The organism is Stenotrophomonas sp. 22LJNL06-5-1, assembly GCF_056861455.1.
The window spans coordinates 1,183,552-1,224,809 of record NZ_JBSPUE010000001.1 but is presented as its reverse complement, the minus strand read 5'-3'; the positions used below and the strand labels follow the sequence as shown (position 1 = coordinate 1,224,809).

39 protein-coding genes (1 of these 39 running past the window's edge) are annotated in these 41,258 nt (G+C 66.7%); 21 read left to right on the top strand and 18 right to left on the bottom strand.

Annotated elements, in window-relative coordinates; all coding sequences use genetic code 11:
• Positions 1–308 precede the first annotated feature (308 nt).
• Entirely contained in the window at positions 309–2,018 is a 1,710-nt protein-coding gene (locus AC13GF_RS05685; RefSeq protein WP_483003673.1) for a M28 family metallopeptidase, read from the bottom strand.
• An 86-nt stretch (positions 2,019–2,104) separates the two neighbouring features.
• Positions 2,105–2,767, bottom strand: a complete 663-nt coding sequence (locus AC13GF_RS05680; protein ID WP_142807088.1) for a DUF4097 family beta strand repeat-containing protein — start codon at positions 2,765–2,767, stop codon at positions 2,105–2,107.
• Positions 2,768–2,862: 95 nt separating this feature from the next.
• Here AC13GF_RS05680 and AC13GF_RS05675 point away from each other — a divergent pair, with 95 nt between their 5' ends.
• Together AC13GF_RS05675 and AC13GF_RS05670 are read left to right on the top strand one after the other, a co-directional pair.
• Complete coding sequence (locus AC13GF_RS05675; protein ID WP_483003671.1) at positions 2,863–4,161, top strand: murein hydrolase activator EnvC family protein; 1,299 nt, start codon at positions 2,863–2,865, stop codon at positions 4,159–4,161.
• A 108-nt stretch (positions 4,162–4,269) separates the two neighbouring features.
• The gene (locus AC13GF_RS05670; RefSeq protein WP_483003669.1) at positions 4,270–5,850 is read left to right on the top strand and encodes a S41 family peptidase; all 1,581 of its coding nucleotides are present in this window, start codon (positions 4,270–4,272) and stop codon (positions 5,848–5,850) included.
• Positions 5,851–5,933: 83 nt separating this feature from the next.
• Here AC13GF_RS05670 and AC13GF_RS05665 read toward each other — a convergent pair whose 3' ends face one another.
• Positions 5,934–6,626, bottom strand: coding sequence for a rhomboid family intramembrane serine protease (locus AC13GF_RS05665; RefSeq protein ID WP_010484241.1), 693 nt, complete (start codon positions 6,624–6,626; stop codon positions 5,934–5,936).
• A 228-nt stretch (positions 6,627–6,854) separates the two neighbouring features.
• Here AC13GF_RS05665 and AC13GF_RS05660 point away from each other — a divergent pair, with 228 nt between their 5' ends.
• Positions 6,855–8,204 (top strand): outer membrane protein transport protein, encoded by a 1,350-nt coding sequence (locus AC13GF_RS05660; RefSeq protein WP_483003667.1) that lies wholly within the window; start codon positions 6,855–6,857, stop codon positions 8,202–8,204.
• Between the two features lie 142 nt (positions 8,205–8,346).
• Positions 8,347–8,946: a nicotinamide riboside transporter PnuC gene (pnuC, locus tag AC13GF_RS05655; protein WP_483003665.1), complete on the top strand. Its 600-nt coding sequence runs from the start codon at positions 8,347–8,349 to the stop codon at positions 8,944–8,946.
• A 90-nt stretch (positions 8,947–9,036) separates the two neighbouring features.
• Here pnuC and putA read toward each other — a convergent pair whose 3' ends face one another.
• A complete protein-coding gene (putA, locus tag AC13GF_RS05650) occupies positions 9,037–12,255 on the bottom strand; it encodes a bifunctional proline dehydrogenase/L-glutamate gamma-semialdehyde dehydrogenase PutA (RefSeq protein WP_483003664.1) in 3,219 nt (1,072 codons plus the stop codon).
• A gap of 274 nt (positions 12,256–12,529) precedes the next feature.
• On the opposite strand from putA, the gene AC13GF_RS05645 reads away from it, so the two are divergent.
• From AC13GF_RS05645 to AC13GF_RS05620, 6 genes are read left to right on the top strand one after another with little or no spacing between them, the layout of a single operon-like run.
• Positions 12,530–13,006, top strand: a complete 477-nt coding sequence (locus AC13GF_RS05645; RefSeq protein ID WP_004153894.1) for a DUF2244 domain-containing protein — start codon at positions 12,530–12,532, stop codon at positions 13,004–13,006.
• Positions 13,007–13,017: 11 nt separating this feature from the next.
• Positions 13,018–13,992, top strand: a complete 975-nt coding sequence (gene coxB / locus AC13GF_RS05640) for a cytochrome c oxidase subunit II (protein ID WP_483003663.1) — start codon at positions 13,018–13,020, stop codon at positions 13,990–13,992.
• 59 nt (positions 13,993–14,051) lie between these two features.
• Complete coding sequence (ctaD, locus tag AC13GF_RS05635) at positions 14,052–15,659, top strand: cytochrome c oxidase subunit I (RefSeq protein ID WP_057497455.1); 1,608 nt, start codon at positions 14,052–14,054, stop codon at positions 15,657–15,659.
• An 8-nt stretch (positions 15,660–15,667) separates the two neighbouring features.
• A complete protein-coding gene (locus AC13GF_RS05630; protein ID WP_483003661.1) occupies positions 15,668–15,904 on the top strand; it encodes a hypothetical protein in 237 nt (78 codons plus the stop codon).
• Positions 15,901–16,491 (top strand): cytochrome c oxidase assembly protein, encoded by a 591-nt coding sequence (locus AC13GF_RS05625; protein ID WP_005407792.1) that lies wholly within the window; start codon positions 15,901–15,903, stop codon positions 16,489–16,491. The genes AC13GF_RS05630 and AC13GF_RS05625 overlap by 4 nt, the downstream gene beginning before the upstream one ends.
• Before the next feature lie 13 nt (positions 16,492–16,504).
• Entirely contained in the window at positions 16,505–17,380 is an 876-nt protein-coding gene (locus AC13GF_RS05620; RefSeq protein ID WP_005412024.1) for a cytochrome c oxidase subunit 3, read from the top strand.
• A gap of 20 nt (positions 17,381–17,400) precedes the next feature.
• Here AC13GF_RS05620 and AC13GF_RS05615 read toward each other — a convergent pair whose 3' ends face one another.
• Positions 17,401–17,619, bottom strand: a complete 219-nt coding sequence (locus AC13GF_RS05615; RefSeq protein WP_008264755.1) for a twin transmembrane helix small protein — start codon at positions 17,617–17,619, stop codon at positions 17,401–17,403.
• 57 nt (positions 17,620–17,676) lie between these two features.
• Between AC13GF_RS05615 and AC13GF_RS05610 the strand changes: the two genes are divergently transcribed.
• The 5 genes from AC13GF_RS05610 (at position 17,677) to AC13GF_RS05590 (ending at position 22,101) form a co-directional block, all read left to right on the top strand.
• Positions 17,677–18,390 (top strand): SURF1 family protein, encoded by a 714-nt coding sequence (locus tag AC13GF_RS05610; RefSeq protein ID WP_483003660.1) that lies wholly within the window; start codon positions 17,677–17,679, stop codon positions 18,388–18,390.
• Positions 18,391–18,498: 108 nt separating this feature from the next.
• Positions 18,499–19,068 (top strand): hypothetical protein, encoded by a 570-nt coding sequence (locus tag AC13GF_RS05605; protein WP_483003659.1) that lies wholly within the window; start codon positions 18,499–18,501, stop codon positions 19,066–19,068.
• A 10-nt stretch (positions 19,069–19,078) separates the two neighbouring features.
• Positions 19,079–20,242: a COX15/CtaA family protein gene (locus AC13GF_RS05600; protein ID WP_295554888.1), complete on the top strand. Its 1,164-nt coding sequence runs from the start codon at positions 19,079–19,081 to the stop codon at positions 20,240–20,242.
• Between the two features lie 4 nt (positions 20,243–20,246).
• The gene (cyoE, locus tag AC13GF_RS05595; RefSeq protein ID WP_057503633.1) at positions 20,247–21,140 is read left to right on the top strand and encodes a heme o synthase; all 894 of its coding nucleotides are present in this window, start codon (positions 20,247–20,249) and stop codon (positions 21,138–21,140) included.
• A gap of 154 nt (positions 21,141–21,294) precedes the next feature.
• Positions 21,295–22,101: a calcium-binding protein gene (locus AC13GF_RS05590; protein ID WP_483003657.1), complete on the top strand. Its 807-nt coding sequence runs from the start codon at positions 21,295–21,297 to the stop codon at positions 22,099–22,101.
• A 116-nt stretch (positions 22,102–22,217) separates the two neighbouring features.
• Here AC13GF_RS05590 and AC13GF_RS05585 read toward each other — a convergent pair whose 3' ends face one another.
• The 6 genes from AC13GF_RS05585 to rpsU all read right to left on the bottom strand — a co-directional run bounded on the left by AC13GF_RS05585 (position 22,218) and on the right by rpsU (position 27,386).
• On the bottom strand, positions 22,218–23,189 hold the full coding sequence (locus AC13GF_RS05585; RefSeq protein ID WP_483003656.1) for a bile acid:sodium symporter family protein: 972 nt from the start codon (positions 23,187–23,189) through the stop codon (positions 22,218–22,220).
• Positions 23,190–23,217: 28 nt separating this feature from the next.
• Positions 23,218–23,718: a protein tyrosine phosphatase family protein gene (locus tag AC13GF_RS05580; protein WP_483003655.1), complete on the bottom strand. Its 501-nt coding sequence runs from the start codon at positions 23,716–23,718 to the stop codon at positions 23,218–23,220.
• A 27-nt stretch (positions 23,719–23,745) separates the two neighbouring features.
• Positions 23,746–25,485, bottom strand: coding sequence for a DNA primase (gene dnaG, locus AC13GF_RS05575; protein ID WP_483003653.1), 1,740 nt, complete (start codon positions 25,483–25,485; stop codon positions 23,746–23,748).
• Between the two features lie 60 nt (positions 25,486–25,545).
• Entirely contained in the window at positions 25,546–26,490 is a 945-nt protein-coding gene (locus AC13GF_RS05570; protein ID WP_483003651.1) for a YihY/virulence factor BrkB family protein, read from the bottom strand.
• Between the two features lie 103 nt (positions 26,491–26,593).
• Positions 26,594–27,037 (bottom strand): GatB/YqeY domain-containing protein, encoded by a 444-nt coding sequence (locus AC13GF_RS05565; protein ID WP_049435052.1) that lies wholly within the window; start codon positions 27,035–27,037, stop codon positions 26,594–26,596.
• A 133-nt stretch (positions 27,038–27,170) separates the two neighbouring features.
• Positions 27,171–27,386, bottom strand: coding sequence for a 30S ribosomal protein S21 (gene rpsU, locus AC13GF_RS05560; RefSeq protein ID WP_002808376.1), 216 nt, complete (start codon positions 27,384–27,386; stop codon positions 27,171–27,173).
• 166 nt (positions 27,387–27,552) lie between these two features.
• Between rpsU and tsaD the strand changes: the two genes are divergently transcribed.
• Complete coding sequence (gene tsaD, locus AC13GF_RS05555) at positions 27,553–28,578, top strand: tRNA (adenosine(37)-N6)-threonylcarbamoyltransferase complex transferase subunit TsaD (protein ID WP_483003650.1); 1,026 nt, start codon at positions 27,553–27,555, stop codon at positions 28,576–28,578.
• 142 nt (positions 28,579–28,720) lie between these two features.
• Here tsaD and AC13GF_RS05550 read toward each other — a convergent pair whose 3' ends face one another.
• Positions 28,721–29,374 carry a hypothetical protein gene (locus AC13GF_RS05550; RefSeq protein WP_483003712.1) on the bottom strand — a complete coding sequence of 218 codons (654 nt, stop codon included), beginning with the start codon at positions 29,372–29,374 and terminating at the stop codon, positions 28,721–28,723.
• Positions 29,375–29,731: 357 nt separating this feature from the next.
• On the opposite strand from AC13GF_RS05550, the gene folB reads away from it, so the two are divergent.
• The 4 genes from folB (at position 29,732) to AC13GF_RS05530 (ending at position 34,395) form a co-directional block, all read left to right on the top strand.
• Positions 29,732–30,085 (top strand): dihydroneopterin aldolase, encoded by a 354-nt coding sequence (gene folB / locus AC13GF_RS05545; protein WP_005407807.1) that lies wholly within the window; start codon positions 29,732–29,734, stop codon positions 30,083–30,085.
• A gap of 62 nt (positions 30,086–30,147) precedes the next feature.
• Entirely contained in the window at positions 30,148–31,419 is a 1,272-nt protein-coding gene (locus AC13GF_RS05540; RefSeq protein ID WP_483003648.1) for a mechanosensitive ion channel family protein, read from the top strand.
• A 128-nt stretch (positions 31,420–31,547) separates the two neighbouring features.
• Complete coding sequence (locus AC13GF_RS05535) at positions 31,548–33,722, top strand: glycoside hydrolase family 3 N-terminal domain-containing protein (protein WP_483003647.1); 2,175 nt, start codon at positions 31,548–31,550, stop codon at positions 33,720–33,722.
• Between the two features lie 130 nt (positions 33,723–33,852).
• On the top strand, positions 33,853–34,395 hold the full coding sequence (locus AC13GF_RS05530; RefSeq protein ID WP_483003645.1) for a hypothetical protein: 543 nt from the start codon (positions 33,853–33,855) through the stop codon (positions 34,393–34,395).
• Positions 34,396–34,464: 69 nt separating this feature from the next.
• On the opposite strand, the gene AC13GF_RS05525 is transcribed toward AC13GF_RS05530, so the two are convergent.
• Positions 34,465–35,631 carry a PQQ-dependent sugar dehydrogenase gene (locus AC13GF_RS05525; RefSeq protein ID WP_483003643.1) on the bottom strand — a complete coding sequence of 389 codons (1,167 nt, stop codon included), beginning with the start codon at positions 35,629–35,631 and terminating at the stop codon, positions 34,465–34,467.
• Between the two features lie 168 nt (positions 35,632–35,799).
• Between AC13GF_RS05525 and yiaA the strand changes: the two genes are divergently transcribed.
• Positions 35,800–36,255 (top strand): inner membrane protein YiaA, encoded by a 456-nt coding sequence (gene yiaA / locus AC13GF_RS05520; RefSeq protein WP_483003641.1) that lies wholly within the window; start codon positions 35,800–35,802, stop codon positions 36,253–36,255.
• A gap of 50 nt (positions 36,256–36,305) precedes the next feature.
• Here yiaA and AC13GF_RS05515 read toward each other — a convergent pair whose 3' ends face one another.
• From AC13GF_RS05515 to AC13GF_RS05495, 5 genes are all read right to left on the bottom strand, one after another.
• The gene (locus tag AC13GF_RS05515; RefSeq protein WP_483003639.1) at positions 36,306–36,629 is read right to left on the bottom strand and encodes a hypothetical protein; all 324 of its coding nucleotides are present in this window, start codon (positions 36,627–36,629) and stop codon (positions 36,306–36,308) included.
• A gap of 111 nt (positions 36,630–36,740) precedes the next feature.
• On the bottom strand, positions 36,741–38,042 hold the full coding sequence (locus AC13GF_RS05510) for an APC family permease (RefSeq protein WP_049435059.1): 1,302 nt from the start codon (positions 38,040–38,042) through the stop codon (positions 36,741–36,743).
• The gene (locus AC13GF_RS05505) at positions 38,039–38,800 is read right to left on the bottom strand and encodes a L,D-transpeptidase family protein (protein ID WP_483003637.1); all 762 of its coding nucleotides are present in this window, start codon (positions 38,798–38,800) and stop codon (positions 38,039–38,041) included. Before AC13GF_RS05505 ends, AC13GF_RS05510 begins: the two co-directional genes overlap by 4 nt.
• A gap of 15 nt (positions 38,801–38,815) precedes the next feature.
• Positions 38,816–39,664, bottom strand: a complete 849-nt coding sequence (locus AC13GF_RS05500; RefSeq protein WP_483003635.1) for a MurR/RpiR family transcriptional regulator — start codon at positions 39,662–39,664, stop codon at positions 38,816–38,818.
• Positions 39,665–40,175: 511 nt separating this feature from the next.
• On the bottom strand, positions 40,176–41,258 hold the 3' portion of the coding sequence (locus AC13GF_RS05495) for a dipeptide epimerase (protein WP_005412042.1). 12 nt of this gene lie beyond the right edge of the window; only the last 1,083 of its 1,095 coding nucleotides appear in the window; its start codon lies off the right edge, out of view; the stop codon is at positions 40,176–40,178.

The following is a 41,258-nucleotide window of genomic DNA, read 5'->3' as shown; positions in this document are numbered from 1 at the left end:
GCTGCGCCGATGGTAGTGTGGCTCAAGCCATGCGAGAGTAGGTCATCGCCAGGGTTTACACCCAAAACCCCGCTGCTCATGCAGCGGGGTTTTTCTTTGTGCGTAGAAAATGCGGGTAGTGCCGGCCGCTGGCCGGCAGGTGCGTTGATGGAACCGCCGCGAGCGGCGGCGCCAACCAAGGTTGGCGGCTACCGATGGCAGAGTGCGAACCAAGGGTGGCACCCACCAATGGCGGAGCGCACAAAAAAAGCGGCGCCCCGTGGGGCGCCGCTCTGCTCTCAACGATGTTCAGTCGAGCATGGCCCGACTTACTTGGCCGGGGCCTTGTCCTTCATCATCGCGTCGCGGGCTGCCTTGAACGGGTTGCCTTCGTACCAGTTCGGCCAACGATCACCGCCAGCCAGTTCCTTGCCGACGCCGTACATCAGCTGCAGGTCCTCGACGGTGCCGTCCAGCTTCCAGGTGGCTGCGTCGAACTCGTCCTTCGGGCCGTGGTAGCGGTTGGCGCCGTAGTCCGCTGCGGCCTTGCGGCCAGCGTCCACGCCACCTTCGCGCAGGTCCTCGCCGCCATCGGCGTACAGGGCAGGCACGCCTGCCTTGGCGAAGTTGAAGTGATCCGAGCGGAAGTAGAAGCCGCTCTGCACCGAGGTTTCACCATGCAGCGTGCGGTCCTGGGCCGCAGCCAGCGGCTTGAGGATGTCTTCCAGCTCCGAGCTGCCGAAGCCGGTGACGGTCACGTCCTTCGCACGGCCGGCCACCGACATCGCGTCGATGTTGATCACACCGGCGATCTTGTCCAGCGGGAAGGTCGGATGGGCAACGTAGTACTTCGAGCCCAGCAGGCCGGATTCTTCCAGGGTTACGGCCAGGAACACCACCGAACGCTCCGGCTTCGGCTCCTGGTGGGCCATCGCTTCAGCCACCTCGAGGATGCCGGCCACGCCGGTCGCGTTGTCGACCGCGCCGTTGTAGATGTTGTCGCCGGTCTCACCCTCATGCTTGCCCAGGTGGTCCCAGTGCGCCATGTACAGCACGGCCTCGTCGGCACGCTTGGTGCCCGGCAGCACGCCCACCACGTTGCGCGACTGCTTCTGCGCAATCTGGCTCTTCAGATCGACCGCAGCGGTGGCCTTCAGCGGCACCGGCTTGAAGCCGCGCTTGCTGGCGTCCTTGTAGGCCTGTGCCAGGTCCAGGCCGGCACCGGCGAACAGCGCCTTGGCGGCGTCGGCACTCAGCCAGCCCTGCACCGGAATGCGGGCGTCCGGGTCATCCTTGGCCGGCAGGTCGTACTGCGGGCCGGCCCAGGAGCTCTTCACCACATCCCAGCCATAGGAAGCGCCGGCGGTGTCGTGCACGATCAGCGCGGCGGCGGCGCCCTTGCGTGCTGCCTCTTCGAACTTGTAGGTCCAGCGACCGTAGTAGGTCATGCGCTTGCCGTCGAACAGCTTCGCGTCATCGACATGGAAGCCGGGGTCGTTGACGAACATCACGACCGTCTTGCCCTTCCAGTCCTGGCCGGCGTAGTCGTTCCACTTCTGCTCCGGCGCATCGACGCCGTAGCCGACGAACACCAGGTCGCTGGCATCGACCTTCACCTCGGCCTGGCCGGTACGGGTACCCACCACCATGTCGGTGCCGAACTTCAGTTCGGTGGTCTTGCCGCCCTGGGTGATCTTCAGCACGGTCGATTCGTCGGCCGTGGTCTCGGTCATCGGCACATCCTGGAACCAGCTGTCGCCGTTGCCGGGCTGCAGGCCGATGCGCTGCATCTGGTCGCGGATGTAGTTGACCGTCAGTTCCTCGCCCTTGCTGCCCGGGGCGCGGCCTTCGAATTCATCCGAAGCCAGTGTCTTCACCATCTCGGCGAAGTCGCCGGCGTTGATCTCGGGCGAGAACGCATGGGCCGCCGGCTTGGCAGCGGCGGTGTCGGTGGCCGGCGCGGGCGCCGGAGTGTCTTCGCCTTTGCAGGCACTGAGCGCGGCCGCAGCGGCCAGGCACAGGAGGAGTTTGCGGGGCATCGTCGATTCCTGGAAAACAAAGGGCGGCCGCACCTCGTGTACGACCGGTAACAGCGAGTATCACCGAACCGATGGGCGCGGTGTGCTCAGTCCGCCGGAGCGGTTTCGGTGTCGAACGGGATCGGCTCGGCGCCGGTGACCGGGCCGATGCGGGCCGTGCGGTGCACGTACAGCACCACCTCGCGTTCGAACTGCAACGGGCCGTCGACCACGGCATTCGGGCCGATGATCACGCGTGGCTTGCGGCTGGCGGTCAGCGAGACGCTGAAGTTCGGCTTGCGCACGTGCACACCGCCCTTGACCTGCGAACCGATGCCCACGGTGATGTCACCGTTGACGGTTTCCACGTCGTTGCCGACGCGGCTTTCGACCAGCCCGATGCCACCGTTCACGGTTTCAACGCCGCCTTCGATCTGGCTGCCGCGATCGCTGAAGATGCTGCCGTTGACGGTGCTGACGTTGCCATGGGCGATTACTTCGCGGCCCAAGCGTACACCGCCGTTGACCGTTTCGATCTTGCCGGTGCGCGCGCGATCGGCGACCTTCACCCCGCCGTTGACGGTGTCGATGCTGCCGGTCTCGACGCCTTCGCCGACGCGGATGCCACCGTTGACGGTATCCAGCTTGCCGTAGCGCTGGCCGGGTTCGGCGCTGATGCTGCCGTTGACCTTGCTGATGTTTTCCTGCGCTGCTACCGGCGCGGTGACCAGCAGTACGCCCAACAGCAGCGGAATGGAGAGAGCTTTCATGGGGACCTCGATGGATGTGCGGCTGGCAGGCCGCGTGCGGAGATGTCACCATTCCCCGGTAGCCCCCGCAACTGCCTGAAGTCACTGGAAAGCCCTTGCGCGACAACGCCTTCCCATCACGCCGACATCACATCGCCGCTGCCCGCGGCGGGCGCTGCCTGCTGTTGGGGCTGGCCTTGGCACTGGCGTTGCCGTTGCCGGGTGCCGCGCAGACCACGCGCGAGACCGAGCGCAAGCTGCAGAAACTGCGCAGTGAGCTGAAGGGCGTGGCGCAGGAGCGCCGGCAGATCGAAGGCCAGCGTGGCCAGGCCTCGCAGCAGCTGCGCGAGGCAGATGAGAAGGTGGCCCGCACCGGCCGTGCGCTTGCGCAGACAGAGACCGCGCTGCGTGAGCAGGGAAGGGCCCTGGCCGAGGCCGAACAACGCCGCAGCACGCTGCAGGCCAATCTCGCCCAGCAGCATCGCGAGCTGGCCGGCCTGCTGCGTGCGGCCTACCAGCTGGGCAACCACGCACCCCTGAAGCTGCTGCTGTCGCAGGACACGGTGGCCGATGCCAACCGCGCCCTGGCCTACCACCGCTACCTGCAGCGCGAGCGGGCACAGCGCATCACCACGCTGACGGCTGACCTGAAGGAACTGGAAGCACTGCAGGCGCAGATCGCCGAGCGCAAGCAGAAGCTGCAGGGGGCGCAGCAGGACCAGAAACAGCAGGCAGCGGCCCTGGAAGTGGACCGCCGCGATCGCGCCAAGACCGTTGCTTCGCTGGACGAGCGCTTCAAGGACCAGCGCGAGAAGGAACAGGCGCTGGGCCAGGATGCCAAGGCGCTGGAAACACTGCTGGCCAATCTGCGTGCGGCCGCTGCCCGTGCCGAGGCCGAGCGTCGCGCGGCTGCACGTCGAGCCGCCGCCGAAAAGGCCGCTGCCGAACGAGCCGCGCGCCAGGCTGCCGCGCAGGGCCGCCCGCCACCGCCCACCAAGGTTCCGCCGGCGGTGGCGTCCGCACCGGCCCCGAAGGTGGGGGGCCTGGGCTGGCCATTGTCCGGCAACCTGCTGGCCCGCTATGGCGGCAAGCTGCCTGACGGACGTACCAGCAGCGGCGTGCTGATCGGCGCACCGGCAGGCAGCACCGTCACCGCCGTGGCCGACGGTACCGTGGTGTTCTCCGACTGGATGACCGGTTACGGCATGATCCTGATCGTCGACCACGGCAACGGCTACATGAGCCTGTACGCCCACAACGACACCCTGCTCAAGGACGCCGGTGCACGGGTCAGCCGCGGCGATGCGGTGGCCAAGGTCGGCAATTCCGGCGGCCAGGGTGTCACCGCGCTGTACTTCGAGCTGCGTCGTGGCGGGCAACCGGTGAATCCGGACAGCTGGCTGCAGCGGCGCTGAATCCCGGCTCGCCACGTGCGGGCTGGATTCAACGGGAATTTAGCTGTGCTTCGCGCATAATCGGTGCATGTGCCTTGGGCACCATGCCACCGTCGACAGGAGTGATCCATGCGCGCAGCCCGTACCGCCACCCTCTTGCTGGCCCTGTTGCCAGCGCTGTCCTGGGCGCAGCAGACCGCGCCCGCCCCGAGCCAGGAAACCGGCGGGCAGGCAGCGAGCAGCGAGGAGGCGGTGACCTCGAAGGTGCCGCTGGAGGACATCCGCCGCTTCGTGGCCGTCTACAACGCAGTGCGGGCCGCCTACGTCGATCCGGTCGATGACAAGAAACTGATGCAGGCAGCGGTGCGTGGCCTGCTGCTCGATCTCGATCCGCACAGCACCTACTTCAACAAGGAAGACGCGCAGGCCTTCGACGAACAGGCCAGCGGCGCCTACGAAGGCATCGGCGTGGAGCTGCAGCAGCAGCCGGACAACGCCAGCATGAAGGTGATCTCGCCGATCGACGACACGCCGGCGGCCAAGGCCGGCATCCTCGCCGGTGACCTGATCATCGCCATCGACGGCAAGCCGATCAGCGCGATCGATGCCAGCGAACCGCTGCGCGGCCCGGCCGGCAGCAAGGTGGTGCTGACCATCGTGCGCGAAGGCAAGCCGAAGCCATTCGACGTGAGCCTCACCCGCCAGACCATCCGCGTGACCAGCGTGAAAAGCCGCCTGCTGGAACCGGGCTATGGCTACATCCGCCTGAGCACGTTCCAGGCCGACACCGGTTCGGACTTCCAGAAGCACGTGCAGCAGCTGCAGAAGCAGTCCGGTGGCCAGCTCAAGGGCCTGGTGCTGGATCTGCGCAGCAATCCGGGTGGCCTGCTCACTGCTGCCGTGCAGGTGGCCGACGATCTGCTCGACAAGGGCAACATCGTCAGTACCCGTGGCCGCATCAGCATCAGCGATGCACGTTTCGATGCAACGCCGGGCGATCTGTTGAAGGGCGCACCGGTGGTGGTGTTGGTCGATGCGGGTTCGGCCAGTGCCTCGGAAGTGCTGGCTGGGGCGCTGCGCGACAACAAGCGCGCCCGCGTGGTCGGCAGCCGCACCTTCGGCAAGGGTTCGGTGCAGACCGTGCTGCCACTGGACAACGGCGATTCGGTGAAGCTGACCACCGCGCGTTATTACACGCCCAGTGGCAAGTCGATCCAGGCCACTGGCATCGTTCCAGAGGTCGAACTGAAGCCGGCCGTTACGCCGGCCGAGGATGCACTGCCGGCCAGCCTGAGCGATTACAGCGAAGCGACCCTGCCGGGTCATCTGCGCGGTGACGACGAAGGCACCGAGGGCTACCACGCCGGTGCGGTACTGCCGGGCGATGGCCCGATCAACGAGGCGCTGGCCGAGCTGAAGAACCCGGGTTCGGTGGCTGCACGCTTGAAGGCCGAAGCGGCGAAAGCGGATGCGGCCAAGGCCGCGAAGGCCGCTGCGGTGAAGCCGGAAGCGAAGGCCGAACCGAAGGCCGAACCGAAGGCGGAAGGCAAGCCAGAAGCGAAGCCAGAAGCGAAGCCAGAAGCGAAGCCAGAAGCGAAGCCAGAAGCGAAGCCAGAAGCGAAGCCAGAAGCGAAGCCAGAAGCGAAGCCAGAAGCGAAGCCAGAAGCCAAACCGGAAGCCAAACCCGCTCCGGTCCCGGCCAAGCCCTGATTCTGTAGAGTCGAGCCAAGCTCGACTGATCTACGAACGGACGGGTGAGCGTGGAGCCGGCCAGCGGCCGGCACTACCTGGAGTCAGAAGCCGTGCCGCTTGCGCAGGCGACGGGCGATGGCCGCCCGCACGTACACGCCGTACAGCAGGCCGAACAGGAAGCCGCCGATGTGCGCCCACCAGGCGACCATGCCGAAGCTCGGGCCGATATGGGCGAACACCACCTGCAGGGCGGCCCAGACGCCGATCAGCAGGTAGGCCGGGGCACGCACGAACTCCAGGAACAGGCCGAGCGGGATCACTACGCCCAGCCGGGCGCCGGGGAACAGGGCCAGATAGGCGCCGATCAGCGCCGACACCGCGCCGCTGGCGCCGATGATGATCTGGTCCGGGCTGCCCATGGTGTAGATCGCCACCAGGTTGGACACTGCACCGCCGACCAGGAACAGCAGCAGCAGGCGCCACGGGCCCAGCACCCGTTCGGCGGGCAGGCCGAAGATCAGCAGGAACACCAGATTGCCCAGCAGGTGCGACCAGTCCGCGTGCAGGAACAGGGCGGTGAACAGGCGCAGCACGCTGCCGTCCTGCAGGGTCGCCCACCAGTCCAGCGGGTGGGTCAGGCCGGTGGACAGGGCGCCCCAGTCCAGCCAAAGGCTGCCGCGGGCGTCGTCCGGACGCGAGATCGACCACAGGAACGCCAGCCACAGTGCCGCAAACAGCACGGGCGTGGCCCAGCGCAGGGCCGCCTTCTTGCGCGACGGGAGGGAGACGAACATGGGCACTAGCCTAGCGTGAGGGCGCTTACGGCGGGGATTGTCCTGTTCAGCTTTTGAGACGAAAAAAGCGCCTGCGCTGTTATTGTTTCATTAACAGCTCTGGGTAATACTCGCATACGGCGTCGTATGTCGGGAGGGGAATCCGGCGCGCTCCGAAGGGCCCCAAGGCCCGCCGGGCGCAGGCGCACTCAGAGCACCATCACCGCTTACCGGAGAGAGAGAACTACGATGCAAACCGCTTCCACCATTGCCCGATTGACCCTGCTGGCCGTCGGCGTTGCCGGTGCGCTGGCTGCTGCCGACGCCAACGCCGCTGCCTTCCAGCTGAAGGAAAACAGCGCCAAGGGCCTGGGCCGCGCATTCGCCGGCTCCGGCAGCGCCGAAGGCGACGCCTCCATCATCGCCGTGAACCCGGCCGGCATGCGCCAGCTCGATGGCACGATGGTCCAGGGCGACCTGAGCGCCATCAGCTTCAAGGCCGAGTTCAAGGGTCAGGGCCGCAATGCGGCAGGCCGTCCGCAGAGCGGTGGTGACGGCGGCGACGCCGGCATGATCGCCCCGGTTCCGGCCGCGTACTTCCACATGCCGATCGGCGAGAAGGCCCACTTCGGTGTGTCGCTGACCGCACCGTTCGGCTTCAAGACCGAATACGACAACGGTTGGGTGGGTCGTTACAGCGGCCTGAAGACCGATCTGAAGGCCATCGACCTCGGCTTCGCCGCGTCGTATGACGTCAACCCGTACGTGTCCTTCGGCGCGTCGGTGTTCGTCGAGCACCTGACCATTGAGCTGAGCAACGCCGTCGACTACGGCAGCATCCTGGCCGGTGCCGGCGCTCCGGGCTTCGCCCCGGGCAGCGCGGATGGCACCCTGAAGATCGAGGGTGACAACAATGCCGTGGGCTGGACCGTCGGTGGCCTGTTCTCGATCGACGAGAACACCCACATCGGCCTGAGCTACCGTTCGAAGGTCGAGCACAAGATCACCGGTGGTGATGCGACCTTCAGCGGCGCCGACCGCGCCCGTTCGCTGCTGACCAACTCGCCGCGTACCCGCGGTTGGTTCATGGACACCAGCGGCAAGGCCACGGTGACCATGCCGGCCTCGGCCACCCTGAGCGTGACCCACAAGGTCAACGATCGCTGGACCGTGATGGGCGACGTGACCCGTACCGCCTGGTCGACCGCCTTTGACAGCGTCACCGTCGACTACGCTTCGCCGCAGGCGGATTCGGTCCTGGAGTTCGGCTACCGCGACACCACCTTTGTGTCGCTGGGCGCCGACTACAAGCTGAGTGACACCGTCACCCTGCGCGGTGGTGTTGCGCTGGACCAGACCCCGACCACCGACGCCCACCGCGACGTCCGCGTGCCGGATACCAGCCGCAAGTGGCTGTCGCTGGGCGTGGGCTGGACCCCGTCGGCAAACACCGAGTACAACTTTGGCTACACCCACCTGTTCACCAGCGATCCGAACGTGAACGTGCGTGCGACCACTGCCAACCAGGGCAACTCGCTGTCGGGCAAGTACAAGGTCCGTGGCGACGTGCTGGCTGCTTCGTTCCAGTACAAGTTCTGATCCAGGCCTCGGCCTGACGCAGTAAACGGAAGGCCCCGCGCAAGCGGGGCCTTCTTTTTCTGTGGCCACGGGCCATCCACGCGTGGCGTGGATCTACTGAAGATCGCAGCCATCCACGGTGTGGATCCACGACAATAGCGCCATGAACCTGTCCGATCCGAACTTCCAGCTGGAGCTGGCTGCCAACATCGCCGTCGCCGGCTCGATCCTGCTGGCCGGCCGCAACAACGTGCACACCTGGTGGCTGGGCATCGTCGGCTGCGCGCTGTTTGCCGCGGTGTTCGAGCGCTCGCATCTGTATGCGGACATGGTGCTGCAGTTCTTCTTCATTGCCATCAGCGTGCTGGGCTGGTGGCAGTGGCTGCGTGGCGATCACGGCGCGCCGCTGCCGATCACCTCATTGCGACCGCGTGCATGGGCCTGGCTGGCGCCGCTGGCGGTGGTGGCCACGTTCGGCTACGGCTGGATGCTGACCCGCCTGACCAACGCCTACGCGCCCTACATCGATTCGGCGGTGCTGGTGCTGAGCGTGATCGCGCAGATCCTGATGATGCGGCGCAAGCTGGAATCGTGGTGGGTGTGGCTGCTGGTGAACACCGTCGCGGTGCCGCTGTACTACAGCCGTGGCCTGCACCTGACCTCGATCCTGTACGTGGGCTTCTGGATCAACGCACTGGTGGCGTTGCGCCACTGGCGCAATCTGATGCGGGCCGAGTCCACGACTGTGCCTGAATCCCTGTAGAGCCAAGCCCACGCTCGGCTCTACGGGAAGCAGAGGCACAAAAAAACCCCGCTTTCGCGGGGTTTTTCGTTTACCGCATCAACCGGGCGATCAGTCGCCCAGGGTCAGCAGCGAGGCGTTGCCACCTGCGGCGGTGGTGTTCACCGTCACCGTCTTTTCGGTGGCAAAGCGCAGCAGGTAGTGCGGGCCGCCGGCCTTCGGGCCGGTGCCGGACAGACCCTGGCCGCCGAACGGCTGCACGCCGACCACCGCGCCGATCTGGTTGCGGTTGACGTAGACGTTGCCGACGTGGACGCCGTTGCTGATGCGATCAACGGTCTCGTCGATGCGCGAATGCACGCCCAGGGTCAGGCCGTAGCCGGTGGCATTGATCTGGTCGATCACCGCGTCGAGCTGGTCGCCCTTCCAGCGGATCACGTGCAGCACAGGACCGAACACTTCCTTCTGCAGCTGGCCAAGGTCCTTCAGTTCGTACGCGCGCGGTGCGAAGAAGGTGCCATTGGCGGCTTCGGTGGACAGTTCGGCCGCGGCGATCAGGCGCGCTTCGCGGTCCATGCGCTCAGCGTGGTCCTGCAGGATCTTCAGCGCATCGGCGTCGATCACCGGGCCGACGTCGGTGGACAGCAGGCCGGGGTTGCCGACCTTCAATTCCTTCATCGCACCGGCCAGCATGGTCATCACCTTGTCGGCGATGTCGTCCTGCACGAACAGCACGCGCGCGGCCGAGCAACGCTGGCCGGCGGAGGTGAAGGCCGAACCGATCGCGTCCTTGACCAGCTGTTCCGGCAGTGCCGAGGAGTCGGCGATGAAGGCGTTCTGGCCACCGGTCTCGGCAATCAGCACGCCGATGGCGGCGTCACGTGCGGCCATCGTGCGGTTGATCGCACGCGCGGTGTCGGTGGAGCCGGTGAAGGCCACGCCGGCCACGCGCGGGTCCGCAGTGAGCGCGGCACCGACGGTGGCACCGTCGCCCGGCAGGAACTGCACCACCTCGGCCGGCACACCGGCGTCGTGCAGCAGCTTCACCGCGTAGTAGCCGATCAGGTTGGTCTGCTCGGCCGGCTTGGCGATGACGCTGTTGCCGGCGGCGAGTGCAGCGGCCACCTGGCCCAGGAAGATCGCCAGCGGGAAGTTCCACGGGCTGATGCAGACGAACACGCCACGGCCGTGCAGCTGCAGCTCGTTGGACTCACCGGTCGGGCTCGGCAGCTTCTCGGCGTGGCTGAACTGCTCGCGCGCCTGCTTGGCGTAGTAGCGCAGGAAATCCACGGCCTCGCGCACTTCGGCGATGCTGTCGGGCAGGCTCTTGCCGGCTTCCTTCACGCACAGCGCCATGAACTCCGGCATGCGCGCTTCCAGCTGGTCGGCGGCGTGCTCGAGGATGGCGGCGCGGCTGGCGGCCGGGGTGCGGTTCCAGGCCGGCTGCGCGGCCACGGCATTGGCCAGCGCCTTCTGCACGGTGGCGGCATCGGCGGCCAGCCACTGGCCAACCACTTCGCGGGTGTCGGCCGGGTTGGTCACCGGCAGCGCGGCGCCGGCCGGGTTGGCACCCGGCACCAGCGGGGCGGCCTGCCAGGGCTTCACAGCCGCGTTGATCTGCTCGGCCAGGGCGCGCAGTTCGTTGTCGTTGGCGAGGTTGGCGCCCATGGAGTTCTTCCTGTCGTGGTTCTGGCTGCGCAGCAGGTCAACTGGCAGCGGGATCTTGGGATGCGGAATCGATTCGAACGAGGACACCATCTCGACCGGATCGCGGACCAGGTCGGCGATCGGCACGCGCTCGTCGGTGATGCGGTTGACGAAGCTGGAGTTGGCGCCGTTTTCCAGCAGGCGACGCACCAGGTACGGCAGCAGGTCTTCATGCGAACCGACCGGCGCATACACGCGGCAGGGCAGGTTCAAGCGGTCGGCCGGCACCACTTCGGCGTACAGGTCGTCGCCCATGCCGTGCAGCTTCTGGTGCTCGTACACGCCGCCGTTGGCGATGCTGCGCACCGCGGCGATGGTGTGCGCGTTGTGCGTGGCGAACATCGGGTAGATCGCGTCGGCATGGGTGAACAGGCGCTTGGCGCAGGCCAGGTAGGACACGTCGGTGTTCTGCTTGCGGGTGAACACCGGGTAGCCCGGATAGCCTTCGATCTGCGCGCGCTTGATCTCGGCGTCCCAGTACGCGCCCTTGACCAGGCGCACCTGCAGGCGGCGACCGGCGCGGCGCGCCATGTCGGCCAGGTGGTCGATCGTGTACGGGGTGCGCTTCTGGTAGGCCTGCACGACCACGCCGAAGCCATCCCAGCCAGCCAGCGAGGCGTCGGAGAACACCTGCTCGATGATGTCCAGCGACAGTTCCAGGCGGTCGGACTCTTCGGCGTCGACGGTGCAGCCGATGCCGTAGCTCTTGGCCAGCTGAGCCAGTTCCAGCACGCCCGGCACCAGGTCGGTCAGCACGCGCTCGCGCTTGGCATGCTCGTAGCGCGGGTACAGCGCCGACAGCTTGATCGAGATGCCCGGGGCGTTGTTGACGTCGCCGTCCGGACGGCCGCCGCGTGCCTTGTGATCGCCGCCGATGGCGTGGATCGCACGACGGTAGTCTTCCAGGTAGCGCAGCGCGTCCTTCATGGTCAGCGCGCCTTCGCCCAGCATGTCGAACGAGTAGCGGTAGTTCGCGTTGTCGCCCTTGTGCGAGCGCGACAGCGCTTCGCTGATGGTGCGGCCCATGACGAACTGGTGGCCCATGATCTTCATCGCCTGGCGCACGGCCAGGCGTACCACCGGCTCACCGACGCGGCCTACCAGGCGCTTGAACGCGCTGGGCGCATCGGCGCGGGTGGCGTCGTTCATCTGCACCAGCTTGCCGGTCAGCATCAGGCCCCAGGTGGAGGCGTTGACCAGCACCGAGTCGCTGCCGCCCAGGTGCTTTTCCCAGTCGGCATCGGCCAGCTTGTCGCGGATCAGCTTGTCGGCGGTGTCCTGGTCCGGAATGCGCAGCAGCGCCTCGGCCACGCACATCAGCAGCACGCCTTCCTCGCTGCCCAGGTCGTACTGGCGCATGAAGGCCTCGATCGCGCCTTGGTCCTTGGCACGCACGCGCACGCGGCCGACCAGGTCGGCGGCCAGCGCCTGCACCTTGGCCTGTTCTTCGGCGGGCAGGCGGGCCTGCGCCAGCAGCTCGCGCACGTGGCTGGCCTCGTCCTTCAGCCAGCCATCGGTGATGGCCTGGCGGAACGGGTTGGGGGGCGCCGGCAGTTCCGGCGACAGCAGCGCGCCGGGACGCGGAGCGTCGCTGGCGGCAGGGGAGGAGGAAGGTGCGTTCATGCCGGTCCGGCCAGTGGAAAACTTGGCGATTTTAATCATTTTTGCGGCTTGCGGAAGTGCCCCGCAGCCACCTTCGTGAAGTGCTGATAGCCCCTAGCTGCGGTGGGTTCAGCGTGTTCAGCAAGCTCTTCAGTGATTGTGCTGAATTCGTCATTTGTGTCGCCGACCTCATGCTGTGTTGCAGCATGGGAAAAAGTGTGAATGCACCCTTGCTACCGGCGAGAGGGCGGGGCTACCATCGAGACGTTTCCCGCGGCAGGAACGCGGTTGCGACATGATCGAGGTGCTTCCAGCTCCGGATGGGTCAGGTACGCAGCTGCGGCTGCGTCCCCCACGGGCGCTCGATGCCCGGCAGTTCGTCCTGTTGTTCACCGTGTTGTCGGGTGCGATGTGGCTGGTGTCCGCCCTCGGGTGGTTGGCCGGCAATGCATTCGCCCCCCTGTTCGCGCTGCTGTACAGCCTGGTGCTGGCGGCGGCGCTGCGTGCCTTGTGGCGCAGCGGTGAACGGCAGGAGGAGATCCGGGTAGTGCCGGCGTACGTGGAGGTCATCCCCGTACCCGGTGGATCGCCGGTGTTCCGGGCCCACCCCCACTGGGTGCGCCTGCTCACCGACGATGAGAGGGTCCGGCTGGCATCCAGCGGCCGGCAGGTGGAGGTGGGGAGTTTCCTCGCGCCGGCCGAACGTCAGACGCTCGCAGAGACACTTGAAAGCTTGCTCGCCGCCAGCGATGGCGGCAACCGACGACGCTAAGGGTCTAGGCAATGAAGCAAAGCAGCAGGTGGGGCACGAAGTGCGTGAACGCGGTTGCCGCAGTGCTGGCGACCGGGGGACTGATGCCGGCGTTGGCCTGGGCCCAGGCGGCCGATCCCAAGCCGTGGCAGCTGAACATGGGCAAGGGGGTGACCCAGACCTCGCGCCTGGCCTGGGAATCGAACAATCTGTCGTTGATCATCTGCACGGTGATCGGCGTCATCGTGTTCGGTGCGATGGCCTACGCCATGTTCAAGTTCCGAAAATCCAAGGGCGCGGTCGCAGCCACCTTCAGCCACAACACCAAGGCCGAGGTGATCTGGACGGTGATCCCGGTGATCATCCTGATCGTGATGGCATGGCCGGCCACGGCCAACCTGATCAAGATGTACGACACCCGAGATGCCGAGATGACGGTCAAGGTCACCGGCTACCAGTGGATGTGGAAGTACGAATACCTCGGCGAGAACGTCACCTTCACCAGCCGCCTGGACCGCGAGTCCGACCGCGTGCGGCAGAGCGGCGTCGTACCGACCCGCGAGAGCCATCCGCACTACCTGCTGGATGTCGACAACCGCCTGGTGCTGCCGGTCGATACCAAGGTGCGTTTCGTCATCACCTCCGACGACGTGATCCACGCCTGGTGGGTACCGGCGCTGGGCTGGAAGCAGGACGCCATCCCCGGCTTCATCAACGAAGCCTGGACCAGCATCGAGCAGCCGGGTGTCTACCGCGGCCAGTGCGCCGAGCTGTGCGGCAAGGACCATGGCTTCATGCCGATCGTGGTCGAGGCGGTGTCCAAGGAAGAGTTCAAGCAGTGGCTGGCGCAGCGCAAGCCCGCGCCGCCGGCTGAGCCGGCAACGCCTGCGGCACCTGCCGAACCGGCTGCACCGACTGCACCGACTGCACCGACGGGCGAGGCACCGGCTGCGCCTGCTGCTGCAGAAGCGGGCAGCGCGCCTGCCACCGCGGCCAGCGGAGCGTGATGTAAAGCCCGCGGCTGTTCGCGGCCGCGGTGACAACCGATTCTGAGAGGTGTTTTGCAATGGCGCACTCGGCAGTTGGGCACGACGATCACCATCACCACCAGAGCTTCTTCGAGCGTTGGTTCTTCTCGACCAACCACAAGGACATCGGCACGCTGTACCTGGGTTTCAGCTTCATCATGTTCATCATCGGTGCGGCGATGAGCGTGGTGATCCGCGCTGAACTGGCGCAGCCGGGCCTGCAGTTCGTCAAGCCCGAGTTCTTCAACCAGATGACCACCGTGCATGCGCTGGTGATGATCTTCGGCGGGGTGATGCCGGCCTTCGTCGGCCTGGCCAACTGGATGATCCCGCTGCAGATCGGCGCGCCGGACATGGCGCTGCCGCGTATGAACAACTGGTCGTTCTGGTTGCTGCCGGTGGCCTTCAGCCTGCTGCTGCTGACCCTGTTCCTGCCTGGCGGTGCACCGGCCGGTGGCTGGACGCTGTACCCGCCGCTGTCGTTGCAGGGCGGCTACAACGTCGCCTTCAGCGTGTTCGCCATCCACGTGGCCGGCATCAGTTCGATCATGGGCGCGATCAACATCATCGCCACCGTGCTCAACATGCGTGCGCCGGGCATCGATCTGCTGAAGATGCCGATCTTCTGCTGGGCCTGGCTGATCACCGCCTTCCTGCTGATCGCGGTGATGCCGGTGCTGGCCGGTGCGGTGACCATGCTGCTGACCGACAAGTTCTTCGGTACCAGCTTCTTCAACGCCGCCGGTGGCGGTGACCCGGTCATGTACCAGCACATCTTCTGGTTCTTCGGCCATCCCGAGGTCTACATCATGATCCTGCCCGCCTTCGGCGTGGTCAGCGAGATCATCCCGACCTTCAGCCGCAAGCCGCTGTTCGGCTACCAGGCGATGGTGTACGCCACCGCCGCGATCGCCTTCCTGTCGTTCATCGTCTGGGCCCACCACATGTTCACCGTGGGCATGCCGCTGGGCGGCGAGATCTACTTCATGTTCGCCACCATGCTGATCTCGATCCCGACCGGGGTGAAGGTGTTCAACTGGGTCAGCACCATGTGGCGTGGCTCGCTGACGTTCGAGGCACCGATGCTGTGGTCGGTGGCCTTCGTCATCCTGTTCACCATCGGTGGCTTCTCCGGCCTGATGCTGGCCATCGTGGCGGCCGACTTCCAGTACCACGACACCTACTTCGTGGTCGCCCACTTCCACTACGTGCTGGTGACCGGTGCGGTGTTCGCGCTGATCGCAGCGGTGTACTACTGGTGGCCGAAGTGGACCGGGCGCATGTACAGCGAGAAGTGGGCCAAGGTGCACTTCTGGTGGTCGATCGTGTTCGTCAACCTGCTGTTCTTCCCGCAGCACTTCCTCGGCCTGGCCGGCATGCCGCGCCGTATTCCCGATTACAGCGTGGCCTTCGCCGACTGGAACCTGATCAGCTCGATCGGTGCGTTCGGCATGTTCGCCACGCCGTTCATGATGGCCGCGATCCTGCTGTCCTCGCTGCGCAACGGCGAGAAGGCCGAGGCCCGTTCCTGGGAGGGTGCGCGCGGCCTGGAGTGGACGCTGCCGTCGCCGGCACCGGCGCACACCTTCACCACGCCGCCGACCATCCGTCCGGGCGATCTGGCGCATGACGACATCACGCATTGAGGTGGGACATGCATAACGAGAGCCCGCTGCAGACCTGTAGAGCCGAGCCATGCTCGGCTGACGTGGAGCAGCCGAGCATGGCTCGGCTCCACAACAATGAAAAGCAGCCGACCAACGGTCGGCTCTACCAGGGCGGAAGCATCGAGCAGCAGCGCCAGCGCGCCAGGCGCACGGCGATGTGGGTCGGCGCCATCGCCGTGCTGGTCTACGTCGGCTTCATCCTCAGCGGGGTGATCGGCCGATGAGCGAGGCGCCAGCCAGCACGCCGTCTCGCAGTGCGGGGCTGCCGCGCCTGATCGGTGTGGCGGTGGCGGTGTTCCTGCTCACGTTCTCGCTGGTGCCGCTGTACCGCATCGCCTGCGAAAAGGTGTTCGGTGTACGCCTGGAACGCGGCCCCGGCAGCGAGGCCAGTACCGGCGCCGCCACCGGCAAGCGCACCGTGCGCGTGGAGTTCGATGGCGGCGTCAATTCGCGCCTGCCCTGGTCGTTCCATCCCGAGCAGTTGACCATGGACGTGGTGCCCGGCGAACTCAACGAAGCGCTGTACTTCGCCCGCAACGACAGCCAGCAGGCGGTGGTCGGCAGCGCGGTGCCTTCGGTGGCGCCGGCGCGTGCGTCGGGCTTCTTCAGCAAGACCGAATGTTTCTGTTTCACCGCGCAGACGCTGCAGGCTGGCGAGAAGCGCGACATGCCGGTGCGCTTCATCGTCGATCCGGACCTGCCGCCGGAGATCAAGACGATCACCTTGTCCTACACCTTCTATCGCAACGACGCGCTGTCCGATCGGCTGGCCCCGGCCGCCACCTCGGAAGGCGCGCACGCCGCACCCTGACCCGGATACCGACATGGCCCAGACACCGACCGACGCCAACGTGTACTTCGTCCCGGCCCAGAGCAAATGGCCATTCGTGGGTTCCATCGCGATGATGGTGACCATGGTGGGCGTGGCCAGCTGGCTCAACGATGCCAGCTGGGGGCGCTGGACGTTCTACATCGGCATCGCGATGCTGGTGCTGACCCTGTTCTGGTGGTTCAGCGACGTGGTGCGCGAGTCGCAGGCGGGCAACTACAACCACCAGGTCGATGGCTCATTCCGGATGGGGATGATCTGGTTCATCTTCTCCGAAGTGATGTTCTTCGGCGCCTTCTTCGGTGCGCTGTTCTACACCCGCAACCTGGGCCTGTCGTGGCTCAGTGGCGAAGGTCGCGGGGTGATGACCAACGAGCTGCTCTGGCAGGGCTATTCCGCCGGATGGCCGACCAACGGCCCGGCGGCGATCGGTGGCGCGTTCCAGACCATCCCGGCCTGGGGCCTGCCGCTGATCAACACGCTGATCCTGCTGACCTCCGGCGTGACCCTGACCATCGCCCACCACGCATTGAAGGCCGGCAACCGCCGCCAGCTGCTGATCTGGCTGGGCCTGACCGTGGTGCTCGGCCTCGGCTTCCTGACCCTGCAGGCGGAGGAGTACATCCACGCCTACAAGGAACTGAACCTGACGCTGGGCTCGGGCATCTACGGCTCGACCTTCTTCATGCTGACCGGCTTCCACGGCGCGCACGTGCTGCTGGGCACGATCATGCTGATCGTGATGTGGCTGCGTTCGGCGAAGGGACACTTCACCCGCGACAACCATTTCGGTTTCGAAGCCGCCGCGTGGTACTGGCACTTCGTCGACGTGGTGTGGCTGATGCTCTTCATGTTCGTCTACGTGCTTTGATCACGCACGCATCGGTGGCCTCAGCCGCCGATGCCGTGCGGCTTGATCCAGCCCATGTAGATGCTCACGATCACCAGTACGATCAAGGCCACCGACACCGCGATGCGGCGCGTCAGTGCGTTGACCGTGCGCTTGGTCTGGCCGCGGTCGACCAGCAGGTAATAGAGGCCGGCGCCCAGATTCCAGACGATGACGATCAGAAACGCGATTACCAGCAGGGTCTTCAGCGAATCACTCATGCGCGGCTCGAGGGCAGGGTGGATGCGCCTATCTGACCGCGTTTGCGCGGACTTGTCATGATGCGCCAGCACACGCGCGTGATCGGATGGCTGCTGGCGGTGCTGGCAATGGCTGCTTTCACCGCATTGGGGCTGTGGCAGCTGCAGCGCATGCATGCCAAACAGGCAATGTTGGATGCACAAGGTCCAGCTGTGGCGCAGGCGCTTCCGTTGTCGCAGGCCCTGGCGACGCCCGGCGCCTTGCACGGCGTGGCCGACCACGGCCGCTTCCTGCCCGGCGTGGTGCTGCTCGACAACCAGACCCGGCATGGCCGCGCCGGGGTGAAGATCTATCGCCCGTTCCGCAGTGACGATGGCAGCGTGCTGCTGGTCGATCTGGGCTGGCGTGCGCTGCCGCCGGATCGCACGTTGCCGGATGTGCCGGCGCCGCCTTCACCGGTGGCCGTACGTGGGCTGCTGGCGCCGCCGCCGTCAGCGGGGCTGGCACTGGGCCCGGCGTTCTCCACCACCGGTGAGGCCGGGCGCTGGCTGGCAAGCCGGTTGCCGGCCGAGGGGCTGGCACGCGCGCTGGGGCTGCAGGCATTGCCCGACCGCGTCCTGCGTCTGGACCCGGCACTGCCCTTCGGCGATGAGCGCGACCTGGACCTGCTACCGAACACACTGCCGCCGCAGCGTCACCTGGGCTACGCCGTGCAGTGGTTCGGGCTGGCCCTGACCGTGCTGGTGGTCGTGCTGGTGCTGGAGCGGCGCAGGCGACGTGCTGCCCGGTAGTGCCGGCCGCTGGCCGGCAACCCCCGCATTACTGGATGCCGGCCAGCGGCCGGCACTACCGCGGCGTCACACCCGCATCCCTCACCCAACCATGAGAAAATGCCCCGCATGAACACTGCTACGTCCCCGCAGGCGCGCGGCTCCGGCCGCCGGACCCTGGTGCTGCTGTTTGCCGTGTTCTTCGGTGCGATGGCGCTGGCCGCCGTGCTGCGCTTCTCCGGCTGGCAGCCGACCGGGCACCGCAATGCTGGCCAGCTGCTGAAGCCGCCGGTGGACCTGCGCCAGCAGGTGCCGACCCTGGCCAGCGGCCAGCCCTACGCCTGGAACCCCGAGGCCCGTACCTGGCGCCTGCTGGTGGCGCCGGCCGGTGCCTGCGACGCACAGTGCGTCACTTTGTCGCAGGGACTGGGCAAGGTGTGGCAGCTGTTCGGCCATAACGCCGATAATGTCGAAATCCTGTGGCTGGGAACGCCACCGGCGTCGATCGCCTCGCTGCCCGCGCTGCGGCCGCTGGCTCCGTCGCCAGCACTGCGCGCGGCCCTGCCCGGCGTCGACGATCCGGCTGGCCTGCCGGTCTACGTGATCGATCCGAACGGCTTCGTGATCATGCGTCATGCCCCGGGCACCGACCTGGGTGGCCTGCGCAAGGACATGGCCACGTTGCTGAAACTGAAGTGAGTCCCGTTTGATGAGCCTTTCCGCGCGTCCGGCGCTGCACCGCAATTTCCACCGCCTGGCGTGGTTCGCCATGATCATGACCGCGAGCACGATCATGTTCGGCGCCTTCGTGCGCCTGTCCGATGCCGGCCTGAGCTGCCCGGACTGGCCGACCTGCTATGGCCAGGCCACCTGGCCGCAGCACGTGGAAGAGACCATCGGCCACCCGGCGGCGGAGATCCGCCCGCTGGAAACCCACAAGGCCTGGCGTGAGCAGGTGCACCGCTTCCTGGCCGGCGCGCTGGGCATCGAGATCCTGACCCTGGCGCTGCTGGCCACGCGCAAGCGGCGATTCGGAAGCACGGCGGTAGTGACCGCCTGCGTGCTGGTGGCTGCCGGCATCCCGCTGTACATGATGGGCTGGCATGGCACGGCCAGCGTGCTGGCGTTGATCGGCGAGGCGATCCTGCTGATCGCCGCGCTGCGCTGGAGCAACATCGACCTGGCGCGCGCTGCATTGCTGACCCTGGCGGTGGTGATCTTCCAGGCCCTGCTGGGCATGTGGACGGTGACCTTGCTGCTCAAACCCATCGTGGTGATGGGCCATCTGCTGGGCGGCATGCTGATGTTCGGCCTGCTGGTGTGGATGGCCTGGCGCGCGACGCACATGCCGATCACCCTGGCCGAAGCGCCGAAGCTGAAGTGGCTGCTGCGCATCGGTGTGGCGGTGCTGGTCACCCAGATCGCACTGGGGGGCTGGGTCAGTGCCAACTACGCGGCGCTGGCCTGCGGCGGCGGCAGCGCCTCGCTGGACAACTTCCCGCGCTGCGCCAACCAGTGGTGGCCGCAGCACAACTTCGTCGAAGGCTTCACCCTGTGGCGTGGCATCGGCGTGGATTACGAGGGCGGCGTGCTGGATGGCGCCTCGCGTATCGCCATCCAGATGGCGCACCGCCTGTTCGCGGTAGTGGTGGCTGTCTACCTGCTGTGGCTGGGCGTGCGCCTGTTCCGGTTGCCGAGCATGCGTGGCTGGGCCAGCGCGCTGATGGCGCTGCTGGTGCTGCAGGTCACCCTCGGCATCCTCAATGTGAAGCTGGCGCTGCCGCTGGAAGTGGCGGTGGCCCACAACGGCGTGGCCGTTGCCCTGTTGTTCGTGCTGGTCAGCCTGCTGGCCCGCCTGCGTGCCCCGGACTGATTCCATGTTTTCCAATTACCGCCAGTACTGGGACCTGACCAAGCCCAAGGTCGTCGCCCTCATTGTCTTCACCGCCCTGGTCGGCATGGTCCTGGCCATTCCGGGCGTGCCCAGCTGGGAGCAGGTGCGCGCCGGCGTGCTCGGTTTCCTCGGCATCTGGCTGGCGGCCTCGGCCGCAGCCGCGATCAACCAGTTGCTGGACGCGCACATCGATGCGCAGATGGCGCGCACCTCGTGGCGTCCGCTGGTGGTGGGCAAGGTCAAGCCGTGGCAGGTGCTGGTGTTCGCTGGCGTGCTGATCGTGTTGTCGATGGTCATCCTGGTGCTGTGGGTGAACCTGATCACCGCGGTGCTGACCTTCGCCTCGCTGATCGGCTACGCGGTGATCTACACCGTGTACCTCAAGCGTGCGACCTCGCAGAACATCGTCATCGGTGGCCTGGCCGGTGCGATGCCACCGATGCTGGGCTGGGCCGCGGTGACCGGCATGCAGGGTTCGTCGGACTGGGCGTACTCGTCGCTGCTGGTGCTGATCATCTTCATCTGGACGCCGCCGCACTTCTGGGCGCTGGCGATCTTCCGCCGCGAGGACTACGCCAAGGCGGAGATCCCGATGCTGCCGGTGACCCACGGCGTGGTGCACACCCGCAAGCAGATCATGGTGTATTCGGTGGTGCTGGCGCTGGTCTGCCTGCTGCCGTACCTGGTGGGCATGAGCGGTGCGTTCTATCTGGGCGGCGCGATCGTGCTCAACGCGGTGTTCCTCTGGTACGCCTGGCGCATGCTGGACCCGCCGGACGAGCTGTTCTCGATGAAGATGTTCTATTACTCCATCGTCTACCTGATGGCGCTGTTCGCCTTCCTGCTGGTGGACCACTGGATCCTGCCCTGGTTGTGACCTCATCCAAGGCGCCAGTCCAATGTAGAGCCGAGCCATGCTCGGCTGAGGGCTGATCGGAGACGCAGCCGAGCATGGGCTCGGCTCCACACTTGATCTGCGCCAGCTGCGTCGCCATTGCTGTTCCTGACCTCAAGGAAAGGAAGGCGCAGGGATGCATTCGATCTTCCGCTGGACCAGCGCGCTGCTGCTGGCGCTCGGCATGGCCCTCAATGCGCATGCCGACGACACCGTTGCGCAGATCCGCCAGCACGCCGGTGACCATCGCCTGCTGGTACTGGGCGAATTCCACGGCACCCGCGAGACCCCGCTGCTGGTACGCCAACTGGTGGAGGACTACAGCCGCAACGGCCCGGTCCTGCTGGCGCTGGAACTGCCACGTGCAGAGAACCGTGCGCTGCACGACTATCTGGAATCCGATGGCGGGGCCGCGGCACGCCAGCACCTGCACGGCCGCGCGTTCTGGACGGTGCGCGATGACCAGCACGATGGCCGCCGCAGCCGCGACATGCTGGCGATGATCGAAGGCCTGCGCGTGCTGAAGGCGCAGGGCCGCGCGATCGAGGTGGTTGGCTACGACGTCAATCACAGTGACGGCGGCAGCCAGGCCCGCGATGACCGCATGGCCGCCGAACTACGGCGCGTGTACCGGCGCCTGCCCGATGGCGCACGCATGGTCGTGCTGACCGGCAATGTCCACGCCATGCTGCAGCGCCCGCAAGGTATGCCGCCGGAAATGCAGATGCACCCGATGGCGTCGCAGCTGCGGGACCTGGATATCTACAGCGTACGGTTGGGCGCGCAGCGTGGTCAGGCGTGGGGATGCGCGGACCGTTGCATGGCGCGGCCACTTCCAGAGCAGGTGGCCCCGCGGCCGCGGGTCGATACCCATGCGGAACGGCCGTACGACCTGTGGGTGTGGATGCCGGAGCTGAGCGTCGGCACGCTGGTGGATCCGTAGCGTCAGGCAACCCATCCACGCATGGCGTGGATCTACTGTTGTTTCACGCCATCCGTGGTTTGGAGTAGATCCACGCCATGCGTGGATGGTTTACCCGGAACAACCCGCGCGCCCTGTCAGGGCTTGCGCCGCGCATACCGCTGCGCGATCACGCCGCAGACGATCAGCTGGATCTGGTGGTAGATCATCACCGGCAGCACGATCGCACCCAGGCTGCCGCCGGCGAACAGCACCTTGGCGATCGGCACGCCGGTGGCCAGGCTCTTCTTCGAGCCGCAGAACACGATGGCGATCTCGTCCTCGCGGTTGAAGCGCAGGCGACGGGCAATGAAGGTGATCAGCGGCATGGCGATGCCGAGCAGCACGGCGGCGACCACCGCCACGGCCAGCAGCGACAGCAGCGGTGTCTTGCTCCACAGGCCCTCGGTGACCGCCTCGCCGAAGGCCGAGTACACCACCAGCAGGATCGTGCCCTGGTCGGTGTAGCGCAGCAGCGCACGCTGCTTCTCCACCCAGCCGGCGATCCACGGCCGCAGCAGATGGCCGGCCACGAACGGCACCAGCAGCTGCAGCATGATGCCGCCGATCGCGTGCAGCGGATCGTGCACGCCGCCGGAGGTGCCGGCCAGTGCGGTCAGCAGCAGCGGGGTCAGGAACACGCCGAGGATGCTCGACAGCGAGGCACTGCACACCGCTGCCGGTACGTTGCCATGCGCCATCGAGGTGAAGGCGATGGACGACTGCACGGTCGAGGGCAGGGTGCACAGGAACAGCACGCCCAGGTACAGCTCCGGGGTCAGCAGCCAGCCCGACAGCGGCTTGAACATCAGCCCCAGCAGCGGGAACAGGATGAAGGTGCAGGCCAGGATGGTCAGGTGCAGCCGCCAGTGCAGCATGCCGCCGATGATCGACTCGCGCGGCAGGCGTGCACCATGCAGGAAGAACAGCGCGGCGATGGCGACGGTGGTGACATCATCGAGGACGATGGCGGCGGCGCCCTTCATCGGCAGCAGCGAAGCCAGGCCGACGGTGCACAGCAGGGCGAGGGTGAAGTTGTCCGGTCGCAGGCGCGACCACCAGCGGGTCATGGTGGGCAGAGTCCTTGGTGCGGAGGGTTCAGGGCGAGGTGACCGGTGTGGCCAGGCGCTGGCGGGTGGCGGCTTCCAGCGACTTCAGGCCGGCACGTTGGCCCAGCTGCAGTGCCTGTTCCGGGCTGGCGTGTTCGTAGCGTGCGTTGACCAGGCCGAGCACGGCACCGGCGCGGTTGCCGGACGCGCAGTGCAGCAGCACCGGCCCCTGGCTCTGCTGCAGGGCCTGGTGCACGGCGCGCACATTGGCCGCATCCAGGCCCTCGGCGCCGGCCACCGGAATGCGTACATAGCGCAGCCCCAACGATTCGGCCGCGCGGATTTCATCGAAGCCACGATCCTCGCCGGGCTGGCGCAGGTCGATCACCGTGCGCACGCCCTGCGCGGCCAGGGCCTGCAGCTGTGCGGCGCTGGGTTGGCCACCGGCATACAGGCCAGGGCGGACTTCGTTGAGGGGCACGTCTTCGGCCAGGGCCGTCAGCGGCAGGCAGAGCGACAACAACAGCAGGCAGGTCAGGCGCAGCAGCATGGTCCTCTCCGTGAAAACGTTCTGCCGCTACAGGCGCAGTCCGGCACGGGCCTTCAGCAGCTCGCGCAGTTCGTATTTGTCAGTATCGTCCAGACCCTGTTGGCGCTGCTTTGCCAACAACTCCTCCAGACGTTGCACCAGCAGCTGTTTCTCCAGCTGGGCCACGGCATCGTGCAGTTCCTGGGTCCACATCGCGTCGTCGCCGGGCATCGTCTGTGCGGCCAGCGTGTGCAGTGACGCCTGTTCCTCACGTCCGTCGAAGTGCTCCAGCAGGGCGCCGGTGCTGATGTCCGGGCGTTGCTCGACCAGGTCCAGCAGCTCCAGCAGCAGCTCCACGCCGGGCAGGCGCAGGCCCTGGAAGTGGTGCTTGCCACCCAGGGTCAGTGCCAGCGATGGCTGCTGCAGCAGCACGGCGATCGCGCCGCGCACCAGGCTGCGCTTGGCCACCGGTTGAATAGTGCGTGCCGGCTGGCGTTGCGGCATCGGCGCGCGCGCAGCCTGGGCGTTGCCGCCGAGGCCGGTCAGCTGCGCCAGCTGCTGCTTCATCAGGTCGCCGAAGGCACCGTCGGGAATCTGCGCCAGCATCGGCTTGGCCCGCTCGGCCAGGCGCGCCTTGCCGTCCAGCGTGCCCAGGTTGATCTCGCGGGTGAGTTCGTCGAAGAAGAACTGCGACAGCGGCGTGGCCTGCTTCAGGCGCTCGTTGAAGGCCTCGGCGCCTTCCTTGCGCACGATGGTATCCGGGTCCTCGCCATCGGGCAGGAACAGGAAGAAGGCCTGGCGGCCATCCTTCATGCGCGGCAGCACCGACTCCAGCGCCTTCCAGCCGGCGCGGCGGCCGGCGGCGTCGCCGTCGAAGCAGAAGAACACATCCGGCGCGTTGCGGAACAGCAGCTCGGCATGGTCCGGCGTGGTTGCGGTACCCAGCGTTGCCACCGCCTGGGTGACCCCGAACTGGAACAGCGAGACCACGTCCATGTAGCCCTCGACCACGATCAACCGCTCGATCTTCTGGTTGGCCTGGCGCACCTGCCACAGGCCGTACAGTTCGCGGCCCTTGTGGAACAGCGCGGTCTCCGGCGAGTTGAGGTACTTGGGGCCGTCGTCCTTCTCGAACACGCGGCCGCCGAAGGCGATCACCCGGCCACGGCGGTCGAAGATCGGGAACATCACCCGGTCGCGGAACTTGTCGTAGACGTGACCGCGGTCGTTCTTGGAGAACAGGCCGGCGCGGTCGAGCAGCTTCATGCGCCGCTCGTCCTTGCCCAGCGCATCGCGCAGGCCGCTGTAGCCATCCGGCGCGTAGCCGATCTGGAAGCGTGCGCGGTTCTCTTCGTCCACGCCACGGCCATCCAGGTAGCTGCGTGCCTTTTCGCTGCCCTGCAGGTTGCTCTGGAAGAACTTCGTGGCCGCCTCAAGCGCCGAATACAGCTCGCGGCTGTCGTCCTGCTGCTGCGGGCTGCGCGGGTTCTCGCTGCGGGGCACTTCCATGCCCGCGCGCTTGGCCAGTTCATCCACCGCGTCGAGGAACTCGAGGCGGTCGTAGTTCATCAGGAAGCTGATGGCGGTGCCGTGCGCGCCGCAACCGAAGCAGTGATAGAACTGCTTGGTGGGCGAGACCGTGAACGAGGCCGAGCGCTCGTCATGGAACGGGCAGCGCGCTGCATATTCCTTGCCCTGTCGCTTCAACGGCACGCGGCTGCCCACCACCTCGACGATGTCGGAGCGGGCGAGCAGATCGTCGATGAAAGCGTCGGGGATACGGGCCATGGGCAACAGAACGGGGCGCGGCCGCCAGGGCGCGCAGCAGGGGCGGCAGGTTCCCCTAGTTTACTCGCTGGCGGCGTCGGGACTGACCTGTTCGGCCTCGACCCCGGCCTTGGCCAGCTGCGCCCGTGCATGCAGGCGCTCGTCGATCACCGCGGTCATCAGCGCGCCGACGAAGAACACCGCGGTGGCGTAGTAGATCCAGACCAGGGAGATCACCAGCGCGCCCATCGAACCGTAGGCGCTGCCCGGGGCCACGGTGGCGATGTAGACGCCAATCCCGTAGCGGCCGAGGGTGAACAGCACCGAGGTGATGGCGCCGCCGATGAAGGCCTGGCGCCAGGCCACGCGGCGGTCCGGCAGGTAGTGGTAGAGGAAGGCGAAGGCCAGCGTGTACAGCAGCAGCGAGGTCAGGTAGCCGATTGCCGGCAGTACCGAGGGCAGCTGCGCGAACACCACCTGCAGCGCCGTGGTGGCAGTCATCGACAGGATCAGCAGGAAGCCCAGTGCCAGCACCACGCCGAACGAGAATACGCGTTTGCGCAGCCAGGCCTTGATGCCTTCCAGACGCTGGCCGCTGGTGTGGAAGATCCGGTTCAGCGCGTTCTGCAGCTGGGCGAACACGGCGGTGGCGCCGACGAACAGCAGCAGCGTGCTCCACAGCCCGGCCAGCGAACCGACGCTGGGCTGGCTGTTGGCGTTGTGCAGCACGGTGTCGGCGACGCTGGCCACGCTGCTGCCGGCCACCGAACCGATCTGGCTGATCAGCGTCTGCTGCGCCGGTGGGTACAGCGAGGCAGTCAGCCACAGCAGCAGCACCAGCAGCGGTGCCATCGACAGCAGGGCGTAGAAGGAGACCGAAGCGGCCTGGGTCAGCACGTCGATTTCGACGAAGCGCTTGGCTACCGCCATCGGGAAGCTGTCCTGCAGGCGGTCAGCGTAGTGGCGAAGCCGTGCGGGAATGCCGTGGGGGCGCGTGTCGGCGGGGGAGTGCGGTTGCTCGACCATGAGGGTGTTGTAACAGCCGGGGGTCGAAGGTGCGGTGAAGCGGGTGCATCAATGGGGTCAGAGCCCTTCCGCGATGCGAAAGGGATCCGACCCCGGCAATGGCTTACGCCAGCAGCTGCTTGACCAGCTTGGAGACCAGGCCCATGTCGGCCTGGCCGGCGAGCTTGGGCTTCAGCGCACCCATCAGCTTGCCCATGTCGGCCGGGCCAGAAGCACCGGTCTCGGCGATGGCGGCCTGGATGGCGGCCACGATCTCGGCTTCGCCCATCTTGGCCGGCAGGTAGGCTTCGATGACCACGATCTCGGCGCGCTCGATCTCGGCCAGGTCTTCGCGGTTGGCGGCTTCGAACTGGCTGACCGAGTCCTTGCGCTGCTTGACCATCTTGTCGAGCACGGCAATCACGGCGGTGTCATCCAGCTCGATGCGCTCGTCCACTTCGCGCTGCTTGATGGCGGCGTTGATCAGGCGGATCACGCCCAGCTTGTGCTTCTCGCCCGCCTTCATGGCGGCCTTCATGTCTTCGGTGAGCTGCTGCTTCATGCTCATGAGGAACCTCGTGGTGGTAGGTGGGGAGGGGCGGATGCCCGAACCCGGAAACGCAAAAAGCCGGCGACGCTCGCGCGTGCCGGCTTCGGCTCCATCGCGACAGGCAAGCCCGCCGCAATGAAGATGCGTCCGATCAGTACAGGCGCTGACGCTTGGTGACGTCGCGCGACGAGCGGCGCAGCTGACGCTTCACAGCAGCGGCGGCCTTGCGCTTGCGCTCCTGGGTCGGCTTTTCGTAGAACTCGCGCTTGCGGGTTTCGGCCAGCACACCGGCCTTTTCGCAAGTGCGCTTGAAGCGGCGAAGAGCAAACTCGAAGGGCTCGTTCTCGCGGACTTTGACGCTGGGCATGGAATCTCCGGGACACAGTAGAACCGGGTCACGCCCGGCGAGCCGCACATTATAGCGGCGAATAGACAAACTGCAAGCGGCCAACCCTGAATACGGGCCGGAAGTTCGAAAGCAGTGAGATCTGCACGTCCCCCGAGGGGGTGGCAGGGGCGTCATAATAGCAGGCATGCGAGTCCTTGGCATCGAATCTTCCTGTGATGAGACCGGCGTGGCGGTGTATGACACCGACCTTGCCGGCAGCGCGGCCCTGCGCGCCCATGCGGTCTACAGCCAGATCGCCCTGCACGCCGAGTACGGTGGTGTGGTGCCCGAGCTGGCCAGCCGCGACCACGTCCGCAAGCTGCTGCCACTGGTGCGCCAGACCCTGGCCGAAGCCGGCCTCGGCGTGGACGACATCGACGGCGTGGCCTACACGGCCGGCCCCGGTCTGGTCGGCGCATTGCTGGTCGGCGCGGGCGTGGCCCGTTCGCTGGCCTGGGCGCTGGAGGTGCCGGCGGTGGGCGTACACCATATGGAAGGCCACCTTCTGGCCCCGCTGATGGAAGACGACCCGCCGGAAGCGCCGTTCGTGGCGCTGCTGGTGTCCGGTGGCCATACCCAGCTGGTGGCAGTGGACGCCATCGGCCAGTACCGCCTGCTGGGCGAGACTCTGGACGATGCTGCCGGTGAGGCCTTCGACAAGACCGCCAAGATGATGGGCCTGCCCTATCCGGGCGGGCCGCAGCTGGCCAGGCTGGCCGAGCAGGGCACGCCGGGTATCTACCGCTTCGCGCGGCCGATGACCGACCGCCCGGGGCTGGATTTCAGCTTCTCCGGCCTGAAGACCCAGGTCCTGATGGCCTGGCGCGACAGCGACCAGAGCGAGCAGACCCGTGCCGATATCGCCCGTGGCTTTGAAGATGCGGTGGTCGAGACCCTGTCGATCAAGTGCGAGCGCGCGCTGGAAGCGGCCGGGACCAATGTGATCGTGGTGGCCGGCGGCGTTGGCGCCAACAAGCGCCTGCGCGCCCGCCTGCAGCAGATGGCCGAGCGCCTCGGCGGCCGTGCCTGCTTCCCGCGGCCGGCGCTGTGCACCGACAACGGCGCGATGATCGCCTTCGCCGGCGCGCTGCGCCTGCAGGCCGGCCAGCACAGCCCGCCGAAGGTGGATGTGACCCCGCGCTGGGACATGGCGACGCTGCCGGCGGTGTGAGCCCCCGGCCGCGCGAACCGCTCGATCGGCGTTTGTAGAGTCGAGCTTGCTCGACTGGGCGCAATGACGGACACAGAGCAGTCGAGCAAGCTCGACTCTACAGGCAGGCCTCCGTAGCGCCGGGCCACGCCCGGCGGACGTATTACAGACGCCGTGCCAACGGCGATGCCGCCAACACCGTCGTCGCCCGCTCATGGCGTTGCAGCCAGCCCAGCGTATGCGGGCAGCGGGCATGGATCAGCCGCCCGATCGCTGCCAGGTCGGCGCCGATGTCGCGTTCCAGGATGGGTTCGTGGTGCGCGACGCGGTTGCGTAGGTGGCGGATGCGGTCGAGGTCAGCATGGATGTTCGTGCGGACCACGCTGAGAGCATCCTGTGGCGCGTTCGGCAACGCAATCTTCAAGCCCCGCGCCCAGATGGCTCCCTCGAAGCGCCGCGTGAAAAGCTGCTGCCAGAAAGCGAAACGAAGGCTGGTGATGATCTCCGGAGTGTCCATCCGACGATCTGCCTGTCTATGGATATCCTGCAAGGCCGACAACGCGCCATCTGCTGGCATCCGCTGCAGCAGTGCAGGATGCCAGGGCCAGCGCGGCCCGAAGGCATGCGCCAGCGCCGCGGCCACCGCGTTGCGGATTACGATTTCACAGACGTGCAGGGGAGATAGCAGCGCGCCGCACATCTGCATGTTCCATACGTAAAGCGAGGCGGCGTCCAAAGAGTGCCGGTACGCAATACGTTTGTACGTCGCCCACCGTGGGCGTGACACCGCTGCCTGCAGGATTCGTTGCTCTCTCATCAAATACGGGACCACATGGCGGATCATCAGCCTGCGCTGGTTGCCGCAGGCGTGATATCGGGCAATGCCGTCGCGTCAGGCAGCAGAATTCCTCTATCGACTTGGGCTTCCTCCAGTATGTCGCGATTGACTCTGGACCGTAGAGGGAATGAACGTCATGATCTGCATCGTGTGCTCCGGGACTCGCGGCTGGATTCCAGCTCCCCCCGGGGACGTTGAGAGGTACCAAAGGGCCCCGCTAGCAGGGCCCTTTGTCTTTTCTGGAGCCGCGCCCCTGCCGGTCACCCGCCGCCCGTTCCGGGCAGGCTCACCGCCGTGCCGTTACCATGGCCGCCTGTATTCGGGCTGGTAAGCGCAATGGACAAGGTTTTCATCGAAGGGCTGACGATCGACGCCCTGATCGGCATCTACGATTGGGAACGACGGATCCGCCAGGACCTGGTGTTCGATCTGGAAATGGGCTTCGACAATCGTCGCCCCGCAGCCACCGATGACATCGCTCACACCCTGAACTACAAGGCGGTGAGCAAGCGCCTGGAGCAGTTCGTGCGCGAGTCGGAATTCGGCCTGGTCGAGACCCTGGCCGAGCGCTGCGCGCAGATCGTGCTGGACGAATTCGACGTGAAGTGGCTGCGCCTGAAGCTGAGCAAACCGGGCGCGGTGCGCGGCGCGCGTGCGGTGGGCGTGATCATCGAACGCACGCGGGACTGACCCGGTAGTGCCGGCCGCTGGCCGGCAACCTCAACATCAATGAAGGAAGAAGGAGACAACTGATGGTGGACGCGGTGGTGGCGGTACAGTGGCTGGAGAAGCTGCAGAACACACTGGAACCCTATCCCGGCGCCTACCTGGCGTTGATGATCTCGGCGCTGCTGATCGCAGCCGGCCTGGCCAACTGGGTGACCAAGCGCATCCTGGTGCGTGGCCTGCGGCGCCTGCTGCAGCGCCTGCCGGGTGCCGAGTCCGGGCGTGGCAGCCATTTGATGCGGGTGATTTCGCGCCTGTCCAACGTGGTGCCCAGCCAGGTGATCGCCTCGGGCATTACCCTCATCCCCGATCTGCCGCCCAGCCTGGTCAACGTCATCATCAAGCTGTGCATCGTGTGGGCCGTGCTGACGGTGTCGATGGCGTTCTCGCACGCGCTGGACGCGGCCAACAGTCTGTACGAGCGCAAGCCCGATGCGCGCAACAAGCCGATCAAGGGCTACCTGCAGGTGGTCAAGATCGTGGTGTTCGTGGCCGCCGGCCTGTCGATCATCGCCACTCTGCTGGGGGTGAAACTGGGGCCGCTGGTCACCGGCCTGGGCGCAGCCACCGCAGTGCTGATGCTGATCTTCCAGGACACCATCCTGTCGCTGGTGGCCAGCGTGCAGATCAGTGGCGATGGCCGCGTACGCATCGGCGACTGGATCGAGATGCCCAGCCAGAACGCCGACGGTGATGTGATCGACATCGCCCTGCACACCATCACCGTGCAGAACTTCGACAAGACCATCACCACCATCCCGACCAAGAAGCTGGTGACCGAGTCGTTCAAGAACTGGCGCGGCATGCAGGAGGCCGGCGGCCGTCGCATCAAGCGCGCGCTGTACCTGGACCAGCACAGCGTCGGCTTCCTCGATGAGGGTGATCTGGCGTTCCTTGGCGAATTCGCGCTGTTGCGCGACTACCTGCAGGCCAAGGAGCAGGAACTGGGGCAGTGGAACGGGCGCCTGCGCGAGCAGGGCGTGGCCGAGGTCAACAGCCGCCGGGTGACCAACCTGGGTACCTTCCGGGCCTATGTGGAGCGCTACCTGCGCAGCCACCCGGGCATCCATACCGATATGACCCTGCTGGTACGCCAGCTGCAGCCGACCACCGAAGGCCTGCCGCTGGAGCTGTACTGCTTCACCCGCAGCACTGCCTGGGGCGAGTACGAGGCAGTGCAGTCGGACATCTTCGACCACCTGCTGGCGATCCTGCCGGCCTTCGGCCTGCGGGTGTTCCAAGCCTCCAGCGACGCCATGTTGATGGCCGGGCAGCGCCAGTTGGCCGGCTCGGAGTAAGCTGCGGTGCCCCCGGCGGGGCCATACGGTCCCCGCTGGTGGCTGAAACTGAATGAAGAAACCTCTCGCCAAACGGCTCGGGATCGCTAGAATGCCGGGCTTGTAAACGTTTTCATCAAGGACTGCCGGTGGCCTCCGATCGCATCGAATCCCTCATTGCCCAGATGACCGTCGAGGAAAAGGTCGGCCAGCTGGGTGTCTTCGCGGACATGGTCCGCCCGTTCGCCCCGGACGTGAACCCGGAAGCCAACGTGCGCAATGCCGACCAGGTGCTGCAACAGGTGCGCGAGGGCAAGGTCGGCTCGCTGTTCAATGGTGTGGGCGCCGAACTGGGCCGCCGCATCCAGCAGGTCGCCACCGAGGAAAGCCGCCTGGGCATCCCGGTGATCCTGGCTGCCGACGTCATCCACGGCATGCGTACCGTGTTCCCGATCCCGCTGGGCGAGGCCGCCAGCTTCGAGCCGGACCTGGCCGAGCGCACCGCGCGCGCCACCGCCATCGAAGCCACTGCCGCTGGCCTGCACTGGACCTACGCCCCGGCCGTGGACATCGCCCGCGACCAGCGCTGGGGCCGTGGCGCCGAAGGTGCCGGTGAGGACGTGGTGCTGGGCTGTGCGTTCGCCGCCGCCCGCGTGCGCGGCTTCCAGGGCAGCGACCTGCGCGCGGCCGATTCGCTGCTGGCCACGCCCAAGCACTTCGCTGCCTATGGCGCGGTGATGGCCGGCATGGAATACAACATGGTGGACATCTCGCCGCAGACCCTGCGCGACGTGCACCTGCCGCCGTTCAAGGCCGCCTTCGACGCCGGCGCGATCACCGTGATGTCCTCGTTCAACGACATCAACGGCGTGCCGGCCAGCGCCAACGCCGAACTGCTGACCGACATCCTGCGCGGTGAGTGGAAGTTCCCGGGCGTGGTGATCTCCGATTACACCGCCGACATGGAACTGGTCGCCCACGGCTACGCCGCCGACGACCGCGACGCCACTGCCAAGGCGTTCACCGCCGGCCTGGATCTGAGCATGCAGAGCGGCTTCTATGCCGAACACCTGCCGGGTCTGGTCGAGAGCGGCGACGTGCCGATGAGTGTGCTGGATGAAGGCGTGCGCCGCATCCTGTGGCTGAAGGAAACCATCGGCCTGTTCGACGATCCGTACCGTTCGCTGGACCCGGCGCGTGAAGCGGATACCTCGCACCTCGCCGCGCATGACGCGCTGTCGCGCGATGCCGCGCGCCGTTCGATCGTGCTGCTGAACAACCGCGACAACGTGCTGCCGCTGCAGAAGACCGGGCAGAAGATCGCCCTGATCGGCCCGTTCGTGCAGGACCGCGAGAACATCGAAGGCTGCTGGACGCTGTTCGGTGACAAGCAGCGTTATGTCGACCTGGAAACCGGCGTGCGTGCCGCCATCGGCGATGAAGCGCTGCTGGAGATCGTGCCGGGCTGCGAACTGGAAGTGGCCATCCCCGGTGGCACTGAAGCGGCGGTGGCCGCCGCGCTGCGCGCCGACGTGGTGGTGCTGGCGCTGGGCGAACCGCAGCGCTACAGCGGTGAGGCACAGTCGCGGGTGGAGATCACCCTGCCGCCGGCACAGCAGGCGCTGGCCGAGGCCGTGGCGATGACCGGCAAGCCGCTGGTGGTGCTGTTGCGCAATGGCCGCGCGCTGGCACTGCAGGGCGCGGTGCGCAATGCACAGGCCGTGGCGGTGACCTGGTACCTGGGCACGCAGACCGGCCATGCGGTGGCTGATGTGTTGTTCGGCGACTACAGCCCGTCCGGCCGCCTGCCGGTCAGCTTCCCGCAGGTGTCTGGCCAGCAGCCGTACTTCTACAACCACCCGCGCACCGGCCGCCCGGAACTGCCGACGATGTCGGAGTTCAAGGCCCGTTGGCGCGAGATCCCGAATGAGCCGCTGTATCCGTTCGGCCACGGCATCGGCTACACCAGCTTCGCCTACGGCGTGCCGCAGCTGAGTGCGGCGCAGCTCGGTTGGGACGACACCCTGACCATCACCACCACGCTGACCAACAGCGGCGACGTGGCCGGTGAGGAAGTGGTGCAGCTGTATATCCACGACCGCGTGGCCAGCCGCGTGCGTCCGGTGCGCGAACTGAAGGACTTCCGCAAGGTGGCATTGCAGCCGGGCGAGTCGACCGAAGTGGTGTTCACCCTGACCCGCGAGCAGTTGGCGTTCACCGGCCGCGACGGCGTGCTGCGTGCCGAGCCGGGCCAGTTCGACCTGTGGGTCTGCGCCTCTTCGGCGGCAGGCGAAGCCGTACAGTTCGAGCTGCTGAAGGCCTGATCGCAGAAAAGGGGACGGAGGGGATTAAGTCGTTAGTGGCACAAACGACTTAATCCCCTCCGTCCCCTTTTTGTTGTCCTCACTGTGGCGGCGCTACCATCGGTGTTCTTGAATCAATGGATGCCCGCGCATGCGTACGATCGCTGTGTTGATTCCCGCCCTGCTGCTGGCGGCCTGTTCGCAGCCGGCGCCGCCGGCCGCGCCTGCGGTGGATGCTCCGCCGCCTATGGAGGCCAGTGCTGCAGCCACGCCTGCGGCTGAACCGGCAACGCCGGCAGCCGAACCTGCCGCAACCGCACCGGCGGATGCACCCACGGAAGACGCGCGTGCGCGCATCGAGAGCGTGCTGGGTGATGCTGCTCAGTACGAAAAGGTCTTCAACGCGTTCAAGACCGCCGTGGTCGGCGGAGATCGCGCTGCCGTGGTCGAGGAAGTGCGCTTCCCGTTGAATATCAGCGGCGGAAAGCAGATCACCGGCCCCGGTGAGTTCCAGCGCAACTACGAGAAGATCATCACTCCGGCGGTGGTCAAGGCGGTGTCCGAACAGGATTTCGGCAAGGTCTTCGTCAACCAGCAGGGCGTGATGATCGGTGATGGCCAGGTCTGGTTGAACGGGCAGTGCCTGGACCAGGCCTGCACGAAGACCGAGGTGAAGGTCATCACCATCCAATGAACGCAGACGGCCCCGCTCGCGGGGCAGTTGCGGACAAACATGCCGGCCAGCGGCCGGCACTACCGGGCATCAGGTCTTCGGGGTCAGCTTCAACAGGCGTGCCTTGCTGCCATCTTCCAGCAGCCACAGTGCGCCATCGGGGCCCTGTTCCACTTCGCGGATGCGCTCGCCCATGTTGAAGCGCTCGGCTTCGCGCGCGCTGTCGCCGTCGAAGGCTACGCGCACCAGTGAGGTGGACGACAGGCCGCCGATGAAGCCGCTGCCCTTCCACTGCGGGAACAGGTTGCCGCTGTAGATCACGAAGCCGGCCGGCGAGATCACCGGCGTCCAGGTCACCTTCGGGGCGGCGAATTCCGGGCGCGTGTCGTGGTCGGGAATGGGTCGGCCGTCGTAGTGGTCACCGTTGGAAACAACCGGATAACCGTAGTTGGCGCCGCGCACGATCAGGTTCAGTTCGTCGCCACCGGCCGGGCCCATCTCGTGTGCCCACAGCTTGCCGTTGGCGTCGAAGGCCATGCCCAGAATGTTGCGGTGGCCCAGCGACCACACCTGCGCGGCAACACCGCCCTGCGAGGCGAACGGGTTGTCGGCGGGCAGGCTGCCATCGTCGTTGAGGCGGATGATCTTGCCGAGGTTGCTGCCCATGTCCTGGGCCGGATCGAACTTCTGCCGCTCGCTGGAGCTGATCCACAGCTTGCCGTCCGGGCCGAAGGCGAGGCGATGCCCGTAGTGGCCCTCGCCGCTGACCTTGGGGCTCTGCCGCCAGATCACCTTCAGGTCCTTCAGCTGACCGGCGCCGTTGGCATCCAGCGCCAGCGTTGCCCGGGCCACGACGGCACCACGGGTATCCAGCGTGCCTTCCTCGGCATAGCTGACGTAAACGACATGATTCCGGGCGAAGTCCGGGTGCAGGATGATGTCGCCAAAGCCACCTTGGCCACCGTAGGCAACCTTGGGAACGCCGGTGATCTCGTGCTTCTGGCCGCTGGCCAGGTCCAGGTGCTGCAGCTTTCCGCGCTTTTCGGTGACCAGCAGGCTGCCGTCGGGCAGGAAGGTCATCGCCCAGGGCTGGTCGAAGCGGCTGACTTCGGTGGCGGTGAACGGGCGCTGGTCGGTGGCCGCAGAGGCCGGTGCGGCGGTCTGGGCGCCGCTGGCGGCCGGGTCGGCAGCATTGCAGGCGGAGGTGGCGAGGATCGGCACCAGGCCGAGGGCGAGCAGCAGGGGCGTGCGGGTCATGGGTATCTCCAGGGCGGGGATGCGGATGGCCGGGCTGTCCCTTGTATACCACTTGCACGGTGACCGTCGTGGCCCGAAGGTCCCGCGCCCCCTGTGCGGCGGCAGCGGGATCGTCTAGGGTGGGCACGCCCGGGCAAAGCGTGCCCGCCTGCCTGCTAAGGACCTGCAATGAACACTGCCATGCCCCACAAGCCGTCCACCGCCTTCATCGCCGCCTCGTGGGTGGCCCTGCTGCTGGGCGCGGCGGCCTACCTGATCGGCCTGTTCAACGCCGCCACGATGGCGCTCAACGAGAAGGGCTACTACCTGACCCTGCTGCTGTTCGGCCTGTTCGCGGCGGTATCGCTGCAGAAGAGCGTGCGCGACCGCGTCGAGGGCATTCCGGTGAGTGGCTTGTACTACGCGCTGTGCTGGTTCGCGCTGCTGTCGGCGCTGATGCTGCTGCTGGTCGGCCTGTGGAATGCCACCCTGGCGTCGAGCGAGAAGGGCTTCTACGGCATGGCCTACGCGCTGTCGCTGTTCGGCGCGGTGGCGGTGCAGAAGAACACGCGCGACCTGATCGCCGCCGGTGGTGGCGAGAGCAAGCGCGGCGCGATCGTGCCGCCGCTGCCGGAACAGGAGTGATCGATCCAGTGTAGAGCCGAGCGTAGGTTCGGCTCTACGACAGCATGGCGCTATCGCTTCAGCCGCGGCTCCGCCAGCTGCGCTTCGTCCCAGCCGCGGCGCACCGCACTGCGTGCCTGCGCCCAGTCCAGCCGGCTGCGGCCACGTTCGCTGGCCCAGCGTGATTCCAGTTCGCGCTCGACTTCCTCGTAGGCGCGGATCATGTCCTGTGCACGCGCGGCGTGGCCGATGCGATAGGCCGGCTCGTAGTCCTCGAAGAACAGCTGGTCGTCGTAATACGGCTCGGCCGTGTAGCGCTCACGCCAGTAGTTGCTGACCTCATCACGCGGCGTGCTGTCGTCCGGTACGCGGCCGGGGATCTGGTACTCGGTCATGGAAGGGCTCCGTTGTTGACGAAGCCTGATCGTGCCTGCGTGGCGGTTAACGGCCCGGTCCGGCAGCGTGATTGCCAGATCAATCCGCCGGGCATGCCTCGGCGTTACCGATCATCCGGCGTCCGCATCCTTGCGTGGCAGCTTGTAGATCACCGCGCCGATGGCGAACGCGACCAGTGCAGCGGCAATGTTCTGCCAGCTCGCACTGGCGAACAGGGCCACGCACAGCAGCAGCGCCAGCACTGGAATCAGTGGGCCGCCCGGCAGCTTCAACGCACCCGGGCGATCGGCATAGCGCTTGGCCAGCACCAAGACTGCAGCGGCTGTACCGATGTAGGCGAACAGACGCGTGGTCATCGACAGCAGCGCCAGCTGCACGAACGAACCCGACAGCGCCAGGCCCAGTGCGATCAGGCCCTGGCACAGGATCGACGCGGCCGGGGTATGGAAGCGCGGATGCACCTGCGCCAGGATCTTCGGCCCGTAGCCGTCGCGGGCCAACGCGAACAGGAAGCGTGGGCCCATCATCATCGTGTTGCTGTTGGTGCCGAGGATGGAGATGGTCGCGCCGATGGTAAGGATCAGCGCCAGCGCCTCGCCGCCGAAGCCGGCAGCGGCATCGGCCAGCGGCGTGGCCGAGCTGGACAGGCCGGCCAGCGTGCCCTGCGCCACCACCTGCACCGCGCCGTAGATGACGGTGACGGTGATGATCATGGTGATCAGTGCGAACGGAATATCGCGGCGCGGATTGCGGTACTCACCGGCGGCGGCCGGGATGTTCTCGAAGCCGGCGTAGGCGTACAGCAGCAACAAGGCGGCTTCGCCCATGCGCTGCAGGTCATGCGGGTCCGGGCGTTGTCCGGAGAAGGCCAGCTGCGGGTCGATATAGAACGCACCGATGGCCACGAACAGCAGCAGCGGCAGCATCTTGCCGATCACCAGCACCACGCCGGTACGCGCGGCCGAGCGCACGCCGATGATGTTGACGCCGGTGAGGAAGCCCAGCGACACCACGATCACCGCGATGCGGCCCATGCCGGCGCCGGCCCACGGCCAGAAGCGCGCGACCGCATCGGCCAGCGCGTTGCTGAGTGCGGCCGCCGAGCTGATGCGGGTCAGCCAGATCATCCAGCCGATCTCGAACCCGGCGAAGCGGCCAAAGGCTTCGCGTGCATACAGGTAGCTGCCACCGGGCTCATCGAAGTAGCTGGCGGCCTGCGCGTAGCACAGCACCAGCAGCGCCACGACGATGCCGGCGGCGACCACGCCCCACAGGCTGAAGGGGCCGAGCAGGGCGACGGTGGCGGCCGGCAGCAGGTAGATGCCGCTGCCGATCACATCGTTGATCGACAGGCCGACGATCTGCCAGCGGCTGACCGCGCGCTGCAGCTGCGGTTCGTCCTGCGCGCTCAACGGGCGTCTCCGGCCAGTGCGGGCAGCTGCCACTGGGCCTGCAGGCGCGTGTACTCGGCGCGCGGCAGCAGCACGAAGCGCGGCGTATCCTGCGGCCGCAGCCAGTCCAGCAGTGCCTGCATGCGCGCCTGTGGCATGGCCGTGCAGCCGGCCGTGGCCTCGCCCGGTTGGCGCCACAGATGGGCGAAGATGCAGCTGCCCTTGCCGGGTTGGTTGTCCGGGTTGTGGGCGATCACAAAGCCTTCCTGGTAACGCACGTCGCCCTTGTCGTGCAGGTCGAGTCGCATCGGCTCGGTGGAGCCCTTGACCGCTGCACTGCCGACCTTCTTCTCATCGACGATGCGGTTGTAGAACGGCGAACCGGGCACGTCCATGCAGTAGCTGCTGTCCAGCATCGGCTGGTAGGGCATCGCGGTGCCGGGGCGGGTGATGGCATAGCCGAACGCACTGCCGAGCGCGAATATGCCGGCCGGGCTGCGGCCGTCCCCTTCCTGCTTCTGTGGGCCATCGGCCTGTGCCGGATGCAGGCCCAGGCCCCAGGCGCTGCCGGTACGGCCGAGCGCGACCGGGAACGCCTGTCCGTGCGTGTGCCAGCCCTTGCCGTCGCGTACATAGGCCTGCAGCTGCCCCTGGGTGCTGTCCCAGCCATCGCTGGTGACCACGATCAGCTGGCGCGCGCCATCCAGCGGCGCCGCGTGAACGGACACTGCCGCAGCAAGCAGCAGTGCAGTGGTGGCAAGGCGGACCAGCGATTTCATCAACGTGCGCTCCGGTCAGGAATCCAGCAGGTGGTCGATCCGCTCCAGGTTCACCGCCAGCTGCTGCTGGCGATCCGGATTGGTGTGGCAGAGCAGCACGAACAGGAAATCGAGCAGGGCGTGCATGGCGCTACGGTACAGCAGCTGCGCCACCTGCGGCGTGCGGTCATGCGCGCACACCACCAGTGTCGCATCAGCATGCGCGCGCAGCGGGTTGGCGGTGTGGCGGGTGATGGAAATCACCTTGCCACCCATGTCCTGGAACTGCCGTGACAGCTGCGAAAGCTGCGGCAGGTTGCCAAATTCGGAGAACACCAGCAGTGCATCGCCGGGGCGCGCGGCCGACAGGTTGGCCAGCATCAGGATCGGATCGGTATGCGGCACCACCAGCAGGCCGAGCAGTGACAGCCGCATGGCGAACTCGCGCGCGAACAGGCCGTCGTCACCCAGGCCGTACACGAACAGCTTCGGTGCGCCGTCGAGCAGCTGCACGATGCGCTCGATTTCCTCGCGTGGATTGGCCTGTCGGGTTTCCTCTTCGGCCTGCGCCTTGCTGCGGCGCAGGGCCTCGCCCAGGCGCAGGTAGTCGTCGCCGCTGTCGGGTTCGCTGGGTGCCTGCTGCGGGTCGGCACCGGCGCGGGCGACATCCTGGCCGATGGAGTACTTCAGGTCCGGGTAGCCCTTGAAGCCGAGCTTCTGGCTGAACTTCACCACGCTGGACTGGCTGATGCCCAGCGCGCTGGCCAGCTGCTGGGACGAGTAGTCGCGCAGCAGGTGGGCGTTGTCGAGGATGAAGTCGGCGATGCGGCGCTCGATGGCCGACATCTGCCCGCGCTCGGTGCGGATTTTCAGCAGGGGCGGCATGCGGGGTGTCCGGGCATGTGTAGGCGCGTTGCGGTTGGTCGCGTAGAGCGTGTCATGGAGTGGGTCGGGCGGGTGGGGTTTGCAGGGGACGCCGTGAATCCGTCCATGGAGGCTTGGCCGCGCCATCCATGGCGCGGACACCCCTGCAAACCCCACCCGCCCGACCCCGGACAGATCGCGCACGTGCCAGCCGCGAAGGGGATACGGGGTAGGGCAGAAGCAAGAGCAGGAGCATCCACGCGTGGCGTGGATCTACCCGGAGCTGCCGTTGAGTCCGCCTTCAAGCGAGCCGAGCACCGCAGGTCCGGCGAGGGCGAAGAGGCGCGGGTGTTTGAGCGCAGCGAGTTCCGCGCTGTCCCTCGGCGGGCCGAGGAGCGCAGGGCACCGACGTGCGCAGCACGTCGGCTCGCGGCCGGCGGAGCGTTTCTTTTGGTTACTTTTCTTTCCGCAGAAAGAAAAGTAACGCCCGACACAAAGTCAGTTGTACGCCAGGCCAGCCGCAAGGCAGAGATCAACCCAGCATCTCCAGCCCGCGCACTTCGGTGATGCCCAGCCCCGGCACGTCGCTGATGCTGATCTCCGATTCGTTGAAATGCACGCCGCCGCTGACCGGGTCGAACTGGCCCAGCGAGGGACCGTCCAGATCGACCTTGGTGATCACATCGCTCTTGGCCACGGCCAGGTGCACGGCGGCGGCCACGCTGATGCTCGATTCGATCATGCAGCCGATCATGCACGGCACGCCGTAGATGCCGGCGATGTCGGCGATGCGGATCGCGTTGGACAGGCCGCCGGTCTTCATCAGTTTGATGTTGATGATGTCGGCCGCGCGCTGCTGGATCAGGTCCATCACCTGGCTCGGGCTGAACACGCTTTCGTCGGCCATCACCGGCGTGTTGACGCGGTCGGTGACGTACTTCAGGCCGCTGATGTCGGCCGCCTTCACCGGCTGCTCCAGCAGCTCGAGCACCACGCCCGCTTCCTCCAGCGTGCGCATGGCGTGCACCGCCTGCTTGGCGGTCCAGCCCTGGTTGGCATCCAGCCGCAGCAGGGCGCGGCCCTCCACGGCGGCGTGGATCGCCTTGACCCGTTCGATGTCCAGGCCGATGTCCTTGCCGACCTTGATCTTCAGCGACTCGAAGCCGCGTTCGATCGCTGAAAGCGAATCGGCCACCATCTTGTCGATGTAGTCCACGCTGATGGTGATGTCGGTGGTGATCACCGGGTCGCCGCCACCGAGCATCTGGTACAGCGGGGCGCCGTGCAGCTGCGCCCACAGGTCGTACAGCGCGATCTCCACCGCCGCCTTGGCGCTGGTGTTGCGCTCCATCGCGGTCTGCACCAGCGTGCACAGATGGTTGAGGTTGACCACGTCCTGGCCGATCAGGCGCGGGGCGATGAAGTGGCGGATCGCTTCGATGATCGAGCCGTGCGTATCGCCGGTGATCACTGCGGTGGCCGGGGCTTCACCGTAACCGGTGTTGCCGGTGTCGGTGCGGATCAGCACCACCACGTCTTCCACGGTTTCCACCGTGCGCAGGGCGGTCTTGAACGGCGTCTTCAGCGGCACGCGCAGCATGCCCAGTTCGATGGC

Excerpts from the sequence above, each read along its gene's own strand:
- AC13GF_RS05500 (WP_483003635.1), bottom strand. The coding sequence starts at position 39,664 with ATGCCGCCCCTGCTGAAAATCCGCACCGAGCGCGGGCAGATGTCGGCC.
- AC13GF_RS05665 (WP_010484241.1), bottom strand. The coding sequence starts at position 6,626 with ATGTTCGTCTCCCTCCCGTCGCGCAAGAAGGCGGCCCTGCGCTGGGCC.
- AC13GF_RS05515 (WP_483003639.1), bottom strand. The coding sequence starts at position 36,629 with ATGACCGAGTACCAGATCCCCGGCCGCGTACCGGACGACAGCACGCCG.
- AC13GF_RS05610 (WP_483003660.1), top strand. The coding sequence starts at position 17,677 with ATGATGCGCCAGCACACGCGCGTGATCGGATGGCTGCTGGCGGTGCTG.
- AC13GF_RS05565 (WP_049435052.1), bottom strand. The coding sequence starts at position 27,037 with ATGAGCATGAAGCAGCAGCTCACCGAAGACATGAAGGCCGCCATGAAG.
- AC13GF_RS05645 (WP_004153894.1), top strand. The coding sequence starts at position 12,530 with ATGATCGAGGTGCTTCCAGCTCCGGATGGGTCAGGTACGCAGCTGCGG.
- AC13GF_RS05600 (WP_295554888.1), top strand. The coding sequence starts at position 19,079 with ATGAGCCTTTCCGCGCGTCCGGCGCTGCACCGCAATTTCCACCGCCTG.
- folB (WP_005407807.1), top strand. The coding sequence starts at position 29,732 with ATGGACAAGGTTTTCATCGAAGGGCTGACGATCGACGCCCTGATCGGC.
- AC13GF_RS05585 (WP_483003656.1), bottom strand. The coding sequence starts at position 23,189 with ATGACCCGCTGGTGGTCGCGCCTGCGACCGGACAACTTCACCCTCGCC.
- AC13GF_RS05670 (WP_483003669.1), top strand. The coding sequence starts at position 4,270 with ATGCGCGCAGCCCGTACCGCCACCCTCTTGCTGGCCCTGTTGCCAGCG.
- AC13GF_RS05630 (WP_483003661.1), top strand. The coding sequence starts at position 15,668 with ATGCATAACGAGAGCCCGCTGCAGACCTGTAGAGCCGAGCCATGCTCG.
- AC13GF_RS05505 (WP_483003637.1), bottom strand. The coding sequence starts at position 38,800 with ATGAAATCGCTGGTCCGCCTTGCCACCACTGCACTGCTGCTTGCTGCG.
- AC13GF_RS05525 (WP_483003643.1), bottom strand. The coding sequence starts at position 35,631 with ATGACCCGCACGCCCCTGCTGCTCGCCCTCGGCCTGGTGCCGATCCTC.
- AC13GF_RS05550 (WP_483003712.1), bottom strand. The coding sequence starts at position 29,374 with ATGAGAGAGCAACGAATCCTGCAGGCAGCGGTGTCACGCCCACGGTGG.
- tsaD (WP_483003650.1), top strand. The coding sequence starts at position 27,553 with ATGCGAGTCCTTGGCATCGAATCTTCCTGTGATGAGACCGGCGTGGCG.
- cyoE (WP_057503633.1), top strand. The coding sequence starts at position 20,247 with ATGTTTTCCAATTACCGCCAGTACTGGGACCTGACCAAGCCCAAGGTC.
- AC13GF_RS05680 (WP_142807088.1), bottom strand. The coding sequence starts at position 2,767 with ATGAAAGCTCTCTCCATTCCGCTGCTGTTGGGCGTACTGCTGGTCACC.
- AC13GF_RS05615 (WP_008264755.1), bottom strand. The coding sequence starts at position 17,619 with ATGAGTGATTCGCTGAAGACCCTGCTGGTAATCGCGTTTCTGATCGTC.
- rpsU (WP_002808376.1), bottom strand. The coding sequence starts at position 27,386 with ATGCCCAGCGTCAAAGTCCGCGAGAACGAGCCCTTCGAGTTTGCTCTT.
- AC13GF_RS05660 (WP_483003667.1), top strand. The coding sequence starts at position 6,855 with ATGCAAACCGCTTCCACCATTGCCCGATTGACCCTGCTGGCCGTCGGC.
- coxB (WP_483003663.1), top strand. The coding sequence starts at position 13,018 with ATGAAGCAAAGCAGCAGGTGGGGCACGAAGTGCGTGAACGCGGTTGCC.
- AC13GF_RS05620 (WP_005412024.1), top strand. The coding sequence starts at position 16,505 with ATGGCCCAGACACCGACCGACGCCAACGTGTACTTCGTCCCGGCCCAG.
- AC13GF_RS05625 (WP_005407792.1), top strand. The coding sequence starts at position 15,901 with ATGAGCGAGGCGCCAGCCAGCACGCCGTCTCGCAGTGCGGGGCTGCCG.
- ctaD (WP_057497455.1), top strand. The coding sequence starts at position 14,052 with ATGGCGCACTCGGCAGTTGGGCACGACGATCACCATCACCACCAGAGC.
- pnuC (WP_483003665.1), top strand. The coding sequence starts at position 8,347 with ATGAACCTGTCCGATCCGAACTTCCAGCTGGAGCTGGCTGCCAACATC.
- AC13GF_RS05590 (WP_483003657.1), top strand. The coding sequence starts at position 21,295 with ATGCATTCGATCTTCCGCTGGACCAGCGCGCTGCTGCTGGCGCTCGGC.
- AC13GF_RS05570 (WP_483003651.1), bottom strand. The coding sequence starts at position 26,490 with ATGGTCGAGCAACCGCACTCCCCCGCCGACACGCGCCCCCACGGCATT.
- putA (WP_483003664.1), bottom strand. The coding sequence starts at position 12,255 with ATGAACGCACCTTCCTCCTCCCCTGCCGCCAGCGACGCTCCGCGTCCC.
- dnaG (WP_483003653.1), bottom strand. The coding sequence starts at position 25,485 with ATGGCCCGTATCCCCGACGCTTTCATCGACGATCTGCTCGCCCGCTCC.
- AC13GF_RS05580 (WP_483003655.1), bottom strand. The coding sequence starts at position 23,718 with ATGCTGCTGCGCCTGACCTGCCTGCTGTTGTTGTCGCTCTGCCTGCCG.
- AC13GF_RS05540 (WP_483003648.1), top strand. The coding sequence starts at position 30,148 with ATGGTGGACGCGGTGGTGGCGGTACAGTGGCTGGAGAAGCTGCAGAAC.
- AC13GF_RS05605 (WP_483003659.1), top strand. The coding sequence starts at position 18,499 with ATGAACACTGCTACGTCCCCGCAGGCGCGCGGCTCCGGCCGCCGGACC.
- AC13GF_RS05685 (WP_483003673.1), bottom strand. The coding sequence starts at position 2,018 with ATGCCCCGCAAACTCCTCCTGTGCCTGGCCGCTGCGGCCGCGCTCAGT.
- yiaA (WP_483003641.1), top strand. The coding sequence starts at position 35,800 with ATGAACACTGCCATGCCCCACAAGCCGTCCACCGCCTTCATCGCCGCC.
- AC13GF_RS05530 (WP_483003645.1), top strand. The coding sequence starts at position 33,853 with ATGCGTACGATCGCTGTGTTGATTCCCGCCCTGCTGCTGGCGGCCTGT.